Origin of the sequence: Dinoroseobacter sp. S76, assembly GCF_049801095.1 — a bacterium.
Lineage (GTDB): Bacteria > Pseudomonadota > Alphaproteobacteria > Rhodobacterales > Rhodobacteraceae > Dinoroseobacter.
The window spans coordinates 1-55702 of the sequence record NZ_JBNAGH010000003.1 but is presented as its reverse complement, the minus strand read 5'-3'; the positions used below and the strand labels follow the sequence as shown (position 1 = coordinate 55702).

Here is a 55702-nt window from a genome sequence, read left to right as displayed (position 1 = left end):
CATGGCGGGCAGGGGCGGCCTGGGCCGGACCGCTGGGCCAGACCCTCAAGGAGGTGATGGAGACCAATGCCCGCGCCGTGGCCTTCGTGACGGCTTTGCGGACCGAGCATGAAACCCCGGAGCTTCCGATCCTGATCAACGGGCTCGTGGGGCCAGCGGGCGACGCCTACGCGACCGATGCCACGCTGTCGCGGCAAGATGCCCTGCTGATCCACGCGCCGCAGATCCACGCATTGGGGCGGGCCGGGGTCGATATGATCAGCGCCATGACCCTCACCCACGCGGAGGAGGCGATCGGGATCGTTCAGGCCGCCAAGGAGATTGACCTGCCCGTGGTCATCGCCTTCACCCTGGAGACCGATGGCCGTTTGCCCTCGGGCCAGCCTCTCGAAGCGGCGATTGCCGAGGTGGATGCGGCCACGGATGCGGGCGCGCTCTACTACATGATCAACTGCGCCCATCCCGACCATTTCGCAGCGCTGCTCGACCCGAACGCGCTCTGGACCCAGCGGATTGGCGGGCTGCGCTCCAACGCATCGCGCATGAGCCATGCTGAGCTCGACAACGCCGAGGTGCTGGATGATGGCGATCCCGTTGAGCTGGGCGCGCTCAGTGCCGCGTTGGCCGAGCGCCTGCCGAACATCCGCGTGATCGGGGGCTGCTGTGGCACCGATCACCGCCATCTGGGCTGCATCGCGGGTCATGATCCGGCCCGATCTGCCGCGTGAAAAACGGACTGTAACATCATGAATAGAAAGGACACCCCCATGATGAAAACCCTTCTGACCTCCGCCGCGCTGAGCCTCGCGCTTGGCAGTCTGGTCCTGGCCGACACGCCTGCGGCCTTTGACGTGGCCGAAGACCACACCCGCATTTTCATGGCGGATGCACCGCTGCATGAGAGCGGTATGCCCGCCCATGGCAATGCCTTCATCAGCCAGGGATATATCTATCCCGCGGGCACGCTGGCGGCCGATACGGCGGGTGTGTTGCCCGATGGCCGTCCGGCCTTCCCGGATCTCGTGCTCGGCCAATGGACCTGTGACGGGTATTTCGTCGGTGAGGGCGCCAATGCCACCAGCGGCGTCTGGATCATTAGCCGTCAGGTCTTTGCCTTCGAAGGCGGCGACACGATTGTCACCCAAGGGACCGAGATCGTGGATACCGGCGTCGAGAACCTGCGCGCGATCACCGGCGCGACCGGCGCCTATGCGGAGGCTTCCGGCGGCATGGTGCAGACCCTGTTGGGGTTCAGCGAGCAGATGACCGTGAACATCACCTTCCGACTGCCTGAGGAGAGCTGGGATCAGGCGTCCCGATCCGACGGCGTGCCGGCGGTCGATGCGCCCCTAGACGCGAGCGGCATTGCGCGCAAGGCCGACGCTTCCCTGCCAAGCGCGCCTGCGGCCTCTGCCATGTGACCCCCCTCTCATGGTCCGGGCGCTCCTCCCGCCCGGGCCTGCTGCCTCAGAAAGGACATGCGCCATGCGCGACACCATTACGCCTCTGATCCGCCCGGCCACGCCCGACGATGCGCCCACCCTTGCGCGGCTGATCGATATCGCCGGGGAGGGGATCCCCAACTGGCTCTGGACCCGGGCCTGTACCGAGGGCCAGACCCCGCTGGAGATCGGCGCCGAGCGGGCGAAGCGCGCCTCGGGCGGGTTTTCCTACACCAATGCGATGGTTGCCGAGGCCCGGGGCGCGCCGCTGGGCATGGTGCTGAGCTATGCCATCACCGAGGCCCCGGAAGAGGATCCGGATGACTTGCCAGACCCGATTGCGCCTTTCGTGGCGTTGGAAAAGCACTCGGTCGGGACCTGGTACATCAATGCGCTCGCGGTCTTCGATCAGGCGCGGGGGCAGGGCATCGGGGCCTCGCTGCTGCGCGAGGCCGAAGCCCGCGCTATGCAGCATGGGTTCGCGGAGATGAGCATTCAGGTCTATGGCCAGAACACGGGCGCGGTCCGGCTCTATGAGCGCTTGGGCTACCGCTTCGCGACCTCCGAGCCCGTGCGTCTCCATCCCAGCCCGCCCTATTACACCGGCGATGTTCTGCTCCTGAAGAAAACCTTTGGATAGCGGTGCGGCCAGGGGGTTAGGGAAGCTGATCCCGCAACGGGCTCTGGCTGAGCAGATCGACCAGAAGCGGGTTGGGAAATCGCCGCGGGCGTGTCACGGCATAGAAACTCTCCCGGATCTCGGGCAGGGGGGCGAGTTCCACCAGCTCGCCCGACTGCAACTCATCCCGCACCACGATCGGGGGCAGCACCGCGAGGCCCAGATCCTGACGCGCCAAAAGGCGCAGCATGGCCATGTCATCCACCTCCGCCGCGATGCGGATCGTGACGCCAAGCCTCGCGCTCAGGGCGTCAAAGGCGACGCGGATCAGGCTGGAGGACAGGGGTAGGATCACCGGATGCCGCGCCAGGTGGTCGGCCACGCTGTCCCCGTCGCGCCCGGCCCGGGCGGGCGTGCCGATCAGGCTGACGCGCTGGGCCCCAAGCTCCTGCGCGCGATAGGCCGTGCCCGCATCGCGCAGCGGCGGCTGGTTCGTGAGCACCACGTCATGGGCAAGCGCGTCGAGCCCGCGAAAGAGCTCTTCAACCGTGCCCGATCGCAGGATCACCTCCACATCCTCGCGGTGCAGAACCGGGTCGAGAAAGGCGATCTGAAAGTTCCGGGAGAGCGTGGATTGCGCCCCGACCCGCAGGATCTGCCGCGCCTCGCCGGTCTCGTTCAGGGTGGCGAGCAGATCGTCGCCCGTGGCAAAGATCGTATCCGCATGATCCAGCGTGATCCGACCCGCCTCGGTCAACAGCAGTTGGCGCCCCCGCCGCTCGAACAGGGCATGCCCCATGCGGTCTTCGAGCTTGCGGATCTGCACCGAGAGCGCGGATTGCGACAAGTTTAGGCGCGACGCCGTGCGGGTCAGGTTTCCGTCATGGGCCACCGCCCAGAAATAGCGCAGGTGATTGTAATTGAGATCCGCCATCCATTCGTTTTAATCGAACGAAATGATGCGAACAATGAATTTTTCTTCATGAAGCGCAACCCCTACTTCCCCGACAACATCACGCACCTGTCGAGGATCCTCCATGTTGCTCTCTTTGATCGCCTTGCTCGTCCCGCTTCTTCTGGCCGGATTGGGCCTCGCCCTCTTGCTGCGCCCCGCCCTGGCGCACGCCTATGTGCGCCCGGTCGCGGCCAGCGCCGGGGGGCTCGCGGCCCTCGTTGCAATCGGGGCGGCTGCGTTTGGCCTGCCCGAGGGCGGCGCGGCGCGGCTCGATCTTGTCAGCGCGGTCATGCTGCCGCTGGTGGCCGGGCTCGGCTGGGTGGTTCTGTCGTTTTCTAGCATTTCCTTGCGGGATGAGCCCGAGGGCGCGCCCTTCATGGGGTGGATCGCCCTGGCCCTGGCCGCGGTGCTGACCATGGTGCTGGCGGTGAATGTCATCGTGCTCTGGCTCGCCTGGATTGCCCTGTCCGCCACGGTCTATCGGCTCTTCCTGACGTACCCGGAGCGGCCCATGGCGCAGGCCGCGGCGCGCAAATACCTGCTGAGTGCGGGGCTCGCGACCCTGGCCCTCGGGCTGGCCATGACCGGCTTTGCGACGGGCTATGGCACGATTTCCATCGCCGGCATCGCTGCGGCGGCGGAGGCCGGGACGGCCCCTGCCACACTGGGATGGAGCCTCGCGGCGCTGATCCTGGCGGCAGTGACAGCAAGCGCGCTCTTTCCCCTGAGCGGGTGGCTGACCGAGGCCATGGAGGCCCCGACGCCATTTTCCGCGCTGCTCCATGCGGGGATCGTGAATGCGGGGGGCGTGCTGCTCCTGGTCTTTGCGGATCTGTTGGTTCTGGCGCCCGGCGGGCTTGCGCTGCTGGCTCTGATCGGGGGCGCCTCGGCTCTGATCGGTGCGCTGGTGATGCTCACCCAGCCTGCGATCAAGACGGCCCTGGCCTGGTCGACCGTGTCCCAGATGGGCTTTCTGATGCTGCAGATCGGCCTCGCGCTCTTCCCGCTGGCGCTGCTGCATATCGTGGCCCACGCGCTCTACAAGGCCCACGCGCTGCTGAACTCCGGTACGGCGGTGGTTGCGGTGACCGAGGCGCGCGGGGCGGGCCCAGTGGCGCTGCCGGATGCCAAGGTGGTGGCGGGGGCCTTCGCGCTGGCGCTCGCGATCTACGGGCTGGGTGTGGTGCTCTTTGGAGCGCTGGACAAAGCCCCGCAAGCCCTAGCGCTGGGGGTGATCCTGATCCTCGGGATTGCCTATCTCATCGCGCAGGGCATGGCGGGCGGCGCGCCCAAGGCGCTGGCCCTGCGGCTGGCCGGGTTCTCGGCAGCTGCGACCGCCGCCTATCTCGCGCTACAGGCCGGGGCGGGCGCACTTGCGGGCGGTCATCTGCCCGCGCCACCTGCGCCCACTGGGACCGTCTGGGCGGTGATCGCCCTGGCGCTTCTCAGCTTCACCCTGATCGCCGTGGCGCAGACCTTGCTGCCGCGCTGGTCGGATCATCCCAAGGCGCGGGCCCTGCGGGTCCACCTGTCCAACGGGCTCTATGCCTCGGCCATTCTCGACCGGCTGCTGGGCCGGGCTGCGGCCTGACCTCTCCTCTCTCAGATATCAAAGGAAGCTTCCCATGACCCATGCTGTCCCCGCTCTGAGCACAGAGCAGATCACCGCCCTCACCGACACGGCCATCCGGGCGATCCCGCCTGCCTTCCCCCTCTCCGCGACCGTGGCGGTGAACCCGTTTCTCGGTCAGACCGGGCAAAACCTGCCGGAGACGGCGGCGCTGCTCTCCCGGGTGGCCGGATGCGCCGTGACCGCGCCGCGGCACTGGTTTGCCGCGAAAATCGCGGGGGGCGAGATCACGCTCGAGGATATCGCGGCTGCCCTGACCGCGAGCGGAACCTCCCTGAGCGTAGCGGAGGTTCTGGCCGCCGCCGGTCAAACGCGCCCTGAGCCGAGCGCGTTGCCGACCGTATCGGCGCTGGAGGGGCAAGGGCTGGCCGAGGCGCGGATCGGCGCTTGGGCGTCCGGGTATTTCGATCAGGGCCAGGCGCTCTGGTCCGCCCAGCCGGAGGAGGGGGCCTATGCCAATTGGCGTAGGTTTGCCTGCCACGACCTGCACCCGGAACTGGCCGGGCTGCCGGGGATCCGCGCGAGCTTTGCCGCGCTGCCCGAGACCGCAGAAGCGGCCTTGCCATGGGCGCTGGCGCTGCTTGGCCTCTCGGCCGACGCCGCCGCGCTTTACGCCCATCGCCTGCTGATGACCCTCGGCGGCTGGGCTCAGGCCGCGCGTTACCGGCTTTGGCAGGCGGAGCTTGCGGGCGAGACCGACACCAGTCTTTCTGAGCTCTTGGCGATCCGTGCGGCGTGGGACGCGGTGCTTCTGTCCCACCGGCCCGGGCTGCAGCCCGCCTGGGCGGATGCGGTGGCGACTTGCAGCGCTCCAGCTGCGCCCGCGCGGGATGATCAGATCGACGCGATCCTGCAGGAGGCCGCGGAACGGGCCGCCCAGCGGGAGCTGGCATTGGCCTTTGTGCCTGGCGCGGGGCAGTCCAACCCGGCGCGCCCGGTGATGCAGGCCGCCTTTTGCATTGATGTCCGCTCCGAGGTGATGCGCCGCGCGCTCGAGAGCCAGTCGCCGCAGATCGAGACGCTGGGGTTTGCCGGGTTCTTCGGGCTGACCGTGGCCCATACGCCCGCGGGGATGTGTGGCTCCGAAGCGCGGTTGCCGGTTCTGCTGACGCCCGGTCTGGAGAGCCGGGATGCCGGGGATCACGGCGCCGCGCGGATCGCGGGCCGGGCCAAGCGGGCCTGGGGACGGTTCCGGCAGGCGGCGGTCTCGTCCTTTGCCTTTGTCGAGGCGACCGGGCCGCTCTATGCGGGCAAACTGGTGCGGGAGACGCTGGGCCACGGGCAGGAGGAGGTGACCTCGGCCAAGCCCGTGCTCGACCCGCCCCTGCCGCTGGCGGCGCAGATCGATGCGGCGGCCACGATCCTGGGGGCGATGTCCCTGCGGGAGAATTTCGCGCACGTAGTCCTGATCGCCGGGCACGGGGCCCATGTGACCAACAACGCCCATGGCAGCGCGCTGCAATGCGGGGCGTGCGGGGGCTATGGTGGCGATGTGAATGCGCGGCTGCTGGCTGATGTGCTGAACCAGCCGGAGGTGCGGGCCGGGCTGGCCCAGAAGGGTATCACCGTACCCGAGGACACGGTGTTTCTCGCCGCGTTGCACGATACGGCGCAGGACCGGATCACGCTCTATCTCGATGATCTCGCGCCAGGGATACGCGCAGGCGCCGCGGACAGCCTCGCCCAGGTCGCGGGATGGGTGGAGGCCGCCGGAGCTCTGGCCCGGGCGGAACGGCTGGCGCGTCTGCCCGGGGCCAGGACTGAGGCGGATGTCGCGAAGCGGGCGCTCGATTGGGCGGAGACCCGGCCCGAATGGGGGCTCGCAGGCTGCAAGGCCTTCGTCGTGGCACCGCGTGGTAAGACAGCGGCTGCCCAGCTCGACGGGCGTGTGTTCTTGCACAGCTATGACTGGCGGCAGGATGAGGGGTTCGGAGTGCTCGAGCTGATCCTCACCGCGCCGGTGGTCGTGGCGAGCTGGATCAGCCTGCAATATTACGGGTCGGTCGTCGCGCCGGAGGTGTTCGGCAGCGGGACCAAACAGGTGCATAACGTGACCGGCGGAATGGGCGTGCTGGATGGGGCGACCGGCGCGCTACGCGTGGGCCTCTCGCAGCAATCGGTCCATGACGGTGCCGATTTCGTCCATGAGCCGTTGAGGTTGAGCGTGGTTGTGGATGCGCCGGCGGAGGCAATTACCGAGATCCTCGGGCGGCATCCGAATGTGCAAACGCTCTTCGACAATGGCTGGTTGAAGCTGCTGCGGCTGGGGGAGGCGGGGACCATCGTGGACCGCTATGCGGGCGATCTGAAATGGGAGCCTTTTGCGCCGCGCCAAGCGCCAGCCATCGCCGCGCGGTAAGGACGGCGTTTGCGGGGGCGCGGCCCCGTTCCGGGACCGCGCGGACGCGCATCAATGGAACCGAGCGCCAAGGGGCCGTCGGCCAACAGGTGCCCATGGCCCGCACAGAGTGTGTCCGCGCGTCCGGCCTTGGCCGGGCGCGCCCTTTTACGCGATGATCTCGAAGCGGGTCACATCCACCATACCGCGATCGGTGATCTTCAGCGCGGGGATCACCGGCAGCGCCAGGAAGGCCAGTTGGAGGAACGGCTCTTCCAGCGTCACGCCGAGGCTGCGGGCGGCCTCGCGCAGACCCACGAGTGCGTCGCGGACCTCCTCAAAAGGCGCTTCGCTCATCAGCCCCGCCACGGGCAGGGCGAGCTCGGCCAGCACCTCGCCCTCTGACACCACGACAAACCCGCCCTCGATCTCGGCCACCCGGTTCGTCGCCAGCGCCAGATCCGCGTAGCCCGCCCCCACACAAACGATATTGTGGTGGTCATGGCAGACGGTCGAGGCAATCGCCCCCTTCTGCAGACCGAAGCCCCGCACGAAGCCCGTGGCGATATTGCCGTTCTTGCCATGCCGCTCCACCACCGCGATCCGCATCAGATCGCGCGCGGTATCGGGCAGCTTGTCTCCATCGCGGATCGGGATCACCTCGCGCAGATGCTCGGTCAGGATCTTTCCCTCGAGGATCCCGATCACATCCGTCTCTTCGCGGTTGCCACCGGCCCGGAAGACCTGCGGCGTCACATGTGGGGCATGGACGGATCCGCGACCCACGGGCGGGATCTCCTCCCGCGCGGCAAAGGCGGCATCGGTCACCTGCACCCCGCCACAGAGCACGAGCTCCGCCCGGCAGTCCTCCAGCGACGGCAGGGCCACGATATCCGCGCGCAGGCCCGGCGCGATCAGCCCGCGATCCTTGAGCCCGAACGCCTCCGCCGCCGACAAAGACGCGGCGCGATAGACCGCCAGCGGCGGCACGCCTCGCGCGATCAGCGTTCGGATCATGTAGTCCAGATGCCCATGCTCAGCGATGTCGAGCGGGTTCCGGTCATCGGTGCAGAGGCACATATAGGGCGCCGTCCGCTCGGTCAGGAGCGGCGCCAGCGCCTCCAGATCCTTGCTGACAGACCCCTCGCGGATCAGGACTCGCATCCCTTTTTGCAGTTTCTCGCGGGCTTCCTCGGCGCTGGTCGCCTCATGCTCCGTGCGGATCCCGGCGGCCACATAGGCGTTGAGATCCTTGCCCAGCAGAAGCGGACAATGCCCGTCGATATGACCGCCTTCGAAGGCCTCCAGCTTCGCCATCACGCCCGGATCGCGATAGATCACGCCCGGATAGTTCATGAACTCCGCCAGCCCGATCCCCGAGGGATGCCCGCGCAGAGGCTCAAGATCCGCCGCCTCGATCTGCGCGCCGGCGGTTTCCATATCCGTCGACGGCACGCAGGAGCTGAGCTGCACCTTGATGTCGAGCACCGTGCGTTCGCTTGCGGCCTGGAAATAGCGGATCCCGTCCGGGCCGATCACATTGGCGATCTCGTGGGGGTCGCAAATGGCCGTGGTCACCCCGCGCGGGGTCACGCAGCGGTCGAACTCGAAGGGCGTCACAAGGGAGCTTTCGATATGCAGATGGGTGTCGATGAACCCGGGCACGAGGGTCAGTCCGGTGACATCCAGCACCTCGCGCCCCTCATAGTCGGTGCCGGTGCCGACAATCCGGTCTCCGCAGATCGCCACATCCCCCGAGATCAGATCCCCGGTCACCAGATCGAGCACCTGTCCCCCGCGCAGGACCAGATCCGCAGGCGCGTCGCCGCGCCCCTGAGCTATGCGTGATGCGAGGTCTGACATGGGCGCGCTCCTATCTGCTGTGCCAGCAGGAGACACGAGGCGCGCGCCCGGTGCAAGCTAGAGCAGGCTGTCGGGCATCTTCTGCTCCGCCGCCGTATTGGCCCGGCGGAAGATCATGGTCACGATGCTCGCCACGATGATGATGAAGAGCGAATAGAGCACGGGCACGGCCATCACCGCCTGAGCCTCGGTGCCCTCGAAGGTGAAGACGATGATCGCCACAGCGAGGGGGCCGTTCTGGATCCCGGTCTCCAGTCCCACGGTACGCGCATTGCGCGGATGCAGCTTCAGCGCCCGGGCAAACCCGTAGCCGATGGTGATCCCCACAGCGCCGAGCCCGATCGCCGCGAGATAAGTGGCGCCTGAGGTCTCCAGCAGGAATTGCCAGTTCCGGGGGATCCAGCTGACCATCAGGAAGGCGATGAAAAAGAGCGCCAGCGCCGAGCCAAAGAACTCGGTCACGGCCCCCACATTCGCGTTTATCTTGCGCAGGACCATCCCGATCCCGACGGGGACCAGAAGCAGCACAAGCGTGATGATGATGTTTTCGCGCGGGATATTCAGATCGAGCGCGGTCGCATAGAGCAGCAGCACGAGCGGGATCATGATCACCCCGGTCACCGTCGAAGTCACGGTCATCAGGACCGAGAGCGCGAGGTTCCCCTTGGAGAAATAGGTGAAGATGTTCGAGGTCGTCCCGCCGGGCATACAGGCCATGATCAGAATGCCGATGGCGATGGTCTCGGGCACCGTCAGCAGCGTGGCCAGCAGGAACCCGATAAAGGGCATGAACCCGTATTGCGAGATCACCCCGATGGCCAGCCCGTAAGGTCGCCGCAGGGCGAGGTAGAAGTCACGCGGGGTGAGCGATGCGCCCATGCCCAGCATGATGACGAAGATCATCAGCGCCAGCAGCGCCTGTTCAAAGGCTCCGACCATGGCTCACCCCTCCTCGGTCTGCGCAAGCTCTTGGGCGCGCAGGTCTTTTCGCAGGATCTTGCCCACATTGGATTTCGGCAGCTCGTCGCGAAAGGCGACCTGCTTCGGGACCTTGTAGGCGGTCAGATGGGCCTTGCAATGGGTGCGCAGCTCCGCCTCGGAGATCCCGGGATCGCGCTTGACGACGAAGGCCTTCACCGCCTCACCGCTCCCGGCATCGGGGACGCCGATCACCGCGACCTCGTCGACGCCCGGATGGGAGGCGAGGCAATCCTCGACCTCGTTGGGATAGACGTTGAAGCCCGAGACCACGACCATATCCTTCTTGCGATCCACGATCCGGAAATAGCCATCCGCATCCATCACGCCGATATCGCCGGTCAGGAACCAGCCGTTCTTCATGACCTTCGCGGTCTCCTCGGGCTTTTGCCAATAGCCGGCCATGACCTGGGGGCCTTTGGCGGCAATCTCGCCGCGCTCGCCCTGGGCCACGGGCTGGCCCTCCTCGTCGACGCAAGCCACGAGCGTCGAGGGCAGGGGCACACCGATGGAGCCCGGGCGCGTCTTGTTCAAGGGCTCAAAGGTCAGGACCGGCGAGGTCTCCGTCAGGCCATAGCCCTGCAGGACCTGCGCGCCCGTCACCTCTTGCCAGCGCTCGGCCACCGAGGATTGCAGGGCCATCCCCCCGGCAGAGGCGAATTTCAGGTGTTTGGGCGGGCTGTCCTGAAACCAGACCTCGTTCATCAACCCGTTGAAGAGCGTGTTCACCCCGCTCATCCAGGTGATCTTGTAGTTCTCGAAGGCCCGTTTGAGGTTCGCCAGCGGGCGGGGTGAGGGGATCAGGATGTTCCGCGCGCCCATCCAGTAGAACCCCAGCAAGTTCACGGTGAAGGCGAAGATGTGGTACATGGGCAGGGCGGTCAGGGCGACCTCCTTGCCCTTTTCCATCCCCTCGATCATCTCCATCACCTGCTCCATGTTCAGGATCAGGTTGGCATGGGTCAGCATCGCACCTTTGGAGACGCCGGTCGTCCCGCCCGTATACTGCAGGCAGGCGACATCGTCGGGCGTGACCGACTGGCGGTAGCCCTCGATCTCGATCTTCTCCGCATCCGCATGGAGCCGCCCGACCTGCAGCGCTTCGGGCAGGCGGATATGGGGCACCTCCACGGGTTTGACGGAGCGGTCCCAGTATTTCTGCACCAGCCCGACAATCCCGCGGGGCAGGGCGGGCAGGAACTCCGCCACCCGGGTGACGATGATATTGGGGATCGGGTGGCCGCGCGTCGCTTCGGGGATCTTGTCCGCGAACATGTCCACGATCACCAACGCATGGGGCTCGGCATCGGCGAACTGGCGGGCCATCTCCTCGGCAGTGTAGAGCGGGTTGACGTTCACCAGCACACAGCCCGCCTTCAGGATCCCGAAGGCAGCGATGGGAAAGCTCAGCCCGTTGGGCATCTGAACCGCCACCCGGTCACCCTTGTTGAGCCCGGCCACCTCGCGCAGATAGACCGCGAAAGCATCGGACATCTCGTCCACTTCGCGGAAGCTCAGCGTGCCGTTCATGCCGTTGGGCAGGCAGGTGGTGAAGGCCGGGGCGGATCCGAAGGTGCTCGAGACCGCGCTGATCATGTCGCCCACGGTCCGGTAGGACGCGGTGCCGAGATCCGCGCGCATCTCAGGCCCGTAGAACGCGGTCCATGGCCGGTCTGACTTTGTCATTCTGCCCTCCCAAGCTTCGTTTCGTACATGTAGGGATCAAATCCCCCGGATCGACCAAAACTCCGATGTTTCGCGAGCTTGACGGCAGGTCCTGCTGCTGGCCAGCCCTGTCGTTACGGCAGCGGCACGTTCAGCACCTGCCCGAAGAGCAGCGTCACTGCGAGGATCGTACCCACAACGCCCGCGAGCAGCAGGGCCCAGCCCTTGGGCGTGAAGGCGTCATGCTGTGCGGGAATGATCAGGGCCGCCCCCAGCAGGAGCGCGGCAAGCTCGAACCCGAGAACCGGGATCAGCGCAACCGCCCCCAGCATCAGGAGCGGCACCGCCACCATACGCGTGCGCGTGCCGACCACAGGGATCTCTGTCACCTGCCGTGTCAGCAGCAGCTGGACCACCGCGAGCCCCGTCAGAGCCAGCATGCCCATGGCGATGGTGCGCGGGAAGACTGCGGCGTCCGGGTTGAGCCCCGCCGATTGCACGATCACCACCAGCGCGACAGCGCCGAAGATTGCGAATGCGATCAGGTCCCTTGTGATGGCCGCCCCGCTTGCCGGGGGCAGGGCCTCGTCCGGGCGGCCTGGGCGGCGGCTCATGACGCTGCGAATGCGCGGCCAGAACGGGTAGAGGAAGCTCAGCAGGGTCAGGGCGATGATCACCATGGACAGGGGCCGTCCAAAGAACTGCCCTGGCAGGTCGCCGATGGCGTCGCCGATGGTCCAGCTCTGAACAAAGCCCTGCTCGGCGATCCGCCCGAGGATCAGGCCCAGCACGATGGGCGAGGGGGAGAAGCCGCGCTTGGCCGCGACCCAGCCGATCACGCCCAGCACGATCATGATGACGATGTCCGAGACCGAGTTGCGGATTGCGAAGGACCCGATAACGGTCATGAAGGCCACGATGGGCACGAGGGCTGCTTTGGGTGCCCGCACGATGGCGCCATAGGCGAAGCGCCCGATCAACAGGCCCACGGGCAGCATCAGGATCGTCGCCAGCAGCAGGCCGAAGATGAAGGTGTAGACGATATCCGCCCCTTGGGTGAACAGCGTCGGCCCGGTGCGGACGCCCTGCACCAAAAGCGCGCCGAGGATCACCGCATCGGGCGGCGTACCCGGAATGCCCAGCACGAGGGTCGGGATGAACCCGCCACCGACGGTGGCGTTGTTTGCGGATTCCGTGGCGATGATCCCACCGGGATTGCCCTCGCCGTATTTCTCCTCCCCCTTGCCGACCCGGCGGGCCTCGGAATAGGCCACGAGCCCGGCGATGGAGCCGCCCGCGCCGGGCAGCGCGCCGACCATGGTGCCAATGACCGAACTGCGCAGCACGTTAAACTTGTTCTTCATCAGGGTCCCGATCGCCTCGGGCAGGCGGAAGCCTCGGGTCTGCTCCGGGGCGGCCAGATGGCGGTTTGGGGTGGCCACCAGATCGATCAGGACCGGAATGCAGTAAAGCCCGATCAGGGCCGAGACCGTATCGATGCCGCCCAGCAAGGTGTTGGATCCAAAGGTAAAGCGCACCTCGGCGCTGGTCTCCGACACGCCGATCATTGCGATCAGAAGGCCGAAACAGGCCCCGATCATGCCCTTGATGAAATCGCCCGTCGACAGGGCCGCGATCATCGAGAGACCAAAGATCGCCAGCCAGAAATACTCCACCGGGCCAAAGGCCAGCGCGGCCTTGGCGAGCGGCGGCGACAGCAGCAGAAGCGCCAGTGCCCCCACAAGGCCGCCCACCACGGAGGCGAGACACGCGGTGGAGATCGCAAGGTCTCCATCCCCGCGCTTGGCCATGGGATAGCCGTCAAAAGTGGTGGCAATGGCCGAGGGCGTGCCCGGCGTGTTCAGCAGGATCGCCGCGTAAGCCCCGCCATAGATCGCGCCAGTATAGATCGCGCCCATCAGGATCAGCGCGCTGTCCGGGGACATGGTGAAGGTCAGCGGCACCAGCACCGCCACGGCCATGGTCGCCGTCAGACCCGGGATCGAGCCGATGATCGTGCCCGCCGCCACGCCGAACACGGCCAGCATCAGGTTGAGGGGGGTCAGGGCCGACGCGATATACTCGAGCATCCGAGGTCTCCTGGCCCGGGCTCCGCGCCGGACCGCAAAAAGGGGCGCGCGCGGACGTCCCGCGCGCGCCTGTCCGTCAGTCTGTCAGGTTACTCGATGATGCCGGCCGCTTTGGCCGCATCGATATAGCCGGAGGCTTTTTCCGCCATGAACGCATCCATGTCCGGGCCATAGCCCACATCCACAAGCGCGAAGCCGCCATCGATCATCTGCTTCTGGAAATCCGCATCGGCATTGATCTTGGCAATGGCATCCGAGACCTGCTGGCGTGTTTCAGCGCTGGCCGAGCTCGGGACGGCGATGCCGCGATAGGCGCCCGAGACCATGTCAAAGCCCAGCTCGCGGAAGGTCGGCACATCCGGGAAGGCCGGGTGACGGTCTTCCATGGCCACGGCCAGCAGCCGGACCGCGTCGCCCTGGGCCGCGCCCACGGTGGTGTAGCCCCAGGCCGCGCGAACCTGATCGCCGAGGAGCGCGGTGACCGAAGCGCCCGTGCCCTTGAAGGCCACATAGGTGGATTCGATGCCCGCGAGCTTGTCGAACTGCACCTGCGCGAGATGGTTCGCCGTACCCTTGCCCGAGCCCGAGAAGATCACCTTGCGCGGGTTCGCCTTGGCGTCATCGATCAGGTCCTGCAGGGACATGAATGGGCTGTCGGCCTTCACCACGATCGCATCCGGCGTGTAGTGGAACCAATAGACCGAGGTGATGTCCTCGGTGGTGAAGCCCACATCACCCTGCTGCGGTTTGATCACGATATGGGGCAGGTTCACGCCCATGATCTTGGTGCCATCCGAGGCCATGCCGTTGAGCTGGGACCAGCCCACGGCACCACCGCCGCCGGGCTGGTAGGAGACGACAAGTTGCTCGCCAAAGAGTTTCTCGAAGAAGGGCTGCTGGAAGCGCGCGGTGATATCGCTCTCGCCGCCGGGGCCGAAGGGGATGACATAGTCAACGCTGGATTTCGGGAAATCCTCGGCGCTGGCGACGCCCGCCATCGCGGTCATCGCGGCGGCCATCATGAAGGTCTTGAAGATCATCGGGTTCTCCTCCTCTGTGTGATCTTGTTGCGGTGCCCGGGTCCGGGCAGCGGCCCCGGCTTATCTGCCGGGTGCCACCAATGGGGTCAGGGGGCCTTGGGTCGGTCCCTTGGGGTTGGGCGCGCGGGCCGGGACGTCATGTCACCGGCTCCATCAGGGCGCGTTGGACGTTGTCGACGGTGATCCGGCTGACGCGGATATTGGCTTCGGCGGTGACCCCCGCGATATGGGGCGTCAGGATCAGGTTGGGCACATCGGCAAACTGCGCCCCCGCGGTCGCATCCAACGGCTCGGACGCAAAGACGTCGAGCGCCGCACCCCCGAGACGTCCTGTGCGCAGCGCGTCGCAAAGGGCGGCTTCATCCACGATCCCGCCACGGGAGGTGTTGATCACAATCGCCCCGGGTTTGAGTTGCGCCAGCGCCTCCGCATCCAGAAGCCCGGCGGTTTCAGGCGTCAGGGGCAGGTGAAGGCTCAGGATATCTGCCTCCCGGAGCAGCGTCTCTCGCGAGAGACGCTGGGCGTCGCGCCAGGCTGGATGGTCTGGCGGCAGATGCGGATCGGCGGCCACGACGCGCAGTCCCAGCGGGGCTGCCAGCCCCGCCACCGCCTGGGCAATGGCGCCGAACCCCAGAAGGCCCAGCGTGCGCCCGGCGATCTCGCCGCCTTGGCCCAGCGTGCCCCGGGGCCACTCGCCGGCGATCATCGCTGCGTTCGCGGCATAGGCCCCGCGGCTCAGGCTGAAGGCCGTGCCGATCACATATTCCGCCACGGAGCGCGTGTTGGCCCCGATGGCCGGGCAGACGGCAATCCCGCGCGCGGCACATCCGGCCATGTCGATATTGTCGAGCCCCACGCCCAGCCGTCCCACGACGCGCAGCTTGGGCGCTGAGGCCAGAAGCTCCGCATCGACCTGGGTCCGGTTGCGCACGATCAGGGCATCGGCCTCTCCCGCAGCCGCCAGTGTGACCGCGCGGTCCTCGACCAGATCCGGCGCATAACGCACGTCCAGATCCGCGCTGAACCCTGTCAGCGCGTCCTGGTCCATGAATTCGGTGATCACAACTTTCATGCGGGTGCCTCCCCTCCCAAGGCGGCCAGCGTTTGTCCGGTGGGCGGGTCTCTGTCGCCGCCCCTCCGATCACTCATTTGTGCCAAGTATGCACTTTTGTCGCAGGCCCGCCAGCCCCAATGTAAGCCCTTACATCGCGTATTTTTCGCGCTTTAGCCCAATGCCTGGTCCAGATCGCGCCAGAGATCCTCTGGCGCCTCGATCCCGACGGAGAGCCGGACAAGGGTTTCGGGGATGCCGGAATCAGGTTCGATGCTCTGGCGGTGCTCCACGAGGCTCTCGACCCCGCCGAGGGAGGTCGCGCGCTGAATGAGCTGCAGCCGACCGATCACGTCGAGCGCGTCTTGCCGCGTGCCGCGCACGAGAAAGGACAGGAGCCCGCCGAACCCGCCGCGCATCTGGGCGACGGCCACGTCATGGCCCCGGTGGCTGGGCAGGCCGGGATAGAAGACCTCGGCGACGCGGGTATCCGTGGCCAGCCGCTGGGCAAGCTCCAACGCCGTGGCGCTCATCCGTTCCATCCGCAGGGGCAGGGTCCGCATGCCGCGCAGAAGCAGCCAGGCCTCGAACGGACCAAGGATCGCGCCCGCGTCGTGGCGGTCCGTGGCGATGGTCTGCCATTGGGCGTGGTCCGGATCGCGGGTCACGAGGGCCCCGGCGAGCACATCGGAATGCCCGTTGATCCCCTTGGTGGCCGAGTGCATCACGATGTCCGCGCCGAGGCTCAGGGGCTGGGTCAGGACCGGCGTGCAGGCCGTGCTGTCCACCACCAGCCGCGCGCCAACGCCATGGGCGGTTTCTGCTGCCCGGCGGATATCCACGGTCTTGAGCCAGGGGTTCGAGGGGGTTTCGACAAAGACCAGATCCGGGTCATGGGCCGCGCAGGCTGCCTGCAGGGCCTGAGGGTCGCTCGCATCCACCTCCAGCAGGGCGAGCCCGCGCCGGGCGCAGAATTCCCGCGCAAATTTCGACGTGCCGTAATAGATCCCCGATTGCAGCACGATACGCGCGCCATTGGGCAGGCTGCGGAACACCGCCGCCGTGGCAGCCATGCCGGACGGAAAGGCGAGTGCTGCAGCACCTCTTTCCAGGCGTGCAAGCAGGGTTTCGACCGCGCGCAGGGCCTCGCTATCGTCGCGGCTATAGATATTGGCCGGGTTAACCAGATCGTATTTCGGGTCGCGCAGAAAGGTCGTGGCGGGCTGGATCGGCGGTACGATCCCGGCTGAGGCGGTGTCGGTGGCACCACCCCCATGGGCGGCAAGGGTTGCAGGGTCCAGATCGTCGGGAAGCGGCATCAATGGCTCCGGTCTCAGAAGGTCAGGTCAGTCACGGCGAGCCCACGCCGGGCAAAGGCGCGGGCCAGAGGGGCGAGATCGGCCGCATCGCGATCCGCGGCACTGCCCGCCGCAGCGCGGTCAGCAATGCCCACGAAGATCACCGCAAAGCGGAACATGGCGAAGGCCACGTGGAACGGGCGGAGCGGCGCGGTGTCCGGCGCGATCTCGCGATAGGCGGTGACGAATTCCGCCATCTCCGGCAGGGCATTTTCCGAGAGATCCAGGCCCAGGAGCCCGCCATATTCCGACGGGGCCGAATGCCAGGCCATGCAAGCAAAGCCCAGATCTGCGAGGGGATGGCCCAGCGTCGACAGCTCCCAATCCAGGACGGCGATCACCCGGGGCTCGGTCGGATGCAGCATCATGTTGCCCATCCGGAAATCCCCATGGGCGATGGACACCGCCCCGTCATCCTCGGGCATCGCGGCGGTCAGCCAGTCGCGCAGGGCATCGAGCTCCTGGATCGGCTCGGAGGGGGAGGCCGCGTATTGTCGGGACCAGCGCGACATCTGCCGCTGGAAATAGTCGCCGGACCGTCCGTAATCCTCTAGCCCCACCGCCTCGGGCCGCACCGCGTGGAGCCGCCCGAGCGTGCGCGCCATGTCCAGCAGGGCCGGGCGGCGATCACCGGGCGCCAGCTCGGGCAGGGCATAGGTCGGGCAGACCCGCCCGTCGAGCCGCGCCATCACATAGAACGGCGTGCCCAAAACCTCCGCATTGCTCTCATAGGCCAGCGCCTCGGGCACGGGCACATCGGTCTCAGCCAGGGCGCGGAGCACGCGGAACTCCCGATCCACCGCATGGGCGCCTTTCAGGAGCGGGCCGGGCGGTTGCTTGCGCAGCACGAGCCGCCTCTCGCCATGGGTCACAAAGAAGGTCGGGTTGGACTGCCCGCCGCTGATCCGGGCGATCTCGGGCGGGCCTCCTGCCGCGCCGAATTGCCGGTCACACCAGCGCCCCAGCGCTGCGGGCTCAAACTCCAGACTCACGGGGCCGCGACCGGCCAGCGCCAGAAATCGCGCCCTTCCTCGGTCAGCACGCGGTTGAGCACCATGCGGTGGACCTCATCCGCGCCATCCACCAGCCGGGCCTGCCTTGCATAGCGATAGATCCATTCGAGCACCGTGTCCTTGGAATAGCCCCGCGCGCCATTGATCTGGATCGCCGTATCCGCGGCCTGATGCAGCAGGTTCGCCACATGCACCTTGGCCATGGAGACCTCCTTGCGGGCAAAGCCGCCCTGATCGATCTCCCACGCGGCCTTCATGGTCAGCAGCCGCCCGATCTCGATATCCATGGCGAGCTTGCCGAGCATGAGCTGGATGCTCTCGCGCTCGGCAAGGCGCACGCCGAAGCCCTCGCGCTCGGCGGCATAGGCGGTGGCGATCTCGACACAGCGTTTGGCGAGGCCGAGCCAGCGCATGCAATGGGTGAGCCGCGCAGGCCCAAGCCGGGTCTGGGTGACCTTCATGCCGCGCCCTTCGGCCATGAGGACATTGTCCTCGTGGATCTCGAGCCCGTCGAAGATCAGCTCGCAATGGCCGCCATGCTCCTCGGGGCCCATGATCGGGATGCGCCGGTCGATCCGCCAGCCAGGCTGGTCCGCGTCGAAGAGAAAGGCCGTGTGACCCCGTTTCGGATCATCGGAGGTGCGCGCCAGCAGGATGAAATGCTGCGCCTCGGCGGCGCCGGTGATGTACCATTTATGGCCGTGGATCACGTAGGTGTCGCCACGCTTCTCGGCGCGCGTCTGCATCATTCCCGGGTCCGAGCCGCCACCGGGATGGGGTTCCGTCATGGCAAAAGCCGATCGCACCTTGCCATCGATAATGCGCTGCAGCCAGCGGTCCTGCTGCGCGGGCGTGCCGAGTTTGGCGAGCACGGCCATATTGCCATCATCGGGGGCCGCGCAGTTGAAACAGACCGGTCCAAAGATCGAGCGATTGGCCTCCTCGTAAAACACCGCCCGGGACACCGTGTCGAGCGCCATGCCACCCCGGTCGCGCGGCGCTTGCGGGGCCCAGAGCCCGGCGGCCTTGGCCTTGGCGCGCACGTCCTCCAGCACGGGCAGGGCGATATTCTCATGGGCGTCGAAATTCGCGCGATCGGCCTCGAGCGGCAGGATCTCCTCTGCGACGAATGCCGCGACCCGGGCGCGCAGCGCCTCCAGCTCGCTCGGCAGCTGAAACTCCATCTCGATCCTCCCTCGAACTTGCGCGGGCCTCTGACGGGCCTGACATGCGAGATATTCCCGCACTGCGGCAGTTTACCCATGGGGCGGGGGATGCAAACCCCACCCGTGACGCTTGACCTCGGGGCGCGAAGCGCGTCCCCTAAGAGCCGGAGCTTGACCGATCCCGGAGGCGCGCCCCATGCCCGTTTTGTTCAAACACAACCGGTCCGAGTGGATTGGTGCCCTGAAATCCGTCGGCGGCAAGACCGACGATTGGAATTTGGGACTGATCTCGGCCGGCGTCGCCTTCTACGGCCTGCTCGCGATATTCCCGGCCCTTGCGGCTGTGATCGCGATCTGGGGGCTGGTGGCGGATCCGGTGGTGGTGGACCAGCAGATGGCGCTATTGGGCAATATCATGCCCGGGGATGCGTACCGGCTGATTGATGCCCAGATCGACGCGTTGACCGGTACGACCTCGAGCACGCTAGGGAAGGCGACGATCATTTCGATCCTTGCTGCGCTTTGGTCAACGCGCGCCGGGGTGAGCGCGCTGATGCGCGGTCTGAACGCGATTTACGGGACCCCCAATCGCAAGAGCTGGCGGCATTATCTGGCGGCGCTATCGCTCACGGGCGTGCTCGTGCTTGTGGCGCTAGTGGCCCTAACCACCGTGGTGATCACGCCGATCGTCCTGTCCTTCCTGCCGTTGGGGCCCTGGGCGGAGCTAGCCCTGCGCCTGGCACGCTGGGTTGTGGCGATCTCGGTCCTGCTGGCGGGGCTTGCCATCGTCTATCGCTATGGGCCCAACCGCACCTGCGTGCGCATGCGTTGGCTTACGCCGGGCGCGATTGCGGTGGTGGTGCTTTGGGCTGGGGCGTCCTTGGGTTTCAGCTATTACCTGTCGAATTTCGGCAATTACAACGAGGTCTATGGGTCCATCGGCGCAGTGATTGCCCTGCTGATGTGGCTCTACATCAGCTCGTTCCTGCTGCTTCTCGGCGGTGGCCTGAATGTGGAGCTGGAGCGGCGCGCAGGGATCGGGCCGAAACCCGGCGGCACGCCGCCGCCCCCGGCGGGGCTAGTCGAAGAGGATGACGTTGCGCCGGGCCTGTCCTGAATTGGTGTCCGCAATGGCCTCGTTGATCTGATCGAGCCGCCAGCGCCCGGAGATCAAGGGCGCAAGCCTCAGCCGGTCCTGCCGCCAGAGGTCCACCATCCATGGGATGTCCCGCGCCAGTACCGTATCGCCCATCATGGAACCGCGCAGATCCTGGCCGCACATGGCGAGGATCACCGGCTCATAGCGCGCGGTCTCGCCGGAATGGGGCATGCCCACCATGACCATCCGCCCGCCACGCGCCAGATAGCGCGGGGCCGTGTCATAGACCGCCGTGGCGCCCACGGTGACAAAGACCGCGTCCGCCCCGCGCGGCGTGATGGCCTTGGCTGCGGCCCAGGGTTTCTCGGTGCTGGCGAGGATCGTGTCTGTCGCCCCGAACTCTCGTGCCTCGTCGAGCTTGCGGGGCAAGAGGTCCACGGCGATGATCCGCGCCGCTCCCGCCAGCCGCGCGCCCTGGATCACGTTGAGGCCGACGCCCCCGGCGCCGATCACAACCACGGTCTCGCCCACGCGGACCCGGCCGGTTTGAACCACCGCGCCGACCCCCGTTGTCACACTGCAGGCCAGCAGGCAGGCGAGCTCAAGGGGCATATCCGCAGGCAGGGGCGCGAGCTGGGCCGGGGTGACGAGCACCGCCTCGGCGAAGGCCCCGCAGGCGAGGCCCTGCGCCACCGCTTGCCCGTCGGGCAGGTGCAGGGGTGGGGCTAGGTCGGGCGGCGTCTCGCAGGTCGCGGGATGGGCCGTGCTGCAAGAGGGGCAGGTGCCACAGCTCCGCAACAGAGTGACGAGCACCGGATCGCCGACCGCATAGCCGGTCACGCCCGCGCCGAGGGCCGAGATATGGCCCGCGGCCTCATGGCCATAGATCGCGGGGAGGGCGCCGCCCCAGGCCCCTTCGGCAAAGGAGATGTCCGAATGACAGATTGCGACGGCGCCGAGGCTGACCTCGACCTCGCCGGGGCCGGGCGCGCGCAGTTGGGCGCTCTCGACCGAGAGGGGCGCGCCAAACTCATGGCAGATCGCGGCGCGGATCAGGCGGCTCATGGCGGGCTCAGACCGCAGCGCTCAGGGCGCGGCGGGGCAGGAAGATGCCGAGGCAGAGCGCCATGATCGCCATGGAGAGGAAGAAGGGCGCGCCCGGTTGGTTGATCCCGATCTCGGCATCCGTGGCGAGAAAGAAGAACTGGGTCATGACCAGGGGCGACAGGATCGCCGCGACGGAGCGGAAGGAGGAGACGAGGCCTTGCAGCTCCCCCTGTTGGTCGGCGCCTGCGGTCTGGGACATCTTGCCTTGCAACGCCGGGGTGACCACGGCGCCGAGGGCGGTGAGCGGGGTCAGGATGAGCGCGATCGCCCCGGAAGTGACCAGCCCCAATGCCGCGAAGGCAAAGAAATTAAACACAAACCCGTAGAGGATCACCTTCGTCTCTCCGAATTTCGGAATGATCACTCGAATGAGCCCGCCTTGTACGACTGCGATAGCCACACCGAAGAGACCGAGGGAGAGGCCGACCATCCCCGGCTCCCAGCCGAACTGGGCGCGGGTGAAATAGGCCCAAATCGCCGGGTAGATGAAAAACGCAAACTCGTAGAGGAAGAAGAGCGCCAGATAACTCTTCAATCCCGGGAGCTTACCCAGGTGCTTGAAGGCGCCGAGCGGGTTGGCGCGACGCCACTCGAAGGGGCGGCGGATGCGGTCGGTGACGGTCTCGGGCAGAACGAAATAGCCGAGCACAAGGTTGAACGTGGCGAGCGCGGCGGCGGCGTAGAAGGGGGCGCGGGTCCCGAACTCCCCCAGAGCGCCGCCGATCAGCGGGCCGACCACGAAGCCGATGCCGAAGGCCGCGCCGACAAGACCGAAGTTTTTCGACTTGTCCTCGGGCTTGGAGATATCGGCGATGAAGGCCGTCGCGGTGGACTGGGTGGCGGCGGCGATGCCCCCGACGATGCGGGCGACCAGCAGAAGCCAGATCGAGCCCGCAAAGGCCATCACCATGTAGTCAACAGCCATAACAGCCAAGGAAACCAAAAGGATAGGGCGGCGACCAAAGCGGTCCGAGAGGCTGCCAAGGGTTGGCCCGCAGAGAAACTGCATCACCGCGAAAGAGGTCGACAGCACGCCGCCCCAGATCGCGGCCTGGCCCAATGTCCCGCCGCTCAACTCGCCGAGCAGGTCCGGCAGGATCGGTAGAATGAGCCCGATGCCCATGGCGTCGATCACCAGCGTAATGAGGATGAACACGAAAGGCAGGCGAGAGGACATGGACGCTCCGGGGGCACTGGACGCAACCCTAGCGCAGGGCCAAACTGTAAGCAATAGTTTACAGCTAAGTGTATATTGTCAGATTTTTCTGACAATTTTGAGCCCAAAACCCGGTCCAGACCGGCGTCGGCACCCTGTCGGCTTTGCGTCGGACACCTGTCGGGCAAGTGTCGGGCACCTGCGCGCGGTCCGGCAAGACCCGGTTAAGCTTTCGAGCATGGCTCAGGTGCGGATCAAGCCCAACTTGACCGATGCTGCGACGCCTCTGAAGTCCGCTTTGAGCCCATACTTCTCAATGCTGCGTGTTTGATGAATGGCTGCTTCAGCACTAGCTCCCCTTCCGCAAGCGGCTGAGCGTTACGGGCGTCATCCCAAGAAAGCTGGCGATCTGGGAATGCGGGAACAGGTCTTCATATCCCGGATAGCGATCCCGGAACCAAGCCAGCCGATCCGACCCGCCAAGGGCTGCGAGGCACCACTCACGATCGGTCTTTCGCGACAGCTCGCCACGAAGGATGCCGTTGGCCCAGTCTCGAATATCTGGTGATTGCAGCATCATCGCCAGAAGCTTGTCCGCCCGCATTTCCGCAATTGTTGCATCTTCCGTGACTTCCAGCGTGACGAGAGATGTGTTGTGATGCGTGCGTGCGATGTGAGGGGTGATAAAACCGGGTCCGACGCAAAAGGCGACCGCAGCGCCCCCGCCCTCGGCGTCGTAGATCTGACTGACGATCCGACCATCGAGCACCATGATCTCGTGAGCCACCTGATCGCCCTGATGCGCCAGAACCTCTCCCTTCCTTACAAACCGTGGTGTCCAGGCTGCTTCGAGCTCCGCAAGCGGTGGGCCTTTCAACCCTGGTCCAAGCGCGCGAATGAGGCCGTTCAGATCCAATCTTCCATCCCGTTATCAATTGATAATGCCCGTTGCAGCCGATCATACGACATTTTTCGCATCAGAAGGAGAGTGCCACATGAATGGGAAACCAGCAGCAGATCCAGCGCAAGAGTTCATTCAATCAGGCATTCGGATGCGGAATGGAGGCAAGACAATGGTTCTCATGGCGGCCCTTAGAATCTCTTTGGGCTTGGTTGTCATCTTGGTGTTGTTGGGCCTGAGCCTCTACGCCGTCGCAATCAAGCCGCCCCGCGCGCCTCAGGGGGACATGAGCCGGGATGAAGTCACCAGCTACATTGAAAACGTGATTGCCTCTCGAGCCGCCACAGCGATGTCAGTCGCCGTCATCCGCGACGGAGAGGTCATTTGGGAACATGCCGCCGGTCAGGCAAATCCATTTGAAGATCGCGCGGCGACCACGACCTCTGTCTATCATGTCTGGTCGGTCACGAAGGTCGCGACCGCCCTGGCAGTGTTGGCTCTTGCCGAAGACGGTCTGCTGGACCTTGACGCCCCGGTCGCCGATCTCCTGCCCTGGTTCGAGGTTGAGCAATCCGAAGGCCGCGCAATGACCGTCCGCGATCTTCTGCGGCATACGTCCGGTCTCCGGGATACGGTCCCGGCTGTTTTCGGGTGGTTGCGGTACGACGAAGACCTGCCCAACCAAACCGAGTACTTGCGTTCGAGGATGCCGGACTACACGACCCTCAAGTTCTCGCCGGGTGAAGATCGACGCTACAGCAATCTTGGTTACATGGTGCTCGGAGCCGTGATCGAGGCGATAACTGGTGAGACCTATGAAAACGTCGTGCGGAAACGGGTGCTTGCCCCTGCGGGGATGACGACGACCGACTTCGTTTTCAATCCCGACATTGCTCCTGATGAAGTGCTCGGCAGCCACCCGGCAATCCATGTTTTCAGCCCGCTCTTGCCGTTCATGATCAACATGCGCGATTTCGTACAAGCGCGGCAGGGTCAACTCCTTTGGCTGAACCGGCTCTATGTGGAAGCGACGCCGCCGACGGGCCTGATCTCGTCCGCAAGAGACGCCGCGCTCTTGGCTGATGCCGCGATGCGAGGTGGCGTGCTGGTTGGGACTGACGCAATGGACCTTATGGTGCCGGCCACTGACCAAGACGTTCCTTTGGGTTGGTTCGAAACCGGCGGGGAGACACGCCGTTGGCTCCAGCATCGTGGCGGCGGTCCCGGTCACGCAGCAGCCGTGCGGATCTATCCTGATGAAAACTTAGCGATTGCTGTTCTTGCTAGCGGGACAGCAGCGCCAGCCGCAGACGTCGCCGATCTGATCGCGAAAGCCTTTCCCTTCACCGGTAACACAGAGAGCTAGAGCGGTCATTCGACCAACTGCAGCAGACGACCGCTTTGTCCGCGTTTCAGCTATTGTTGCTGGCGCAACTTTTACAGTTGCGGTCAGTCAGGCTTGGCTTTGGGCCAGGACGACAGGAGACGCCTCCGCAAGGTCTTTGGGGTCTTGCTTTTGAATGCGCCGAGGCCCGGCGGCTCTCAAGGGAGCCGATGGCGTGTGGGCGTGCTTTGGTCAGAGGGGCGTTGCGGCGGCAGTGTCGTGAGGCCGCGGGGGGCGTCCGGTGGTCGGGTTTGGGATATGCGCCCGAGCCAGGTCGGGGGGTCGTCCGGCGCTGGGGCGCGCGTCGGGTTATGCTTCGGGGGGGAGGTGCCCGGTCTCGGTCATGAACTCGGTCAGGGCCTGCGCATAGCCCTCGGGTTGTTCCACATGGGGCAGGTGGCCTGCGCGGCGCAGCAGCACGAATTTCGAGCCCGGGATCAGGTCCACGGTTTCGCGCACGAGGTCGGGGGGCGTGGAGCTGTCGTCATAGCCCGCGATCCCGAGGGTCGGCAGGCGCAGTCCGCTGGTGGGCGTGTAGAAATCGGTTCCGGCAATTGCCGCGCAGCAGCCGATATAGCCCTCATCCGGGGTGCTGGTGACCATGGCGCGCCAATAGGGCAGACGCGGGTCGGTCAGGAAGGCGCGGGAGAACCAGCGCTCGAGGATGGCATCGGTCAGCGCCTCGACCCCGCCGGCGCGCACCCCGGCGATCCGCTCCTCCCAGAGCTTGGGTTGACCGATCTTGGCGGCGGTGTTCGATAGGACCATGGCGCGGACCTGATCGAGGCGTTTCACCGCCAGCCCCTGGGCGATCATGCCACCGATGGAGAGGCCGACAAAGAGCGCGTTGCGGACCTCCAGATGATCGAGCAGCCCTTCGATGTCGCGCACGAGGGTGCCCATGGCATAGGGCGCGGGCGGCACGTCGGATTTGCCATGGCCGCGCATGTCATAACGGATGATCCGCAGGCCTTTGGGCAGAAGGGGCAGGATCGGCTCCCACAGGCGTAAATCCGTGCCGAGCGAGTTGGAGAAAACGAGGATCGGGCCGTCGCGCGGGCCTTCATCCAGATAGTGGAGCGTGACCCCGTCCCGTGTGAATTCCGCCATTGCCATGCCCTCCGCGTGTCTTGCGGGCAAGGTGCGCGCAATCGCGGGGCGGTGCAATCGGTTAAGCGCCGGGCTGGCTCAGAGGTTCTCGACCTGGGGCATGCCGAGCACGTGGTAGCCGCCATCGACGCGCACGATCTCGCCCGTGGTGCAGGCCCCGGCCGGGGAGGCGAGCCAGACCGCGGTGCCGCCCACGGCCTCGAGCGTCGCATTGGCGCGCAGGGGCGCGTTCTGCTCGGTCTGGCGGTAGGTTTTGCGCGCGCCGCCGATGGCCGCCCCGGCGAGGGTCTTCATCGGGCCCGGCGACAGGGCGTTGACGCGGATCCCGTCGGGTCCGAGGTCATTGGCGAGATAGCGCACAGCGCTTTCCAGCGCCGCCTTGGCCACGCCCATCACGTTGTAAAACGGGGTGACGCGGTTCGAGCCCTGGAACGTCACGGTCAGGATCGTGCCGCCCTCGGTCATCATCGGATGCGCCCGGCGGGTGACCTCGATGAGCGAGTAGCAGGAGATGTCGAGCGAGGTTTTGAAGTTCTCGCGGCTGGTGTTCAGGAACCGGCCGGTCAGCTCGGTCTTGTCGGAGAAGGCGATGGCGTGGACGAGGAAATCGAGCTTGCCCCATGTTTCGCGCAAGGTCTCGAAAGCGCGGTCCAGAGAGGCGTCGTCGGTGACATCCACATCCACGAGGATGTCCGAGCCCACGGAGGCCGCGAGCGGCGCGACGCGCTTGCCGAAGCCTTCGCCCTGATAGGTGAAGGCCAGCTCAGCCCCGGCCTCGGCCATGGATTTCGCGATCCCCCAGGCGATTGAACGCTCATTGGCGACGCCCATGATCAGGCCGCGCTTGCCCTGCAACACACCGGTCATCTGGTTTCCCCTTTGGGCCTTGGTTCTAGTCGAGATAGCGCGACATCAGCAGCGTCGCATTGGTGCCGCCGAAGCCGAAGCTGTTGGAGAGCACGCTGTCGAGGGTGACGTCCTCGCGCAGCTCGGTCACGATTTCTTCGGGTTTGATCGCCGGGTCGAGCTCGGTGATGTTGGCGGAGGCGGCGATGAAGCCTTTCTCCATCATAATCAGCGAATAGATCGCCTCATGCACGCCGGTTGCCCCCAGGGAGTGGCCGGTCAGCGACTTGGTGGAGGCGACGGGCGGGGTGCTGCCCTCGCCAAAGACGCGGCGCACGGCCTCGATCTCGGTCACGTCGCCCACGGGGGTCGAGGTGCCATGGGCGTTGATGTAGTCCACGCTGCGGCCTTCGGGCAGGGTCGCGATGGCCTGGCGCATGGAGCGCTCGCCGCCCTCGCCGGAGGGGGCGACCATGTCATAGCCGTCGGAGGTCGCGCCATAGCCGGTGACCTCGGCATAGATCTTGGCGCCGCGGGCCTTGGCGTGCTCCAGCTCTTCCAGAACGACGACACCGCCGCCGCCCGCGATCACGAACCCGTCCCGGGTCGCGTCGAAAGTGCGCGAGGCGGTGGTGGGCGTGTCGTTGTATTTCGAGCTCATGGCGCCCATGGCGTCAAAGAGGCAGGAGAGGGTCCAGTCGATCTCTTCGCCGCCGCCGGCAAAGACGATGTCCTGCTTGCCCATCTGGATCTGCTCGACGCCGTTGCCGATGCAATGGGCGGAGGTGGAGCAGGCGGAGGTGATCGAGTAGTTCACGCCCTTGATCTTGAACGGGGTCGCGAGGCAGGCGGAGTTGGTCGAGGACATACAGCGGGTGACCATGAAGGGTCCCATCCGCTTGGGCGCGCCCTTTTCCTTCACGGTGGTGAAGGCGTGGAAGAAGTTCGAAGTGGACGGCCCGCCAGAGCCCATCACCAGACCCGTGCGTTCATTGCTGACTTCGCTGTCCTCAAGCCCGCTATCGGCGATGGCCTGTTCCATGGCGATGAAGTTGAACGCCGCCCCGGGGCCCATGAAGCGCAGCTGGCGCTTGTCGATATGGTCTTCGAGCACGATCTCCGGCACGCCATGGACCTGGCTGCGGAAGCCGTTCTCGGCATAGGTCTCGGAGAAGGAAATCCCCGACCGGCCCGCGCGCAGGGACGCTTCGACCTCGGAGACGGTGTTTCCGATGGGCGAGACAATCCCCATTCCTGTGATGACGACACGGCGCATGGCGCGACCCTCCTCTTCGCTCAGCTCTCGGACAGAGCGACTTTCATATCTTTGACCTGATAGATCAGTTCCCCATCGGCCTCGACCCGGCCATCGGCCACCCCCATGGTCAGGCGGCGGGTCTGCACGGCCTTGGTGAAATCCACGTAATAGCGCAGCAGCTTGCGGTCCGGGCGGACCATGCCGGTCAGCTTGACCTCGCCCACACCCAGCGCATAGCCGCGCCCCTGCCAGCCGCGCCAGCCGAGGTTGAACCCGGTGAGTTGCCACAGACCGTCAAGGCCGAGACAGCCGGGCATGATCGGGTTGCCGGGGAAGTGGCAATCGAAGAACCAAAGATCCGGGGTGATGTCGAATTCCGCTACCACATGGCCTTTGCCATGGGGCCCGCCATCGCCGCTGATCTCGGTGATCCGGTCCATCATCAGCATGGGCGGCATGGGCAATTGGGCATTTCCCGGGCCAAACAGCTCGCCTTGGGCGCATTTCACGAGATCGTCCTTGTCAAAGGAGGTCGGATAATCTGCCATGTGTCGCTCGGTCCTCGGATCTGTCTTTTCGTGGTGCGCTCCCTTATCACCACCGCTTTGGAAGTGACAAGGGGAAGTGACACAGGGCGGCCATGCGGCCTGACGCCTCCGCTGGCAGGTGGGGAAGGGGAGTGGCCACTGCAAGAGGGGCGCGTCACCGGGGCGGGACTGCGACCCTATTGCGAAGGGTTTGCAATTGATATTTGGCGCGCAGCCGTCATATAAGGAGAGGACCAAAAGGATGACGACGCCCATGCGCACCACACGTCTGGAACGGGGAACCGAATGGCTGGCCACAGGAGATGTGCGCCCGACCAAGCAGCGTGTCACGCTTGCGGCCCTTCTGGTGGGCGATGGCCATGACCGTCATGTGACGGCCGAAAGCCTCTATGCTGCGGCGCTGGAGCGGGGGGAAAAAGTCTCTCTCGCCACGGTCTACAACACCTTGCGGACCTTCTGCGAAGCCGGCCTCGTGCAGGAAATCACGGTCGATGGCTCCAAGAGCTATTTCGACACGCGGATCGATGATCACCCCCACTTCTATTGGGAAGACACGAACCTGCTGACGGATGCCCCCGCCGAAGAGCTTGAAATCGCGCGCCTGCCGGAGATCCCCGAGGGGACCGAAATCTCCAAGGTTGATGTGGTGATCCGCCTGCGCAAGGCCTGAGCGCCGCGCGGCCCTAATTTGCCCTAGACCGCCAGTGCCTGACCGTCGCGCGCTTCGGCGCGATGTCTCTGCGCCCTAGTCCTGGCATTTCATCCAAGTCCGTGATCCGCCGCAGCGCGGGTCCGCGCGGTCGGCCTCCGACCGCGCTACCGAGCCTGCCCCCGTGCTGGCAGCACAAAGCCCCACGGTTCCGCAGGGCTTTGCAGTAGTCTTGAGGCGGCTGGGGCTCAGACCGCGGCTTTGAGCGCCTCGACCAGATCCGTCCGCTCCCAGCTGAACCCGCCATCCGCATCGGGCGCGCGCCCGAAATGGCCATAGGCCGCGGTGCGCTGATAGACCGGGCGATTGAGCTGCAGATGCTCGCGGATCCCGCGCGGCGACAGATCCATGAGCTCGGCCACCGCCCGTTCGATCGCGGATTCGTGGACCTCGCCCGTGCCATGGGTGTCCGCGTAGATCGAGAGCGGCTTGGCCACCCCGATCGCATAGCTGAGCTGAATGGTGCAGCGATGGGCGAGCCCTGCGGCGACGACATTCTTGGCCAGATAGCGCGCCGCATAGGCCGCCGAGCGGTCCACCTTGGTGGGATCCTTGCCGGAAAACGCACCGCCACCATGGGGCGCCGCGCCGCCATAGGTGTCCACGATGATCTTGCGCCCGGTCAGGCCCGCATCCCCATCCGGCCCGCCGATCACGAACTTGCCCGTCGGGTTCACCCACCATTCGGTGCTGGCATCGATCCAGCCCTCGGGCAGCTCGGCGCGGATATAGGGCTCCACCACCGCGCGCACGTCGTCGGAGGACATGTCCGGGTCCAGATGCTGGGTCGAGAGCACGATCGAGCTCACGCCCACGGGCTTGCCGCCCTCATAGCGCACGGTGAGCTGGGATTTCGCATCCGGGCCCAGCACTGGCTCGGCGCCGGATTTGCGCACCTCCGCCAGCTTGCGCAGCACCGCATGGGCATAGCAGATCGGCGCGGGCATGAGCTCCGGCGTCTCGTTCACTGCATAGCCGAACATGATGCCCTGATCGCCGGCGCCTTCTTCCTTGTCCTCGGCCGCATCCACGCCTTGGGCGATATGGGCCGACTGGGCATGGAGCAGGTTGGTGATCTTCACCGTCTCCCAGTGGAACTTGTCCTGCTCATAACCGATATCGCGGATGCAGTCCCGGGCGATGCCGTCGATCCGCTCCATATAGTCTTTCAGACGCGCCTGATCGCTCAGCCCGACCTCGCCGCCGATCACCACGCGGCCGGTGGTCGCGAAGGTCTCGCAGGCCACGCGCGCCTCGGGCTCTTCCGCGAGAAAGGCGTCGAGCACCGCGTCCGAAATCCGGTCACAGACCTTGTCGGGGTGCCCCTCAGACACAGACTCGGAGGTGAAAAGATAGTTTTGCCGCGCGGTCATAGGGGGCTGCTCCGTTCTGGTTAACGCTGTCACGTCAGGAAGCCGTTGTGACAACTGATCGCCTGACGGGGTATCCCTCTGACCGGGGAGGGTCAATCGCGTTCGACGGGCCGCACTGTCAAATAAACCTGACGCAACACCCCAAGCGTGAGCACCAAGCCGAGGAGAATCGCCAGAGGCAAATCACCCATGCGCGCATAGGGCGGCGGGGCGAGGCGCGGGGGCAGGGGCGCGTCGAGCGCGCCCAGCGTGTTGAGCGGCAGATGGCTCGCCATGGCGCCGTGCGCATCGATCACCGTACTGATCCCGGTATTGGCAGCGCGCACCAGGGGAAGACCGCGTTCGATGGCGCGGAAGCGCGCGAGGATCAGGTGCTGCTGTGGGCCTGCGAAATTCCCGAACCAGGCGTCATTGGTAATCTGCAGCATCCAATCCGCCGCGAGCGCTTCGTGCCGCCCTAAATGGGGAAAGATCGCCTCATAGCAGATCAGCGGCAGCGCCTGTCCGAGCCCACCGAGATCGAGCAAGACCGGGCCGGGGCCGGCATGGAACCCGCCACCCTCGGCCACGGCGAGGCCGCGGATCCCGAGCCTTGCGGCGAGATCGCCAAAGGGGATGTATTCACCGAAGGGTACAAGATGGGCTTTGTCGTAGACGGCGCTGGGCCGACCCTCTGCGTCGATCACAGCCAGGGCGTTTGTCGGGCCGAAGTCGGTGCGGCGCACGGCGCCTATCACCACGGGCACCCCTTGGGCGGCCTCCGCCGCCTGAAGCAGGAGCGGGCGCGCGGAGCCGAGGCGATAGGCGATCGCGGTTTCTGGCCAGATCACCAGATCCGGGGCAGGCCCCTCGGGCGGCTGCGCCGTGAGCGTGACCTGCCGCTGGAAAAAGAGGGGGATCATCTCGGGATCCCATTTCAGGTGCTGGGCGGCGTTGGGCTGCACAAGGCGCAAAGTCGGGGCCTCCGCAGGGATCGCGGGGGCGTCCGGGCGCAGCGCACCGATCCCGGCCAGCAGGGTGAGGGAGCTTGCGGCGGTGACAAGACCCAGAGCCCCGGCGCGAACCGCGCCGCGCGCCTGCAGGCGCAGGGCCAGGGCCAGCCCGGCGGTCAGCGCGCCCAGGGTTACAAGCCCCAGCCCATGCAGGCCCCAAAAGGCCACTGTTTGTGCCATGGGCGTGTCGATCCAGATCGTGCCGATCAGAGCCCAGGGAAAACCGGTGAAAATGTAGCTGCGCAGCATCTCGGCCAGAGTGAAGGCGAGGGCGAAGCCTGCAATGGCCGATCCGCGTCTCTGCCAGCGCGCCGTGGCCCAGCCCGCGAGCCCCCAGAAGAGCGCCAACCCCCCGGCCATGAGCACCAGCGCGAAGGGTGCCATCCAGCCATGGCGCGGCACATCCACGAGAAAGGGTTCGACGATCCAATGGAGCGTGACGGCGAAATAGGCCGACCCAATGCGCCAGGCGCAGGCGGCACGGGCGCGGCCCGCGCCCGGCAGGCTCACCCGCCACAAAAGCCCGGCCAGCCCGATCAGGGCCGCGGGGATGAGGCCGAACGGGGCCTGGCCAAGGGCGATCAGCGCGCCAAGCGCAGCGTCGATCGCCCAGGATTTGCGCCGGGTCATCGGGGGGTCATCGGGGGCGGGGCCCCCTATTCAGCGGCGGAGCTGAGCGCCCGCTCCGCCGGGCGCAGGCGGATCCGCACGCGCTTGATCCGTCGGGGATCGGCATCGACCACCTCGAACTCCACCCCGCTGTCATGGGGGATAACCTCGCCGCGCACGGGCACGCGCCCCGTGAGCTTGAAGACCAGCCCGCCCAGCGTATCGATCTCTTCCTCGGTGCCGGGCTCGATCAGGGATATGCCCAGCTCTTCCTCGAGATCGGTGAGCGGGGCCTTGGCCTGGACCAGATAGACGCCAGGTTTCTCCCGCGACCAGAAGCGATCCTCGGGCTCGTCATGCTCATCCTCGATCTCGCCGATCACCTGTTCGATCAGATCCTCGATCGTCACCAGACCGTCCGTTCCGCCATATTCATCGATCACCAGCGCCATATGCATCCGGTCCTTCTGCATCTTCTGCAAAAGCACGCCGATGGGCATGGAGGGCGGGGCATAAAGCAGCGGGCGCAGCATGCCCTTGAGGCTGAATTTCCGCGAGGTGCCGTTGAACCCGAAATTCAGGGCCAGATCCTTGAGATGGACCATGCCGAGGGGCGTGTCGAGTGTGCTGCGATAGACCGGCAGCCGGGTCATGCCGCTGTCGCGGAAGACCTGCACGAGCTCATCCTGGGTAATGTCCGAAGGCACCGCGACGATATCGGCCCGGGGGATGGCCACATCGACCACGCGCATGCGCCGCAGGTTGCCAATGCCGAGCCCGGATGCCCGCGCGTCATGAGAGGCATGGCTGCCCTCAGCCTCGCTTTCGGGCTCGGAGTCTTCTTGGGTGGAGAACGCAGCCAGAAGACGTCGCAAAAGCGAAGGTCTGGCGGCCGTGGTTTCGTCGTTCAGCGCGCGCCGCGCCGCGGAAGACGATCCGTCAGAGGTGTCGGCCATTGATCCTTTCCGGTTTGATGCCGTGTGGCTTGGTCGCAGACTATACCACAGGAGTTTCGTAAGGGTTAGCCATGTTTAGCGTCGCAAGGATCTCAATCTCGAGACCTTCCATAAGCGTCGCATCCGCGTCGGTTTCGTGGTCAAACCCCAATAAATGCAGGGTTCCGTGGATCAAAAGATGGGTGAGATGCGCCGCGAGCGGCTTCGCGGCCTCGGCAGCTTCGCGCGCACATGTCTCATAGGCCAGCGCCAGATCCCCAAGCTCGGCCTCCATCGGATTGCCGGGGTCGGGCAGATCGGGCATGGCGCCGGGGGTGTCGGGGGCACGTTCCTCGGCGGGCCAGCTCAGCACATTGGTGGGCGTGGGCTTGTCGCGAAACTCGGCATTCAGCACAGCGATCCGAGCATCATCGCAGGCCAGGATCGACACCTCGAAGGCGCCGGCAGGCAGGTCGAGCCGGGTCAGGGTGGCTGTCACGGCCTCGGTCGCCAGCGCTTGCAGGGTCGGCGCATCCCAGTCGGCACTTTCGATCGCGATCTCGATGACAGCCTCCCCCGGGGCGGGTTTAGCTGGGGTCATCAGCGTCATAGGCCTCGATGATCTTGGCCACGAGCGGGTGGCGAACCACGTCCTTGGCCGTGAAATAGGTGAATTTCACACCTTTGACGTCGCGCAGGATCCGCTCTGCGTCGCGCAGACCGGAGGTTACGCCGCGCGGGAGGTCGACCTGGCTGCGGTCGCCGGTGATCACCATGCGGGAGCCTTCGCCCAGCCGGGTCAGGAACATCTTCATCTGCATGGAAGTCGCATTCTGCGCCTCGTCCAGCACCACGAAAGCGTTGGAGAGGGTCCGACCCCGCATGAAAGCCAGCGGTGCGATCTCGATCCGCTTCTCCTCGCGCAGCTTGGCCACCTGCTTGCCCGGCAGAAAGTCGTTCAGCGCGTCATAGAGCGGCTGCATGTAGGGATCGACCTTCTCATCCTGGGTGCCGGGCAGGAAGCCGAGCTTCTCGCCCGCCTCGACCGCCGGGCGGCTGAGGATGATCCGGTCCACATGGCCGCCAAGGAACATGGTCACGCCCACGGCCACGGCGAGATAGGTCTTGCCCGTGCCCGCCGGACCGATCCCGAAGGCCAGCTCATGGGCGAAGAGACCTTCCACATAGGCCTTCTGCATTTCCGTGCGGGGCTCGACGGTTTTCTTCCGGGTTTTCAGCTCGACCGAGCCGCCCTTGAAGAGCTCCATCTGGTCACCAGCCTCGGGGGCGGCATCCTCATCGGGCACGCCGAGGCGGATCAGCCCGTCGATATCGCCGGGTTCGGAGGATTTGCCCGCCTCGACCCGCTGATAGAGCGCGTGCAGCACGCTTTCGGCCTTGGTCTGGGCGTCGGCCTCGCCAAAGACGGCAAGCTGGTTGCCCCGACGCAGGATCTGCACGCCAAGCTGATGCTCGATCTGGGCAAGGTTCCGATCATACTCCCCACAGAGATCGATCAGGACGCGGTTGTCGGGAAATTCAATCAGACGCTCCGGGCTGGGCGGCTGGGGGGGTGGCGGGGTCGCAGCACTCAGGGCCAATAGGAACTCCGGTCAAGTGGGCCTGATCCAAGCGTGCCAAGCCGGGGCCGGACTGGCAAGCGTCATTCTGAGATTCCCCGCAGGCTGGGGGTAAAAAAGCAAGTGGGCGCCGGTCTCAGGCCGCCAGCAGCCGTCCGCGCAAGGAGTTCGCGGCGCTCTCTTCGATGCGGACCCGGACGAGATCACCCCGGGCGGCGTTGGGAGCCTCCACATGGACCGCGTGGAGGTGTTCGGATTTGCCGACCATCTGGCCGGGCAGGCGGCCCGGTTTCTCGAAGAGGACCTGGGCCTCGGTGCCGACCTTGGCGTCCTGAACGCGGCGCTGTTGCCGGGTGAGCAGGGCTTGCAGCTCCTGCAGGCGGGCATCGGCGATCTCGGCGGGCACGTCCTCCTTCTCGGCGGCGGGGGTGCCGGGGCGGGCGGAGTATTTGAAGGAATAGGCCTGGCCGTATTCCACGGCTTCGACCAGCGCCATGGTGTCGGCGAAATCCTGATCGGTCTCGCCCGGGAACCCCACGATGAAATCGCCCGAGAGCAGGATATCGGGCCGCGCCGCGCGGATCCGCTCGATCAGGCGGAGATAGCTTTCGGCGGTATGCTTGCGGTTCATGGCCTTGAGGATCCGGTCGCTGCCCGATTGCACGGGCAGGTGCAGGTACGGCATCAGCTTGGCGCAGTCCCCATGGGCCGCGATCAGCGCGTCATCCATGTCGTTGGGATGCGAGGTGGTGAAGCGGATCCGCTCCAGCCCGTCGATCTCGGCCAGATCCCAGATCAGCCCGGCGAGCCCTTTCGCATGGCCGTGATAGGCGTTGACGTTCTGGCCCAGCAGGGTGATCTCGCGCACCCCGCGCTCCACCAGATCCCGGGCCTCGGTCAGAACGCGCGCGGCCGGGCGGCTGACCTCGGCGCCCCGGGTATAGGGCACCACGCAGAAGGCGCAGAACTTGTCGCAGCCCTCCTGCACGGTCAGGAACGCGGTCGGCCCTCGTTTGGCCTTGGGGCGGGCGCGGAGGTGGTCGAACTTGTCTTCCTCGGGGAAGTCGGTGTCGAGCGCCTTGGCCCCGGTCCCGGCCTTCGCGGTCAGGTCCGGCAGGCGGTGATAGGCTTGGGGGCCCACCACCAGATCCACCATGGGCTGGCGGCGCATGATCTCTTCGCCCTCGGCCTGCGCCACGCAGCCCGCGACCCCGATCTTGAGGTCGGGTTTGGCGGCCTTCAGCGGCTTGAACCGGCCCAGCTCGGAATAGACCTTCTCGGCGGCCTTCTCCCGGATGTGGCAGGTGTTGAGTAGGATCATGTCCGCATCTTCGGCGCGGTCGGTCTGCACATACCCTTCGCCGCCCAGCGTCTCGGCCATCCGTTCGCTGTCATAGACATTCATCTGACAGCCATAGGTCTTGATAAAAAGCTTCTTGGGATCGGCCATGGCGCGGGTCTCAGTGCTTTAAGGGAAGAGTTACGAAGCTTCGCATACACAAAGGGCACAGACCTTGCAATCGCGGGGCTGGGGGAACATCCTTCGGGATGGGCCTTCACCAACCGATCCTGTGTGAGATCCGACCATGAAGATGGACCCGATTGAGCTCTCTGCGCCCATGGCGCGTGCCGCGGCCCCGGATCTGGGGCGGTTTCTCGCGACGCGCGGGGGTGTCCTGACCACGGGGCCCGTGGCGCTGATCTTTGCCGAGGACGGCGTGGAGCTGGCCTCGACCCTGGCCCATCATCTGGATCTTGGGTTCCGGGCGGTGATCCTTCTGGCGGCGGAGGGAACGCCGGTGCCGCTCGATCTGCCGGGGCGGGTGCATCCCGTGCGCTGGGACCGGTTCGATGCGGCGAGCGTGGCCGAGGCCGTGAGCGCCTTTGGCCGCAAGGCGGCAGGGACGTGGTTCTACTACTGCTATAACGCCGAATACCTGTTCTTTCCCTATTCCGAGACCCGCAGCATTGGCGAGATGCTGACCTTTCATAGCGAAGAGCGGCGCGATGCCATGCTCACCTACGTGATCGACCTCTATGCCGGGGATCTGGCCAAGGCGCCTTCGGGGGTGTGTCGCCAGAACTGCTATATGGATCGCTCGGGCTATTACGCGCTGGAGCGGTTTGGCCCGGATGGGGCGCGGGCCGAGCGGCAATATGATTTCCATGGCGGGTTGCGCTGGCGGTTCGAGGAACATGTCCCCGCCGACCGCCGCCGGATCGACCGGGTGGCGCTCTTTCGCGGCAAGCGAGGGCTGAGCCTGCGGCCCGATCACACGTTTTCGGATCCAGAGTACAACACGGTGTCCTGCCAATGGCACAACAACCTGACCGCGGCGGTTTGCTCGTTTCGGGCGGCCAAGGCGCTCAAGGCCAATCCGGGCAGCCGGCATGAGATCCCGACCTTCTGGTGGCAGAACTCGGTCTGGTTCGAATGGAAGAGCCGCCAATTGCTCGATCTCGGGCTGATCGAGCCAGGGCAGTGGTTTTGAGCCTGTTTTAATACTCAGCGCTGACCGTGGCGCGACCATATTGTCAGAAGGAGTTTTCAATCATGGCCTTGATGGGTTGGGTTCAAAAGACCCTTGTTTCGTTCGAACCGTTGCCTTCCGGGAAAAAACGCCTCGCCATAAAACTTCCTTTGCTCATTGTGTCGTGTGGGCTGCTGCTTGGGGTTCAGTTCCTTGCTTCGGAAAGCCAGGTGGAGGGAAGCGGGTACTCGCCCGAAGCGCAGGCAACTCTGGATGGGGCGATTGGGTGGATCGGGATCGCGGTACTCTTTTTGATCATTGCGTTCGTGTTCGACAAGCTGTCGTTCAAATGGCCGTTCTTTGCCCTTTTGCGCATCCCGTTCGTGGCTCTGTTTCTGTTTGGCGTTCTGGTCGCGACTGGCTTGGCAGGGCTGGCCTTGCTGTCGTAGCCAGGACGCGGATGCCTTGACACCAAGACCATTTTTCGGCACTCATCCCGCACCGGGCAATCGCCCGGCAACGGAGCTATTTATGCAAGAGACTGTCATCCGCGACTGAGCCCCTTTCCCAAGGTGCGCTCATGATCGTCCGACCGGCTGCCGCGTGACGCCAGCCGTGCGGCCTGTCATTGCCTAAATTCCGAGAAGACCCATGAACATCTCCAAGCAGGAACAGCGTGTCCTGCATGTCCTCGCACAAGGCGGGGCCATTCATTTCGAGCGCGCCGAGAATGGCAAGGTGCGCGATGTCGCCTGCATGACCCGCGAAGGGTATCAGCTGGCCGATTGCACCATGCCCATTTTCGACCGGCTGAAGAAACGTCGGCTGATCCGCTCCGTGCGGGGGCGGCCCTATCACATCACGCGCGCTGGCCTCGGGGCCGTGCGTGCGCAACTCGACAATCGCTAGGAGGTCTCGATGACCGATATCAAAATCACACCGACTGTGGCGTCGGATCTGGCCGGGCTCGCGCCGGTGGTTGAGGCCACCGGGCTCTTTCCGCCCGAGTATCTGCACCCGCTCTGGGAAGAGGGGCAGGCCGAAGGGCATGTCTGGCGCACCGCGTCCCGCGCCGGGCAGGCGGTGGGTCTGGCTTTTGCCGGGCCCGAGCCGCTGACCGAGGGCTGCTGGAACATGCGCGCGCTTTGCGTCGCGCCGGATCAGCAGGGACAGGGCGTTGGCCGAGCGCTGGTGCGCGACCTGGAAGCCGCGCTCACCGGGCGGGCGCGCTTGCTGCTGGCGGAGACTTCGGGCACGGCCCCCTTCGCCGGGGCGCGCGCCTTTTACGCGGCGCTGGGCTATGCGCGGGTCGCGGACATCCCGGAGTTCTGGGCGGAGGGGGACGCCAAAATCGTGTTCTCCCGGGATCTGCGCTAGACGCGCGCTCCCCAGTCACCCGTGGGTCCGGCCCGAAACCAGGTCGGGCCTGCGTCACGACCGACGGCCCTGCGGTTCAGTCCGCCCTTGACCCGCGGCCCCGGCTTTGCGAGGTCCCGCGCCATGACTGACACGCCTCCGATCTCTCCCAAAGGCGCCCCGTGGCGCAATTTCTATGGCCGTCGCAAGGGCAAGGGCCTGCGCGCGTCCCAGGAAGCCTATCTGGAGGAGGATCTTGCCGCTCTCTCTCCCGGCGCTGTGGATTGGGAGGAGAACCCCGACCGCACCCCGCTCGACCTCAACGCCCGGTTTGGGGATCGCGAGGTCTGGCTGGAGGTCGGGTTTGGCGGCGGCGAGCATATGGTGCATCAGGCGGCCCAGAACCCGCATGTCGGGATCATCGGGGCAGAGCCCTATATCAACGGCGTTGCCATGCTGCTGGGCAAGATCCGCGCGGCAGAGGTCGAGAATGTGGCGGTCCATCCGGGCGATGCGCGCGATCTGTTCGACGTGCTGCCAGCGGGCAGTATCAAGCGGGCCTTTCTGCTCTATCCCGATCCCTGGCCCAAGGCGCGGCACCATCGCCGCCGTTTTGTGACGCCAGAGCATCTGGAGCCGCTGGCCCATGTGATGGCGCCCGGCGCGATCTTCCGCATTGCAACCGACATCCCGGATTATGTCCGCCAGGCGCTGGAGGAGGTGCCACGGGCGGGGTTCGAGTGGCTGGCCGAGGGGCCGGAAGACTGGCGCAAGCCCTGGGACGACTGGATCTCCACCCGCTATGAGCAAAAGGCACTGCGCGAGGGGCGCACGCCCCATTACCTGACCTTCCGCAAGCGCTAGACCGCTCTCGCATCGTGCGATCGCGTTGCGCCTCGGCCGGTCCGGGCGCACGCGGTGCTCGCAATATCTCAAGATGTTTCGCATCCTCTCCGCCGGGTCCTTTGCCCGAGCGGAGCCACGAGCCATGTCGAACCTGCGCATCACAAATTGCCATATCCACACCTTCACCACGGACCATGTGCCGCGCTGGTATCCGCACCCGTTGCTGACGCCCTTCAAGGCAGTGCCGACCCTCGCCAAAGGCGTTGCGGTGCTGCTGGATCTGATCGGGCAGGACCGCAGGGCGGATGTGGTGCACCGGCTCTACAAGTTTCAGGAGACCGGGCACGGGGTGGGGCAGGAGGAGGTCTTTGCCTCGATCCTGCCATTCTACCCCGGCGATACGCGCTTTGTGGTCCTGCCCATGGATATGTCGCAGATGGGGTTTGGCCCCGTGCGCAAGGACATCGCCCGCCAGCATGACGAGTTGGCGCGGCTTGCGACGCATCCGCTTTATGGCAAGCAGGTCATCCCCTTTGCCACCGTGGTGCCGGGCAAGCCGGGCTCGGTCGTCGAGATGAAGCGCGCCATTGGGGAGCTCGGCTTTCGTGGGCTGAAGCTCTATCCGCGCATCGGTTATGCGCCGGACCATCCGGAGCTGATGTCCGAGGTCTATCCCTATCTGGTGGAACACAACCTGCCGGTTCTGTCCCATTGCGCCCGGGGCGGGGTGGCGGGGCGCCATCTGTCCCCAGAGGAGGCCGACCGGCTGACGGATCCGCGCGCCTTCATCCCGGTGCTTGAGGCCTTTCCCGAGCTGCGGGTCAATCTCGCCCATTTCGGCGGGCTCGCCGATTGGGAGAGCTATGTGAATGACGGCATCGATCCCCATGACCCGCAGGCGCGGCAGGAGAACTGGCTGGCCTCGATCCTCGATATGCTGCGCTACGGCGGCTATCAGGGGCTTTATGCGGATATCTCCTACACGGTGTTCAACTTCTCGGCCTTCCTGCCCTTCCTGCGGGTGTTTCTCGAGGATGAGCGGATCGCCGACCGGGTTCTTTTTGGTTCGGATTACTACATGACCAAGCAGGAGAGCCTGTCCGAGCGTGCGGTCTGTTTCGGCCTGCGGGATGCGCTGGGCGAGGGGCTTTTCCGGCAGATTGCCGAGATTAATCCCGAGTGCTGGCTGGGGGAGCGCACACTCGAGAGGTAAAATCGCCATGGACGCCTGTGCGGCCTTGGTCTACTCAGCACCACGCTGAGACGACCCCGCGCAGGAGAGACCATGTCCGCCCACGGTGACCCCATTCCGATGACCGCCCATCCTTCGGGCCCGCTCTCCGGGACCGCAGAGGTGCCTGGCGACAAGTCGATCTCCCATCGGTCGCTGATCCTTGGGGCGATGGCCGTGGGCGAGACCAAGATCACCGGGCTGCTCGAAGGGCAGGACGTGCTCGACACCGCCAAGGCCATGCGGGCCTTCGGTGCCGAAGTGACCCAGCACGGGCCGGGAGCCTGGTCCGTGCATGGCGTCGGGACCGGTGGTTTTGCCGAGCCCGAGGATGTGATCGATTGCGGCAATTCCGGCACAGGGGTGCGGCTGATCATGGGGGCCATGGCCACCACGCCGATCACCGCGACCTTTACCGGGGATGCGTCGCTCCGTGGTCGTCCCATGGGGCGGATCACCGATCCGCTGGCGCTGTTCGGCACCCAGGCCGTGGGGCGGTCGAAAGGACGCCTGCCGATGACCTTGATCGGCGCGGCGGACCCAGTGCCCGTGCATTACACCGTGCCTGTCCCTTCGGCGCAGGTGAAGTCCGCCGTGCTGCTGGCCGGGCTGAACGCTCCGGGTCAGACCGTCGTGATCGAGGCCGAAGCCACGCGCGATCACTCCGAGCGGATGCTGCGGGGCTTTGGCGCGGAGCTGCGCGTCGAGGCGACGCCGGAGGGCAATGTCATCACCTTGACCGGGCAGCCCGAATTGAAACCGCAGACCATCGTCGTGCCGCGGGATCCGTCCTCGGCGGCCTTCCCGGTGGCGGTGGGTCTGATCGTGCCGGGCTCGGATGTGCTGGTGCCGGGGATCGGGCTCAACCCGACCCGGGCAGGGCTCTATACAACTTTGCAGGACATGGGCGCGGATCTGGTCTTCGAGAATATGCGCGAGGAGGGCGGTGAGCCGGTCGCGGATCTCAGAGCCAGGTTTAGCGACGCGATGCAAGGCATTGAAGTTCCGCCGGAACGCGCGCCTTCAATGATCGACGAATACCCGATCCTGAGCGTGATCGCCTCCTATGCCACGGGCAAGACCGTGATGCGCGGGGTCAAGGAACTCCGCGTCAAGGAGAGCGACCGGATCGACGCCATGGCCCGGGGTCTTGAGGCCTGCGGCGTGACCATCGAGGAGGATGAGGACACGCTCATCGTCCACGGGATGGGGCCGAGCGGAGTGCCGGGTGGCGCGACTTGCGCGAGCCATCTGGATCACCGGATCGCCATGAGCTTCCTGTGTTGCGGTTTGGCGGCCAAGGCGCCGATCTCGGTGGACGATGGCGGCCCGATTGCCACGAGTTTCCCGATCTTCGAGCCCCTGATGACAGCGCTCGGCGCAACACTGGAGCGGTCCGGGTCATGACCGCGACCGGCGGCTGCCTCTGCGGGGCGATCCGCTATGAGGTGACGGGTCCGCTGCGTCCTGTGGTGGCGTGTCACTGCAACCAGTGCCGCCGGACCTCAGGCCATTATGTGGCGGCCACCTCCGCCCTGAAACGAGATGTTGTGATCGCCGGCACGCCGCGTTGGTTTGCCTCGTCGGACACGGCGCAGCGGGGGTTCTGCGGAACCTGCGGGTCGAACCTGTTCTGGGACGGGCCGTCGAACGAGATGGCCATCTTCGCCGGAACGTTGGATGGGGATCCGGGCGTGCGGCTCGCGACCCATATCTTCTGCGCCGACAAGGGGGCCTATTACGAGATCACCGATGATTTGCCCCAGGCGCCGGGAGACCATCCGCTGCCATGGGTGGGGGACCGGGCATGAGCTTTGCCATCGCCATTGACGGGCCTGCGGCGGCGGGCAAGGGCACGATCGGGCGGGCCATGGCCGCGCGGTTCGGTTTTCCGCATATGGATACCGGCCTGCTCTATCGGGCGGTCGGCAAGAAGGTTCTGACCGGTGCCGCGGCACTGGAGGCAGCCCGGGCGCTGACGCCTGCCGATCTCGAAGCGGGCGATTTGCGCACCGCAGAAGTCGGGCAAGCGGCCTCCAAAGTTGCAGCATTGCCAGAGGTGCGCCGCGCGCTTCTGGACTTTCAACGGGCCTTTGCCCAGCGGGCGGGCGGGGCCATTCTGGATGGCCGCGATATCGGGACGGTGATCTGCCCGGATGCGGCGGTAAAACTCTTTGTCACCGCCTCCGACGAGGTTCGGGCCGAGCGGCGTCATGCGGAACTTTCGGCAAAGGGCAGCCCCTTGAGTTTGGCGCAGGTTCTGGAGGATTTGCGCGCCCGCGATGCCCGCGACACCCAGCGTAGCGACGCCCCTTTGCGCGCCGCCGAGGACGCTCTTTTGCTGGATACATCGCAATTGAGTATTCAAGATGCAGTGAGCCAGGCGGTGTCTCTGGCGGAAATGCGGATGAAAGCCTTGCAATTCATCCCAAGCGCTTTGAATTAATCACATATGCGAATACCAATTGGGCTGGAACTCGCTTACCCAGAATTGGCGACTTGCAGCCAGTTTGGAATGTCTCTAAACTGTCTTGATCGAAATCAACACCAGAATGGGAATGAAGATGGGGTTTGACCTTTCGAATATGACTCTGGACGAACTGAACACACTCGAAAAAGATGTTCAGAAAGCCAAAGTCGCCGTGGAAAAAAAGCGCGTGGTGCAAGCCCGCAAAGCGCTTGAGGACACGGCCAAGAAGCATGGTGTGTCGCTGGAAGAGATTTTTGGCGTCAAGACCGAAGGCAAAGGAGGCAGCAAAAGCGCTCCGAAATATGCCAATCCGGACAATCCGGATCAGACCTGGACCGGTCGCGGGCGTCAGCCTGCCTGGTACCGCGAGGCAGTCGGGGCGGGAACAGACCCGAGCGCGCTCGAAATCTGATTGGCAATGCCCGGGCGGGGTTGCGTCTTGGCGCGCCCCCGCCTATAGACGCGCCTGTCGAGCAGGCGGCGTAAGATCGCAGGACGAAGATCGCAGGGTCGGGCGCAAGCCGCGGCCCTTGTTGTTTTCCGGACTGCACCGTCGATCACAAACCCAAAGACCAATGGATACAACCATTCGGCCCGTTAAAAACACGATGTAAAGGAAACACGAGACCACATGGCTCAAAGCGCATCTATGGAGGAATTCGAAGCCCTCCTGCAAGAAAGCTTCGAAATTGACACGCCCTCCGAGGGCTCCGTTGTCAAAGGCAAGGTTATCGCAATTGAAGCGGGCCAGGCCATTATCGATGTCGGCTATAAAATGGAAGGCCGCGTCGAACTCAAAGAATTCGCAAATCCCGGCGAAGCTCCCGAAATTGCTGTTGGTGACGAAGTCGAGGTTTTCCTCGATCGCGTCGAGAATGCCCGCGGCGAAGCGGTCATCTCCCGCGACAAGGCCCGCCGCGAGGAAGCCTGGGACCGTCTGGAGAAAGCTTACGGCGACGATGCCCGCGTCGAGGGCGCGATCTTCGGCCGCGTCAAGGGTGGCTTCACTGTCGATCTCGGCGGCGCCGTGGCGTTCCTGCCCGGCTCCCAGGTTGACGTGCGCCCCGTGCGTGACGCTGGCCCGCTCATGGGCCTCAAGCAGCCGTTCCAGATCCTCAAGATGGACCGCCGCCGGGGCAACATCGTTGTGTCGCGTCGCGCGATCCTCGAAGAGTCCCGCGCCGAGCAGCGCGCCGAGGTTATCGGCAAGCTGAACGAAGGCGACGCGGTGGACGGCGTGGTCAAGAACATCACCGAGTACGGCGCCTTTGTCGACCTGGGCGGTGTGGACGGCCTGCTGCACGTGACCGACATGGCCTGGCGCCGTGTGAACCACCCCTCCGAGATCCTGTCGATCGGCGAGACGGTCAAGGTTCAGGTCATCAAGATCAACAAGGAAACCCACCGTATCAGCCTCGGCATGAAGCAGCTGCAGGACGATCCGTGGAACCTGGTCGAAGGCAAGTACCCGCTCGACAGCACCCATACGGGCCGCGTCACGAACATCACCGATTACGGTGCCTTCGTGGAGCTGGAGCCGGGTGTCGAGGGCCTCGTGCACGTCTCCGAGATGTCCTGGACCAAGAAGAACGTCCATCCGGGCAAAATTGTCTCCACCTCGCAAGAGGTTGAGGTCATGGTGCTCGAGATTGACACGGTCAAGCGTCGCGTCTCGCTCGGTCTCAAGCAGACCATGCGCAACCCGTGGGAAGTCTTTGCCGAGACCCATCCCGAGGGCACCGAGGTCGAAGGCGAGGTCAAGAACATCACCGAATTCGGTCTGTTCATCGGTCTCGACAACGACATCGACGGCATGGTCCACCTCTCCGATCTCAGCTGGGATCAGCGCGGCGAGGAAGCTATCCAGAACTACCGCAAGGGCGACATGGTTCAGGCCGTTGTCTCCGAGGTGGATGTGGACAAAGAGCGGATCTCGCTCTCGGTCAAGGCTCTGGGCGGTGACAAGTTCGCCGAAGCCGTGGGCGGCGTGAAGCGCGGCTCGATCATCACCGTTGGCGTCACCGCCATCGAGGATGGCGGCATCGAGGTGGAATACGAAGGCATGAAATCCTTCATCCGCCGCTCCGATCTCAGCCGTGACCGTGCCGAGCAGCGCCCCGAGCGCTTCGGTGTGGGCGACAAGGTCGATGTGCGCGTGACCAACGTGGACAGCAAGACCCGTCGTCTCGGCCTGTCCATCAAGGCGCGCGAGATCGCCGAAGAGAAAGAAGCCGTCGAGCAGTATGGCTCTTCGGACTCCGGTGCGTCCCTCGGCGACATCCTCGGCGCAGCGCTCAAGAAAGACTGAGCCTAGCGGTCGAACACGACGTTCTAAGCCCCGCCATTTGGCGGGGCTTTTTTCATGGGGTGTCTTCCGCGTCTTGGTCCTCATCCCAGTAGAACTCGGCAAGACCTCGGGTCGCGATCCAGATCAGCCCGAAGAGGGCGGGGTCCGCCGCCACGTTGAAGAGGACCCAATGGTCCGTGCTTAGCACCTGCCGGGCGACCTCGTTGGCGCCTGCTGCCAGAAGGGCGAGCCCCACCCAGGCCGCGTGCAGAAGGTGCCAGCCACGGGGCGTCAGCTGCAGCTTGTAGTGGAGCGTTCGCCAAAGCAGGCTGGGGCGGGTGAAGGCTCCGACGGCCAGGATGGCCGCAAACGCCAGGCCGCCCACCGTTGGGCGCAACTGGACGAAGCTTTCATCGTCCAGAAGGACGCCCGCCACGGTCAGCACCGCGATCAGCACGAAGGTCGCCACCGCCAACCACGGGATCGCGCCGTCCCAGCGCCAGCGCAGCCCCACGGCAAAGGCCGTCGCCACCACGGACAGCCCCGCGGCCCAGAAAAGACCGCCGACCCAATGTCCGACAAGGAATGCGATCCCGGGAAGAAGCTCGAGGGCAAGTCGACGATCCATGGGGATACCGTGGCCATGACAGCCGCAGACCGCAAGCAGCTGTAGCCGTCCTTGGGGTGGAGGTGAGGATACTGGCGCGTCCGGCGCACCGCCGAACGAGTTCTGACGGGTTCACAGCGCGGAGGCGAGGCCGCGCTGTTTTCCTGTGGGGGCAGGCACGCGCAGGCGCCATACAGGACAGGGTGTGACTTGCGCGGAAATGGCCAACGCCCCGTTCAAGCCGCGACGCGCTGAGCCGTCGCTGAATACGCAAGGTCGTCTGGGCCTCCGCCAGAGCTTGCGCAAGACCCCGAACTCGGGTCGCGTTCCCAAACCGGCTGCCAGATCGGGTGCGTCGGACCAACCGCCCCATGGTTCCACTGGCTTGAGGCCTCGTCTAACCGTTTCCTTTCAAGTGTCAGTCTCCGGAGTTTTGCGGGACTTTGTAGCACCTGTGCGCGCAGAGCACGCTGGGCTTGGTGATACGGACCTGCTGACCTAACCTGTTAATTCGCGTTAACGGAGTTGTTCATGACGTCTTATATCCGGGCCCTTGCGCCCCTCGTATTTGCCTGTTTCGCCAGCGGCGCCCAGGCCACAACCATCAATGAAACCGCGGATTTCACAACAAATGGCGATTGGAGCTTCGGCGTCCCCGTCACGGCCCCGGCGCTGAGCTTTCCGGATCTGGGCGCCCATAGCGTGACCGGTAGCCTGAGCGCGCCCTGCGATCCCTTTGGCGGCCCGGATTGCAGCGGTGGCGACTTCGCCGACATCTTCACGATCCTTGTGGGACCCGATCAGGTGGTCGAATCCATGGTCTTCAGCGTGAGCAACGCAGCCACGTCCTTTGGCGGCACGCCGAACTCTGCCTTGCCGAGCTTCGAGACCGTGGTCGATGTGGGCGGCGTGGCCTTCAGCTTCCAGACGATTGCAGGCAACGGCATGGCGGACTTCACAAACGGGTTCACCAATGTGCCACTCAACGGCAACTACTCCTTCGGCATCCAGCTGGGCGCATTGCCCTTCCCGACGGATCTCGCCTCGGCCGATTGGCAACTGGATATCGTCCTCGGCCCGGCGGACACGGCTGTGATCCCGCTCCCGGCGAGCAGCCTTTTGCTGCTTGGAGGGCTCGGAGCTCTGGGCCTGGCGCGTCGCAAGCGGCGCAAGACCCAGGACGCCTGATCTGATCCTGGGGGCAGGCGGGACTTGCGCGCCGCTTGCCCTCTTTCCATGGCCATGGCAGTGTTCTGGCCATTCTTTGTGACTTTGGAGGTATGTTTTTATGCGCACACTGCTTCTATCCTTGGCGCTCGCCGCCTTTGCCGGGGCCAGCCAGGCCGGCACCGTGACCCTCTCGGAAGAGACCTTTGCACCGGGCGATGTGGCCCTTGTGCGGCTCTCCGGACCGGTTGGCGGTCAAAGCTCTTCGCAATCCGCAGGCAACGGCAACCCGGCGCCCTCACTGGTCGTGACGACCCAGACGAATATTGAAACCCGGAACGCCTTCATGGTCGACGGTCTCACCTATGATCTGTCCATGGGCGGGGTGCAGTCGCTCTCCTATTCCGTGGATTTCGACCCGTTTCAGGCCTTCGGGCAGGGTCAGGCCTTTGGCCTCGTGGTCGAACAGAACGGGGTCTATTACGTCTCCACCGCGGGGGTAACCAACGCGGTTCCGGGGTTCCAGACGGGCGGAGAGCAGATGCTGACCTCGGCCGATTTCGCGCCGCGTCTCGGCAATGGGATGCTTGATTTCTCGCAAGGCGCGGGGACGCTGAGTTTCGGGATTTACAGCGCCAATAGTGGCGGCAACGGGATCTCGGTGGCTTATGACAATCTGGAGATCAACCTGGCCAAGGATATGGCGGTGATCCCGCTGCCGGCGAGCTTGCCGCTGCTCCTTCTGGGGCTGGGCGGTCTGGCGTTGCGGGCACGTCGCGGCTGAGCCACAACCGGGCCGCGAGTCGCCCTGCCGAATCGGACAAACAAACGCGCCGCAGCATGGCACCTGCGGCGTGCTCTCGTTGCGGCAGGCAGGGGGGCTTCGACCTAATGCGCGGTTTTCGCGCAGGATTCTCTGAGCGCAAGCCCGCTTTAGCATTTTCCAGATGAGCGCTTTGGAGCTATAGTCGGCCTCGTGGACCGGGGTGGATGCCGGTGCTGCACGGCAAGGGAGGGTGGCCAATGATCCGTTCGGAACTCATTCAGATTGTCGCTGACGAGAACCCGCATTTGTACCAGCGGGACGTCGAGCGCATCGTGAACACGGTCTTCGACGAGATCATCGAGGCCATGTCGAACGGCGACCGGGTCGAGCTACGCGGCTTCGGGGCCTTTTCGGTCAAGCATCGCGACGCGCGCACAGGGCGCAACCCCCGCACCGGCGAGGCCGTTTCGGTCGAAGCCAAGTCGGTGCCGTTTTTCAAGACGGGTAAGCTGCTTCGCGACCGGTTGAACGGAAAGGAAGACTGACCTTATGCGTCTGATCAAGTACCTGTTTCTTGCAGTTCTGGCGATCTGCCTGCTGACCATTGCTTTCGCCAATAACGGGCCAGTGACCCTGACCCTGCTGCCGCCGGAAATGGGCGCCTTTGCCGGATTCAATATCTCCCTCGACATGCCGCTCTACTTCGTGGTGTTCGCGGGGATCGCTGCGGGCCTGCTGATCGGGTTCTTCTGGGAATGGCTGCGCGAGACCAAGCATCGCAACGAGGCCTCCCGCCAGCGCACCGAGGCGCGCCGCCTCAAGCGCGAGGTCGAGCTGATGAAGAACCAGAAGGCCATGGCCGATGGCAAGGACGAGATCCTCGCCCTGCTCGAAGACAGCTCGAGCGTGCGCTGACCGCGCGACCCCATGCCCGTTTTGATTGATCCCTCTCCGCGCTCCGGCGCGGGGTTCCGCGCCCATGCAGGACAGGTGCAGGTGAAGATCTGCGGCCTGCGCAGTGCTGCGGATCTGGATGCCGTGGCCAAGGCCGGGGCGCGTTATGCCGGGTTCGTGTTTTTCGAGAAATCTCCGCGGCATTTGACGCTGGAGGCCGCGCGGGCGCTGGCCGCCGAGGCGCCGCTGGGCCTCGCCAAGGTGGCGCTGGTGGTCAATGCCGATGACGCGGCGCTCGATGCGCTGACCGAAACGGTGCCCCTCGATATCCTGCAATTGCATGGCGGTGAGACGCCAGAGCGCGTGGCCGAGATCCGGGCGCGCTACGGCCTGCCGGTGATGAAGGCGGTCGGGATCGCCGATGCCGAGGACCTGCCGGCGCTTGCCGCCTATGAGGCCGTTGCGGATCAGATCCTCGTGGATGCCAAACCGCCCCGCAATGCGGAGCTGCCCGGGGGCAACGGCGTGAGCTTTGACTGGCGGCTGATCGCCGGGCGGAGCTGGCGCAAGCCCTGGATGCTCGCGGGCGGTCTGACCCCGGACAATGTGGCCGAGGCGATCCGCCTGACTGGCGCGCCTCAGGTGGATGTAAGCTCCGGCGTCGAGAGCGCACCGGGCGTCAAGGATTCCGCGCGGATCGCGGAGTTCGTCGCAGCGGCCCAGGCGGACCCCGTCCCGCAGCTATGAGCTCGGACCTGATCTTTCGCCCCGCCGCGCAAGCGGACATCCCTGAAATTCTGGCGCTCTTGCGCGATGACATGCGGGGGCAGGGGCGCGAGGGCGCGGATTTGGCGACCTATGAGGCCGCCTTTGCACGCATGCAGTCCAGCCCGGAGGCCTATCTGATCGTGGGTGTCCAGGGCGGGCGCGTTGTAGCGACCTACACCATGCATGTGATGCACGGGCTCTCCCGATCCGCGACTACGCGGGCGCAGATCGAGGCGGTGCGCGTCTCCGCTGATCTGCGCGGGCAGGGGGCGGGCAAGGCTCTGATGGCCGATGCTGAGACCCGGGCGCGGGCTGCGGGCGCGTGCCTGATGCAACTCACCTCGGACAAGGCCCGCGACGGAGCGCATCAGTTTTACGCGGCGCTTGGCTTTACCCCCTCGCATATAGGCTTTAAGCGAGAGCTGTCCTAAGGGGAGTGACCGATGCCTGACGACCTGATCAATTCCTTCATGACCGGCCCGGATGAGAATGGCCGGTTCGGTGATTTCGGCGGGCGTTTCGTCTCCGAGACCCTGATGCCGCTCATCCTCGAACTGGAGCGTCAGTATGAGTTTGCGAAGACCGATCAGAGTTTCTGGGACGAGATGCATGATCTCTGGACTCATTATGTGGGCCGCCCGAGCCCGCTCTATTTCGCCGAGCGTCTGACCGAGCGGCTGGGCGGGGCGAAGATCTACCTGAAGCGGGATGAGCTGAACCATACGGGCGCGCATAAGATCAACAATGTGCTCGGCCAGATCATCCTGGCCCGCCGCATGGGCAAGAGCCGGATCATCGCCGAGACCGGCGCGGGCCAGCACGGGGTGGCGACCGCCACGGTCTGTGCCAAGTTCGGGCTGAAATGCGTGGTCTATATGGGCGCCCATGATGTGGAGCGTCAGGCGCCCAACGTGTTCCGGATGAAGCTGCTGGGCGCCGAGGTGGTGCCGGTGACCTCCGGGCGCGGCACGCTGAAGGACGCGATGAATGACGCGTTGCGCGACTGGGTGACCAATGTGCGTGACACATTCTACTGCATCGGCACGGTGGCCGGTCCACACCCGTACCCGGCCATGGTCCGCGATTTTCAGGCCATCATCGGCAAGGAAGCCCGCGAGCAGATGCTCGCCGCCGAGGGGCGTCTGCCCGACACGCTGATCGCCGCGATCGGTGGGGGCTCCAACGCCATGGGCCTGTTCTACCCGTTCCTCGACGACAAGGATGTGGGGATCATCGGCGTTGAGGCTGGTGGCAAGGGCGTCAACGAGAAGATGGAGCATTGCGCCTCCCTGACTGGCGGGCGGCCCGGGGTGCTCCATGGCAACCGCACCTACTTGCTGCAAGATGGCGATGGGCAGATCCTCGAAGGCTTCTCGATCTCGGCGGGTCTCGACTATCCGGGCATCGGGCCCGAGCATGCCTGGCTCCACGATATCGGCCGTGCGAAATATGTCTCGATCACCGATGCCGAAGCGCTGCAGGCCTTCCAACTGAGTTGCGAGACCGAGGGCATCATCCCCGCGCTGGAGCCGTCTCACGCGCTCGCCCATGTGGCCAAGATCGCGCCGGAGCTGCCCAAAGATCACCTGATCTGCATGAATATGTGTGGGCGCGGCGACAAGGATATCTTCACGGTCGCCAAGGCCCTTGGTGTGGATATGTCCGGCGCCCTCTGAGCCCCGCGCATCGCACTTTCAAAGCCCGGCGTCGGTCACTCCGCGTCGGGCTTTTGCGTGGAATCCACCGCGTGTTCGGCCAGCACATCGAGCGTCACCGCCTCCAGCGCGCGCGCATGGGTGGATTCGAGCCGGACCTTGGGGGCGCAGCCTTCCTCATGGGCCTGCTGGAACCGCCCCGCGCAGAGGCACCACTGATCCCCGGGTTTCAGCCCCGGGAACATGTATTCCGGGCGCGGGGTCGACAGGTCATTGCCCACATATTTCGAGAAGGCCAGAAACTCCGCCGTCATCACCGCGCAGACCGTGTGGTTGCCATGATCCATCCCGGAGGTGTCGCAACAACCATTCCGGAAAAACCCGGTCAGAGGCTCTTCGGAGCAGGACTGCAACGGCCCGCCCAGGACATTCACTGATTCGGCACGCTCATAATTCATCACTCGCCCTCCGTTACTTCAGTGTAACGCCCGCCCGGGGGTCGGCAAGCCTGCCACGCGGGGCCTAGCGGAACTTATCCGCGAGCTTTTGCAGGGCCGTGCGCGTATCGGGCGCGGGGTCGGGCTCCGGCGCGGGTTTGGGGGCAGGGGGCTTGGCCGCTGCGGCCCCGGGCTTCCCGCCGCCGGGTTTGCTGCCGCCGGGTTTGCCTTGTCCGCCCCCCGACGAGCGCGGTGGGGCGGTGCGCAGGGAGACCGCGTTCATGAACTTGCCCGCATCCCCCGCCGCAAGCTCCGGCGCGCCATCGCCGATCCCACGCAGCAGGTCATCGAGCCAGCCCGCCTCCGCCTTGGCGAAATCGCTGAGCACATAGCCCGAAACCCGGTCCTTGTGCCCCGGGTGCCCGATGCCGAGCCGCACGCGCTGGTAGTCGGCACCGATATGGGAATGGATCGAGCGGAGCCCGTTATGGCCCGCATGCCCGCCACCGGTTTTCACCCGGCACTTGCCGGGCGCGAGATCCAGCTCGTCATGAAAGACGACCACATCCGCCGTTTCCAGCTTGAAGAACCGCATGGCCTCACCCACGGATTGCCCCGAGCGGTTCATGAAGGTCTCCGGCTTCAGGAGCACCACCTTGGTGGAGCCGAACTTGCCCTCGCTGAGCTGGCCCTGAAACTTCGACCGCCAGGGCGCAAAGCCGTGATCCGACGCGATCTGGTCCAGCGCCATGAAGCCGATATTGTGCCGATTGCCGCTGTATTTCGCACCGGGATTGCCCAGCCCCACGAACAGTTTCATTGCGATCTCCGTCTGTCTTGTGGGCCTATCTAGCCTGCGGCAGACCCGAAGGGGAGTCCAACCAAAGAGTCGCATTGCATCAAATGGGCCAGATTGGTAACAAAGATTTACCAATACAGAGGGAAGAGACCAAATGGCGGTGATCACCGAGATCGAGGATCTGCGAAAGATCTATAAGCGGCGCGTGCCCAAGATGTTCTACGATTACGCGGAAAGCGGCAGCTGGACAGAGCAAACCTTCCGCGAGAACAGCTCGGATTTCGACCTGATCAAGCTGCGTCAGCGCATCGCCATGGATATGGACAATCGGTCCACAAAAACGACCATGGTCGGGCAGGAGGTCGCGATGCCCGTGGCCCTGGCACCAGTGGGGCTGACCGGGATGCAGCACGCCGATGGCGAGATCAAGGCCGCCAAAGCCGCCGAGAAGTTCGGCGTGCCCTATACCCTCTCGACCATGTCCATCTGCTCGATCGAGGATGTGGCGTCGCACACCTCCGCCCCCTTCTGGTTTCAGGTCTATACCCTCAAGGACGATGACTTCATGAAGCGGCTCTTTGACCGCGCGAAGGAGGCCAAATGCTCGGCCCTCGTGATCACGGTTGATCTGCAGCTTCTTGGGCAGCGGCACCGGGATCTCAAGAACGGCCTCTCGGCCCCGCCCAAGCTGACCCCGGCCTCGATTGCCAACATGATGACCAAGATCCCCTGGGGGCTCGAGATGCTGGGCACCAAGCGGCGGTTCTTCGGCAATATTGTGGGTCACGCGAAGGGGGTGACCGACCCCAGCTCGCTGAGCTCCTGGACGGCGGAGGCGTTCGACCAGTCGCTCGATTGGGAGCGGATCAAGCAGTTCCGCAGCTGGTGGGACGGCCCCGTGATCCTCAAGGGCATTCTGGATCCCGAAGACGCCAAGATGGCGCTGAATGTGGGGGCGGATGCGATTGTCTGCTCGAACCATGGCGGGCGGCAGCTGGACGGCGCGCTCAGTTCGATCCGCATGCTGCCGCAGATCATGGATGCGGTGGGCGACAAGATCGAAGTGCATCTCGACAGCGGCATCCGCTCGGGCCAGGACGTGCTGAAGGCCGTGGCGCTTGGGGCCAAGGGCACCATGATCGGGCGCGCCTACACCTATGGTCTGGGGGCCATGGGTGAGGCGGGCGTGACCAAGGCGCTGGAGGTGATCCACAAGGAGCTCGATCTCTCCATGGGTCTCTGCGGGCGCCAGAATGTCGAGGATCTCGATCCGTCCAACCTGCTGATCCCCGAGGATTTTGCCACCCGGTGGCAAGCCAGCGCCTGAATTGACAAGCCGCCCCGGGCCTGAGCACTCTGCCCGGGAACGGAGGCGGCGATGCTGGTTTTTCACAGCCACGGGCTTGTGGTCTTTTCCATTCCGAAAACCGGCAGCACGGCCCTTGAGGCTGCGCTGTCGCCCCATGCCTCGCTGGTGGTGCAGGCCCCGCCCGAGCATCGGCATATGAACCGCCGGGTCTTTGCTGCCCAATGGGAGGATCTTCTGACCCGGCGCTATGATCGGCGCTTCGACAGCGTCGCCTTGCTGCGGGAACCCGTCGCGCGGCTGCGGAGCTGGTATCGCTATCGCGCCACGCCACCCTTTGCCGGGACGCCCCTCTCGACCGCCGAGATCAGTTTCGACGATTTCATCGCCGCCACGCTGGAGGAGAGCCCGCCGCCCCATTCGCGGATCGGCTCACAGGATCGGTTTGTCGCCAAGCCCGGGGGCGGGATCGGGATCACCCATCTTTTCGATTATGGCCAGATAGAGCGGGCCCGGGACTGGTTGTCTGGCACTCTCGGACGGGATCTCACCTTGCCGCGCCGCAATGTCTCGCCGGCCCGGGACGCGCCCCTGTCGCCGCCCTTGCGCGCGCGACTCGAACTGGCGCGCGCAGCGGAATTCGCGCTCTATACGCGGGTCTCTGAGGCCGGTCATCTGATCACGCCTCAGTCCTAAGCCCTCTTGGCGGCGGAAATGGGCGAAAAAACCGCAGATTCCCCTGATTTATCTTCGCCAGACCCCTTTCGTCTCGACCCCGATTGTCCTATCAGCGCGGTCTGTTGGGCATACACCCTTGGAGGATGCCCTTGTTTGCAATGTTAGGAGAATGCAATGGCTGGAGAGATTCCGGATCTTGTCGCCGAGCCGCGTTCGGGGACCGGCAAGGGGGCCGCCCGTCAAGCGCGTCGCGATGGATATGTACCGGGCGTGGTCTATGGAGGCGGGGCTGAGCCTGTCGCCATCCAGATCAAGTTCAACGAGCTTCTGCGCCGCCTGAAGGCGGGCCGCTTCATGTCCACCCTGTTCAACCTGCAGGTTGAAGGGCAAGAAGATGTGCGCGTGATCTGCCGCGGTGTGCAGCGGGATGTGGTCAAGGACTTGCCCACTCACCTGGATCTGATGCGTCTGCGTCGGACCTCGAAGGTGAACCTGTTCATCCCCGTGGATTTCGTGAACGAGGGCGCAGCCCCCGGCATCAAGCGCGGCGGCGTTCTGACCGTTGTGCGCCCGGAAGTGGAACTGGTTGTGACCGCGGGCGATATCCCCGAGAGCATCACCGTGGACCTCTCCGGTCTGGAGATCGGCGACACCGTCACGATCAGCTCTGTCAGCCTGCCCGAAGGCGCCAAGCCGACCATCGACCGGGATTTCGTGATCGCGAATATCCAGGCACCGTCCGGCCTGCGCTCTGCGGATGACGCTGAGGAAGCCGAAGGCGACGAGGGCGAGGCGGAAGCTGAAGCCTGAGGTCAACGCCTCGCGTGACACGACGAAAAAACCGCGCTCCGGGGGACTGGAGCGCGGTTTCTTTTTGCGTTCGTGAGGGTGGTTAGGGTGACCGGCCCCCTGGACTTTGGGGGGCCGGTCCTTCGCGACGCACCTGGGGATTTTGTCCGTGTCAGGGGTCCGTTGGGGGGCTGTCGGGGACGGGTGCTTTTGTCGCGTGGGCGGCCCGGACGGGAGGGACCGGGCGTTGTGTCTGGGGGGCTCCCCGCCCGTTGGGAGGTATCCGGGCGGGGGTTTGGGGGATGTTAAGGATTACTCGTTAGGAGAACCCTTGGCGCCTTTGATCGCGGCCAGCTCGGC

The 55702-nt window shown here is 65.3% G+C and carries 55 protein-coding genes and 1 riboswitch (1 of these 56 cut by a window edge); of the genes, 29 read left to right on the top strand and 26 right to left on the bottom strand.

The window, feature by feature from the left end; all coding sequences use genetic code 11:
• The 3 genes from ACP153_RS09900 to ACP153_RS09890 all read left to right on the top strand — a co-directional run.
• Nucleotides 1-728: the 3' portion of a homocysteine S-methyltransferase family protein gene (locus tag ACP153_RS09900; protein WP_424970829.1), read on the top strand. The gene continues 217 nt to the left of window position 1, outside the view; only the last 728 of its 945 coding nucleotides appear in the window; the start codon falls outside the window, past its left edge; it ends in the stop codon at nt 726-728.
• 39 nt (nt 729-767) lie between these two features.
• Nucleotides 768-1421, top strand: coding sequence for a hypothetical protein (locus ACP153_RS09895; protein WP_424970828.1), 654 nt, complete (start codon nt 768-770; stop codon nt 1419-1421).
• A gap of 64 nt (nt 1422-1485) precedes the next feature.
• Nucleotides 1486-2082: a GNAT family N-acetyltransferase gene (locus ACP153_RS09890; RefSeq protein WP_424970827.1), complete on the top strand. Its 597-nt coding sequence runs from the start codon at nt 1486-1488 to the stop codon at nt 2080-2082.
• A gap of 16 nt (nt 2083-2098) precedes the next feature.
• On the opposite strand, the gene ACP153_RS09885 is transcribed toward ACP153_RS09890, so the two are convergent.
• Nucleotides 2099-2995: a LysR family transcriptional regulator gene (locus ACP153_RS09885; protein ID WP_424970826.1), complete on the bottom strand. Its 897-nt coding sequence runs from the start codon at nt 2993-2995 to the stop codon at nt 2099-2101.
• Between the two features lie 103 nt (nt 2996-3098).
• Here ACP153_RS09885 and ACP153_RS09880 point away from each other — a divergent pair, with 103 nt between their 5' ends.
• Together ACP153_RS09880 and ACP153_RS09875 are read left to right on the top strand one after the other, a co-directional pair.
• Nucleotides 3099-4607 carry a proton-conducting transporter membrane subunit gene (locus ACP153_RS09880; RefSeq protein WP_424970825.1) on the top strand — a complete coding sequence of 503 codons (1509 nt, stop codon included), beginning with the start codon at nt 3099-3101 and terminating at the stop codon, nt 4605-4607.
• Between the two features lie 34 nt (nt 4608-4641).
• A complete protein-coding gene (locus ACP153_RS09875; RefSeq protein ID WP_424970824.1) occupies nt 4642-7005 on the top strand; it encodes a YbcC family protein in 2364 nt (787 codons plus the stop codon).
• A gap of 147 nt (nt 7006-7152) precedes the next feature.
• Here ACP153_RS09875 and ade read toward each other — a convergent pair whose 3' ends face one another.
• From ade to ACP153_RS09830, 9 genes are all read right to left on the bottom strand, one after another.
• Entirely contained in the window at nt 7153-8847 is a 1695-nt protein-coding gene (ade, locus tag ACP153_RS09870) for an adenine deaminase (RefSeq protein ID WP_424970823.1), read from the bottom strand.
• Nucleotides 8848-8904: 57 nt separating this feature from the next.
• The gene (locus ACP153_RS09865; RefSeq protein WP_424970822.1) at nt 8905-9786 is read right to left on the bottom strand and encodes a bile acid:sodium symporter family protein; all 882 of its coding nucleotides are present in this window, start codon (nt 9784-9786) and stop codon (nt 8905-8907) included.
• 3 nt (nt 9787-9789) lie between these two features.
• Nucleotides 9790-11511, bottom strand: coding sequence for an AMP-binding protein (locus ACP153_RS09860; RefSeq protein WP_424970821.1), 1722 nt, complete (start codon nt 11509-11511; stop codon nt 9790-9792).
• Between the two features lie 113 nt (nt 11512-11624).
• Nucleotides 11625-13580, bottom strand: a complete 1956-nt coding sequence (locus ACP153_RS09855; protein WP_424970820.1) for a tripartite tricarboxylate transporter permease — start codon at nt 13578-13580, stop codon at nt 11625-11627.
• Nucleotides 13581-13669: 89 nt separating this feature from the next.
• Nucleotides 13670-14620, bottom strand: coding sequence for a tripartite tricarboxylate transporter substrate binding protein (locus ACP153_RS09850; RefSeq protein WP_424970819.1), 951 nt, complete (start codon nt 14618-14620; stop codon nt 13670-13672).
• Between the two features lie 136 nt (nt 14621-14756).
• The gene (locus ACP153_RS09845; protein WP_424970818.1) at nt 14757-15692 is read right to left on the bottom strand and encodes a hydroxyacid dehydrogenase; all 936 of its coding nucleotides are present in this window, start codon (nt 15690-15692) and stop codon (nt 14757-14759) included.
• Nucleotides 15693-15844: 152 nt separating this feature from the next.
• On the bottom strand, nt 15845-16990 hold the full coding sequence (locus ACP153_RS09840) for a trans-sulfuration enzyme family protein (RefSeq protein ID WP_424970817.1): 1146 nt from the start codon (nt 16988-16990) through the stop codon (nt 15845-15847).
• 14 nt (nt 16991-17004) lie between these two features.
• Nucleotides 17005-18021 carry a phosphotransferase family protein gene (locus ACP153_RS09835; protein ID WP_424970816.1) on the bottom strand — a complete coding sequence of 339 codons (1017 nt, stop codon included), beginning with the start codon at nt 18019-18021 and terminating at the stop codon, nt 17005-17007.
• Nucleotides 18018-19226 (bottom strand): acyl-CoA dehydrogenase family protein, encoded by a 1209-nt coding sequence (locus ACP153_RS09830; protein WP_424970815.1) that lies wholly within the window; start codon nt 19224-19226, stop codon nt 18018-18020. Before ACP153_RS09830 ends, ACP153_RS09835 begins: the two co-directional genes overlap by 4 nt.
• A 178-nt stretch (nt 19227-19404) precedes the next feature.
• Between ACP153_RS09830 and ACP153_RS09825 the strand changes: the two genes are divergently transcribed.
• Nucleotides 19405-20325, top strand: coding sequence for a YihY/virulence factor BrkB family protein (locus ACP153_RS09825; protein WP_424970814.1), 921 nt, complete (start codon nt 19405-19407; stop codon nt 20323-20325).
• Here the strand turns inward: ACP153_RS09825 and ACP153_RS09820 are convergent.
• The 3 genes from ACP153_RS09820 to ACP153_RS09810 all read right to left on the bottom strand — a co-directional run bounded on the left by ACP153_RS09820 (nt 20287) and on the right by ACP153_RS09810 (nt 23486).
• Entirely contained in the window at nt 20287-21372 is a 1086-nt protein-coding gene (locus tag ACP153_RS09820; protein ID WP_424970813.1) for a zinc-binding dehydrogenase, read from the bottom strand. The genes ACP153_RS09825 and ACP153_RS09820 overlap by 39 nt on opposite strands.
• Nucleotides 21373-21379: 7 nt before the next feature.
• Nucleotides 21380-22591, bottom strand: coding sequence for an MFS transporter (locus ACP153_RS09815; RefSeq protein WP_424970812.1), 1212 nt, complete (start codon nt 22589-22591; stop codon nt 21380-21382).
• Nucleotides 22592-22919: 328 nt separating this feature from the next.
• The gene (locus tag ACP153_RS09810) at nt 22920-23486 is read right to left on the bottom strand and encodes a Crp/Fnr family transcriptional regulator (protein WP_424970811.1); all 567 of its coding nucleotides are present in this window, start codon (nt 23484-23486) and stop codon (nt 22920-22922) included.
• Between the two features lie 79 nt (nt 23487-23565).
• On the opposite strand from ACP153_RS09810, the gene ACP153_RS09805 reads away from it, so the two are divergent.
• Nucleotides 23566-24837 (top strand): serine hydrolase domain-containing protein, encoded by a 1272-nt coding sequence (locus ACP153_RS09805; RefSeq protein ID WP_424970810.1) that lies wholly within the window; start codon nt 23566-23568, stop codon nt 24835-24837.
• Between the two features lie 327 nt (nt 24838-25164).
• Here ACP153_RS09805 and pcaD read toward each other — a convergent pair whose 3' ends face one another.
• From pcaD to fabA, 4 genes are all read right to left on the bottom strand, one after another.
• Nucleotides 25165-25965, bottom strand: a complete 801-nt coding sequence (pcaD, locus tag ACP153_RS09800; RefSeq protein ID WP_424970809.1) for a 3-oxoadipate enol-lactonase — start codon at nt 25963-25965, stop codon at nt 25165-25167.
• Between the two features lie 78 nt (nt 25966-26043).
• Nucleotides 26044-26832: an enoyl-ACP reductase FabI gene (locus tag ACP153_RS09795; protein WP_424970808.1), complete on the bottom strand. Its 789-nt coding sequence runs from the start codon at nt 26830-26832 to the stop codon at nt 26044-26046.
• Nucleotides 26833-26857: 25 nt separating this feature from the next.
• A complete protein-coding gene (gene fabB, locus ACP153_RS09790; RefSeq protein ID WP_424970807.1) occupies nt 26858-28087 on the bottom strand; it encodes a beta-ketoacyl-ACP synthase I in 1230 nt (409 codons plus the stop codon).
• A gap of 20 nt (nt 28088-28107) precedes the next feature.
• A complete protein-coding gene (gene fabA / locus ACP153_RS09785; RefSeq protein ID WP_424970806.1) occupies nt 28108-28617 on the bottom strand; it encodes a bifunctional 3-hydroxydecanoyl-ACP dehydratase/trans-2-decenoyl-ACP isomerase in 510 nt (169 codons plus the stop codon).
• A 253-nt stretch (nt 28618-28870) separates the two neighbouring features.
• On the opposite strand from fabA, the gene irr reads away from it, so the two are divergent.
• Nucleotides 28871-29287, top strand: coding sequence for a Fur family transcriptional regulator Irr (gene irr / locus ACP153_RS09780; protein ID WP_424970805.1), 417 nt, complete (start codon nt 28871-28873; stop codon nt 29285-29287).
• Nucleotides 29288-29514: 227 nt separating this feature from the next.
• Here irr and metK read toward each other — a convergent pair whose 3' ends face one another.
• From metK to miaB, 6 genes are all read right to left on the bottom strand, one after another.
• The gene (gene metK / locus ACP153_RS09775) at nt 29515-30699 is read right to left on the bottom strand and encodes a methionine adenosyltransferase (RefSeq protein ID WP_424970804.1); all 1185 of its coding nucleotides are present in this window, start codon (nt 30697-30699) and stop codon (nt 29515-29517) included.
• 7 nt (nt 30700-30706) lie between these two features.
• Nucleotides 30707-30756: riboswitch (SAM-SAH riboswitch) on the bottom strand.
• A gap of 35 nt (nt 30757-30791) precedes the next feature.
• Nucleotides 30792-32321: an apolipoprotein N-acyltransferase gene (lnt, locus tag ACP153_RS09770; protein WP_424970803.1), complete on the bottom strand. Its 1530-nt coding sequence runs from the start codon at nt 32319-32321 to the stop codon at nt 30792-30794.
• Nucleotides 32322-32347: 26 nt separating this feature from the next.
• The gene (locus ACP153_RS09765; protein ID WP_424970802.1) at nt 32348-33256 is read right to left on the bottom strand and encodes a hemolysin family protein; all 909 of its coding nucleotides are present in this window, start codon (nt 33254-33256) and stop codon (nt 32348-32350) included.
• A 40-nt stretch (nt 33257-33296) separates the two neighbouring features.
• The gene (gene ybeY, locus ACP153_RS09760) at nt 33297-33836 is read right to left on the bottom strand and encodes an rRNA maturation RNase YbeY (protein ID WP_424970801.1); all 540 of its coding nucleotides are present in this window, start codon (nt 33834-33836) and stop codon (nt 33297-33299) included.
• Nucleotides 33823-34836 carry a PhoH family protein gene (locus tag ACP153_RS09755; protein ID WP_424970800.1) on the bottom strand — a complete coding sequence of 338 codons (1014 nt, stop codon included), beginning with the start codon at nt 34834-34836 and terminating at the stop codon, nt 33823-33825. The genes ybeY and ACP153_RS09755 overlap by 14 nt, the downstream gene beginning before the upstream one ends.
• 115 nt (nt 34837-34951) lie before the next feature.
• A complete protein-coding gene (gene miaB, locus ACP153_RS09750) occupies nt 34952-36265 on the bottom strand; it encodes a tRNA (N6-isopentenyl adenosine(37)-C2)-methylthiotransferase MiaB (protein ID WP_424970799.1) in 1314 nt (437 codons plus the stop codon).
• Between the two features lie 142 nt (nt 36266-36407).
• Between miaB and ACP153_RS09745 the strand changes: the two genes are divergently transcribed.
• The 11 genes from ACP153_RS09745 (at nt 36408) to rpsA (ending at nt 45497) form a co-directional block, all read left to right on the top strand.
• Nucleotides 36408-37307 (top strand): hypothetical protein, encoded by a 900-nt coding sequence (locus ACP153_RS09745; protein ID WP_424971446.1) that lies wholly within the window; start codon nt 36408-36410, stop codon nt 37305-37307.
• Between the two features lie 62 nt (nt 37308-37369).
• The gene (locus ACP153_RS09740) at nt 37370-37735 is read left to right on the top strand and encodes a hypothetical protein (protein WP_424970798.1); all 366 of its coding nucleotides are present in this window, start codon (nt 37370-37372) and stop codon (nt 37733-37735) included.
• Nucleotides 37736-37937: 202 nt separating this feature from the next.
• Nucleotides 37938-38195, top strand: a complete 258-nt coding sequence (locus ACP153_RS09735) for a YjhX family toxin (protein WP_424970797.1) — start codon at nt 37938-37940, stop codon at nt 38193-38195.
• 9 nt (nt 38196-38204) lie between these two features.
• A complete protein-coding gene (locus ACP153_RS09730) occupies nt 38205-38663 on the top strand; it encodes an N-acetyltransferase family protein (RefSeq protein WP_424970796.1) in 459 nt (152 codons plus the stop codon).
• A gap of 123 nt (nt 38664-38786) precedes the next feature.
• On the top strand, nt 38787-39506 hold the full coding sequence (trmB, locus tag ACP153_RS09725) for a tRNA (guanine(46)-N(7))-methyltransferase TrmB (RefSeq protein WP_424970795.1): 720 nt from the start codon (nt 38787-38789) through the stop codon (nt 39504-39506).
• 124 nt (nt 39507-39630) lie between these two features.
• Complete coding sequence (locus ACP153_RS09720; protein WP_424970794.1) at nt 39631-40701, top strand: amidohydrolase family protein; 1071 nt, start codon at nt 39631-39633, stop codon at nt 40699-40701.
• Nucleotides 40702-40773: 72 nt separating this feature from the next.
• Nucleotides 40774-42126 (top strand): 3-phosphoshikimate 1-carboxyvinyltransferase, encoded by a 1353-nt coding sequence (gene aroA / locus ACP153_RS09715; protein WP_424970793.1) that lies wholly within the window; start codon nt 40774-40776, stop codon nt 42124-42126.
• Entirely contained in the window at nt 42123-42530 is a 408-nt protein-coding gene (locus ACP153_RS09710; protein ID WP_424970792.1) for a GFA family protein, read from the top strand. Before aroA ends, ACP153_RS09710 begins: the two co-directional genes overlap by 4 nt.
• Nucleotides 42527-43165, top strand: a complete 639-nt coding sequence (locus tag ACP153_RS09705; protein WP_424971445.1) for a (d)CMP kinase — start codon at nt 42527-42529, stop codon at nt 43163-43165. Before ACP153_RS09710 ends, ACP153_RS09705 begins: the two co-directional genes overlap by 4 nt.
• Nucleotides 43166-43250: 85 nt before the next feature.
• Nucleotides 43251-43601, top strand: a complete 351-nt coding sequence (locus tag ACP153_RS09700; protein WP_424970791.1) for an H-NS family nucleoid-associated regulatory protein — start codon at nt 43251-43253, stop codon at nt 43599-43601.
• Nucleotides 43602-43820: 219 nt separating this feature from the next.
• On the top strand, nt 43821-45497 hold the full coding sequence (gene rpsA / locus ACP153_RS09695) for a 30S ribosomal protein S1 (protein ID WP_424970790.1): 1677 nt from the start codon (nt 43821-43823) through the stop codon (nt 45495-45497).
• Between the two features lie 52 nt (nt 45498-45549).
• Here the strand turns inward: rpsA and ACP153_RS09690 are convergent, their stop codons facing one another.
• Complete coding sequence (locus ACP153_RS09690) at nt 45550-46104, bottom strand: inner membrane-spanning protein YciB (RefSeq protein WP_424970789.1); 555 nt, start codon at nt 46102-46104, stop codon at nt 45550-45552.
• 510 nt (nt 46105-46614) lie between these two features.
• On the opposite strand from ACP153_RS09690, the gene ACP153_RS09685 reads away from it, so the two are divergent.
• From ACP153_RS09685 to trpB, 7 genes are all read left to right on the top strand, one after another.
• On the top strand, nt 46615-47271 hold the full coding sequence (locus tag ACP153_RS09685; RefSeq protein WP_424970788.1) for a VPLPA-CTERM sorting domain-containing protein: 657 nt from the start codon (nt 46615-46617) through the stop codon (nt 47269-47271).
• Nucleotides 47272-47371: 100 nt separating this feature from the next.
• Nucleotides 47372-48034: a hypothetical protein gene (locus tag ACP153_RS09680; protein ID WP_424970787.1), complete on the top strand. Its 663-nt coding sequence runs from the start codon at nt 47372-47374 to the stop codon at nt 48032-48034.
• A 239-nt stretch (nt 48035-48273) separates the two neighbouring features.
• Nucleotides 48274-48561 carry an integration host factor subunit beta gene (gene ihfB / locus ACP153_RS09675; RefSeq protein WP_424968539.1) on the top strand — a complete coding sequence of 96 codons (288 nt, stop codon included), beginning with the start codon at nt 48274-48276 and terminating at the stop codon, nt 48559-48561.
• A 4-nt stretch (nt 48562-48565) separates the two neighbouring features.
• Nucleotides 48566-48931, top strand: coding sequence for a lipopolysaccharide assembly protein LapA domain-containing protein (locus ACP153_RS09670; RefSeq protein ID WP_424968540.1), 366 nt, complete (start codon nt 48566-48568; stop codon nt 48929-48931).
• Nucleotides 48932-48943: 12 nt separating this feature from the next.
• Entirely contained in the window at nt 48944-49657 is a 714-nt protein-coding gene (locus ACP153_RS09665) for a phosphoribosylanthranilate isomerase (protein WP_424970786.1), read from the top strand.
• Nucleotides 49654-50109, top strand: coding sequence for an N-acetyltransferase family protein (locus tag ACP153_RS09660; RefSeq protein WP_424970785.1), 456 nt, complete (start codon nt 49654-49656; stop codon nt 50107-50109). The genes ACP153_RS09665 and ACP153_RS09660 overlap by 4 nt, the downstream gene beginning before the upstream one ends.
• A gap of 12 nt (nt 50110-50121) precedes the next feature.
• Nucleotides 50122-51354 carry a tryptophan synthase subunit beta gene (trpB, locus tag ACP153_RS09655; protein WP_424970784.1) on the top strand — a complete coding sequence of 411 codons (1233 nt, stop codon included), beginning with the start codon at nt 50122-50124 and terminating at the stop codon, nt 51352-51354.
• Between the two features lie 35 nt (nt 51355-51389).
• Here trpB and ACP153_RS09650 read toward each other — a convergent pair whose 3' ends face one another.
• Nucleotides 51390-51791 (bottom strand): DUF2237 family protein, encoded by a 402-nt coding sequence (locus tag ACP153_RS09650; protein WP_424970783.1) that lies wholly within the window; start codon nt 51789-51791, stop codon nt 51390-51392.
• A gap of 64 nt (nt 51792-51855) precedes the next feature.
• On the bottom strand, nt 51856-52590 hold the full coding sequence (pth, locus tag ACP153_RS09645; protein ID WP_424970782.1) for an aminoacyl-tRNA hydrolase: 735 nt from the start codon (nt 52588-52590) through the stop codon (nt 51856-51858).
• A gap of 133 nt (nt 52591-52723) precedes the next feature.
• Between pth and ACP153_RS09640 the strand changes: the two genes are divergently transcribed.
• From ACP153_RS09640 to ACP153_RS09630, 3 genes are all read left to right on the top strand, one after another.
• Nucleotides 52724-53896 (top strand): alpha-hydroxy acid oxidase, encoded by a 1173-nt coding sequence (locus ACP153_RS09640; protein WP_424970781.1) that lies wholly within the window; start codon nt 52724-52726, stop codon nt 53894-53896.
• Between the two features lie 51 nt (nt 53897-53947).
• Entirely contained in the window at nt 53948-54571 is a 624-nt protein-coding gene (locus ACP153_RS09635; protein WP_424970780.1) for a sulfotransferase family 2 domain-containing protein, read from the top strand.
• Nucleotides 54572-54727: 156 nt separating this feature from the next.
• The gene (locus tag ACP153_RS09630; protein ID WP_424970779.1) at nt 54728-55363 is read left to right on the top strand and encodes a 50S ribosomal protein L25/general stress protein Ctc; all 636 of its coding nucleotides are present in this window, start codon (nt 54728-54730) and stop codon (nt 55361-55363) included.
• The last annotated feature ends 339 nt before the right edge of the window (nt 55364-55702 follow it).

Excerpts from the sequence above, each read along its gene's own strand:
- ACP153_RS09895 (WP_424970828.1), top strand. The coding sequence starts at position 768 with ATGATGAAAACCCTTCTGACCTCCGCCGCGCTGAGCCTCGCGCTTGGC.
- ACP153_RS09890 (WP_424970827.1), top strand. The coding sequence starts at position 1,486 with ATGCGCGACACCATTACGCCTCTGATCCGCCCGGCCACGCCCGACGAT.
- ACP153_RS09885 (WP_424970826.1), bottom strand. The coding sequence starts at position 2,995 with ATGGCGGATCTCAATTACAATCACCTGCGCTATTTCTGGGCGGTGGCC.
- ACP153_RS09880 (WP_424970825.1), top strand. The coding sequence starts at position 3,099 with ATGTTGCTCTCTTTGATCGCCTTGCTCGTCCCGCTTCTTCTGGCCGGA.
- ACP153_RS09875 (WP_424970824.1), top strand. The coding sequence starts at position 4,642 with ATGACCCATGCTGTCCCCGCTCTGAGCACAGAGCAGATCACCGCCCTC.
- ade (WP_424970823.1), bottom strand. The coding sequence starts at position 8,847 with ATGTCAGACCTCGCATCACGCATAGCTCAGGGGCGCGGCGACGCGCCT.
- ACP153_RS09865 (WP_424970822.1), bottom strand. The coding sequence starts at position 9,786 with ATGGTCGGAGCCTTTGAACAGGCGCTGCTGGCGCTGATGATCTTCGTC.
- ACP153_RS09860 (WP_424970821.1), bottom strand. The coding sequence starts at position 11,511 with ATGACAAAGTCAGACCGGCCATGGACCGCGTTCTACGGGCCTGAGATG.
- ACP153_RS09855 (WP_424970820.1), bottom strand. The coding sequence starts at position 13,580 with ATGCTCGAGTATATCGCGTCGGCCCTGACCCCCCTCAACCTGATGCTG.
- ACP153_RS09850 (WP_424970819.1), bottom strand. The coding sequence starts at position 14,620 with ATGATCTTCAAGACCTTCATGATGGCCGCCGCGATGACCGCGATGGCG.
- ACP153_RS09845 (WP_424970818.1), bottom strand. The coding sequence starts at position 15,692 with ATGAAAGTTGTGATCACCGAATTCATGGACCAGGACGCGCTGACAGGG.
- ACP153_RS09840 (WP_424970817.1), bottom strand. The coding sequence starts at position 16,990 with ATGCCGCTTCCCGACGATCTGGACCCTGCAACCCTTGCCGCCCATGGG.
- ACP153_RS09830 (WP_424970815.1), bottom strand. The coding sequence starts at position 19,226 with ATGGAGTTTCAGCTGCCGAGCGAGCTGGAGGCGCTGCGCGCCCGGGTC.
- ACP153_RS09825 (WP_424970814.1), top strand. The coding sequence starts at position 19,405 with ATGCCCGTTTTGTTCAAACACAACCGGTCCGAGTGGATTGGTGCCCTG.
- ACP153_RS09820 (WP_424970813.1), bottom strand. The coding sequence starts at position 21,372 with ATGAGCCGCCTGATCCGCGCCGCGATCTGCCATGAGTTTGGCGCGCCC.
- ACP153_RS09815 (WP_424970812.1), bottom strand. The coding sequence starts at position 22,591 with ATGTCCTCTCGCCTGCCTTTCGTGTTCATCCTCATTACGCTGGTGATC.
- ACP153_RS09805 (WP_424970810.1), top strand. The coding sequence starts at position 23,566 with ATGAATGGGAAACCAGCAGCAGATCCAGCGCAAGAGTTCATTCAATCA.
- pcaD (WP_424970809.1), bottom strand. The coding sequence starts at position 25,965 with ATGGCGGAATTCACACGGGACGGGGTCACGCTCCACTATCTGGATGAA.
- ACP153_RS09795 (WP_424970808.1), bottom strand. The coding sequence starts at position 26,832 with ATGACCGGTGTGTTGCAGGGCAAGCGCGGCCTGATCATGGGCGTCGCC.
- fabB (WP_424970807.1), bottom strand. The coding sequence starts at position 28,087 with ATGCGCCGTGTCGTCATCACAGGAATGGGGATTGTCTCGCCCATCGGA.
- fabA (WP_424970806.1), bottom strand. The coding sequence starts at position 28,617 with ATGGCAGATTATCCGACCTCCTTTGACAAGGACGATCTCGTGAAATGC.
- irr (WP_424970805.1), top strand. The coding sequence starts at position 28,871 with ATGCGCACCACACGTCTGGAACGGGGAACCGAATGGCTGGCCACAGGA.
- metK (WP_424970804.1), bottom strand. The coding sequence starts at position 30,699 with ATGACCGCGCGGCAAAACTATCTTTTCACCTCCGAGTCTGTGTCTGAG.
- lnt (WP_424970803.1), bottom strand. The coding sequence starts at position 32,321 with ATGACCCGGCGCAAATCCTGGGCGATCGACGCTGCGCTTGGCGCGCTG.
- ACP153_RS09765 (WP_424970802.1), bottom strand. The coding sequence starts at position 33,256 with ATGGCCGACACCTCTGACGGATCGTCTTCCGCGGCGCGGCGCGCGCTG.
- ybeY (WP_424970801.1), bottom strand. The coding sequence starts at position 33,836 with ATGACCCCAGCTAAACCCGCCCCGGGGGAGGCTGTCATCGAGATCGCG.
- miaB (WP_424970799.1), bottom strand. The coding sequence starts at position 36,265 with ATGGCCGATCCCAAGAAGCTTTTTATCAAGACCTATGGCTGTCAGATG.
- ACP153_RS09745 (WP_424971446.1), top strand. The coding sequence starts at position 36,408 with ATGGACCCGATTGAGCTCTCTGCGCCCATGGCGCGTGCCGCGGCCCCG.
- ACP153_RS09740 (WP_424970798.1), top strand. The coding sequence starts at position 37,370 with ATGGCCTTGATGGGTTGGGTTCAAAAGACCCTTGTTTCGTTCGAACCG.
- ACP153_RS09735 (WP_424970797.1), top strand. The coding sequence starts at position 37,938 with ATGAACATCTCCAAGCAGGAACAGCGTGTCCTGCATGTCCTCGCACAA.
- ACP153_RS09730 (WP_424970796.1), top strand. The coding sequence starts at position 38,205 with ATGACCGATATCAAAATCACACCGACTGTGGCGTCGGATCTGGCCGGG.
- trmB (WP_424970795.1), top strand. The coding sequence starts at position 38,787 with ATGACTGACACGCCTCCGATCTCTCCCAAAGGCGCCCCGTGGCGCAAT.
- ACP153_RS09720 (WP_424970794.1), top strand. The coding sequence starts at position 39,631 with ATGTCGAACCTGCGCATCACAAATTGCCATATCCACACCTTCACCACG.
- aroA (WP_424970793.1), top strand. The coding sequence starts at position 40,774 with ATGTCCGCCCACGGTGACCCCATTCCGATGACCGCCCATCCTTCGGGC.
- ACP153_RS09710 (WP_424970792.1), top strand. The coding sequence starts at position 42,123 with ATGACCGCGACCGGCGGCTGCCTCTGCGGGGCGATCCGCTATGAGGTG.
- ACP153_RS09705 (WP_424971445.1), top strand. The coding sequence starts at position 42,527 with ATGAGCTTTGCCATCGCCATTGACGGGCCTGCGGCGGCGGGCAAGGGC.
- rpsA (WP_424970790.1), top strand. The coding sequence starts at position 43,821 with ATGGCTCAAAGCGCATCTATGGAGGAATTCGAAGCCCTCCTGCAAGAA.
- ACP153_RS09690 (WP_424970789.1), bottom strand. The coding sequence starts at position 46,104 with ATGGATCGTCGACTTGCCCTCGAGCTTCTTCCCGGGATCGCATTCCTT.
- ACP153_RS09685 (WP_424970788.1), top strand. The coding sequence starts at position 46,615 with ATGACGTCTTATATCCGGGCCCTTGCGCCCCTCGTATTTGCCTGTTTC.
- ACP153_RS09680 (WP_424970787.1), top strand. The coding sequence starts at position 47,372 with ATGCGCACACTGCTTCTATCCTTGGCGCTCGCCGCCTTTGCCGGGGCC.
- ihfB (WP_424968539.1), top strand. The coding sequence starts at position 48,274 with ATGATCCGTTCGGAACTCATTCAGATTGTCGCTGACGAGAACCCGCAT.
- ACP153_RS09670 (WP_424968540.1), top strand. The coding sequence starts at position 48,566 with ATGCGTCTGATCAAGTACCTGTTTCTTGCAGTTCTGGCGATCTGCCTG.
- ACP153_RS09665 (WP_424970786.1), top strand. The coding sequence starts at position 48,944 with ATGCCCGTTTTGATTGATCCCTCTCCGCGCTCCGGCGCGGGGTTCCGC.
- ACP153_RS09660 (WP_424970785.1), top strand. The coding sequence starts at position 49,654 with ATGAGCTCGGACCTGATCTTTCGCCCCGCCGCGCAAGCGGACATCCCT.
- trpB (WP_424970784.1), top strand. The coding sequence starts at position 50,122 with ATGCCTGACGACCTGATCAATTCCTTCATGACCGGCCCGGATGAGAAT.
- ACP153_RS09650 (WP_424970783.1), bottom strand. The coding sequence starts at position 51,791 with ATGAATTATGAGCGTGCCGAATCAGTGAATGTCCTGGGCGGGCCGTTG.
- pth (WP_424970782.1), bottom strand. The coding sequence starts at position 52,590 with ATGAAACTGTTCGTGGGGCTGGGCAATCCCGGTGCGAAATACAGCGGC.
- ACP153_RS09640 (WP_424970781.1), top strand. The coding sequence starts at position 52,724 with ATGGCGGTGATCACCGAGATCGAGGATCTGCGAAAGATCTATAAGCGG.
- ACP153_RS09635 (WP_424970780.1), top strand. The coding sequence starts at position 53,948 with ATGCTGGTTTTTCACAGCCACGGGCTTGTGGTCTTTTCCATTCCGAAA.
- ACP153_RS09630 (WP_424970779.1), top strand. The coding sequence starts at position 54,728 with ATGGCTGGAGAGATTCCGGATCTTGTCGCCGAGCCGCGTTCGGGGACC.